General features: G+C 71.7%; 56 protein-coding genes, 2 tRNA genes and 1 riboswitch (1 of these 59 cut by a window edge). Of the genes, 35 read left to right on the forward strand and 23 right to left on the reverse strand.

All coding sequences use genetic code 11. From position 1 onward, the window contains the following. The 8 genes from BIU96_RS16305 to BIU96_RS16340 all read left to right on the forward strand — a co-directional run. On the forward strand, positions 1–384 hold a 384-nt coding region (locus BIU96_RS16305), incomplete at its 5' end, for an aldo/keto reductase (RefSeq protein WP_139200120.1). A 346-nt stretch (positions 385–730) separates the two neighbouring features. Continuing rightward, complete coding sequence (locus tag BIU96_RS16310) at positions 731–1,228, forward strand: GtrA family protein (RefSeq protein ID WP_254786205.1); 498 nt, start codon at positions 731–733, stop codon at positions 1,226–1,228. After that, positions 1,225–2,757, forward strand: coding sequence for a glycosyltransferase family 2 protein (locus tag BIU96_RS16315; RefSeq protein WP_071293675.1), 1,533 nt, complete (start codon positions 1,225–1,227; stop codon positions 2,755–2,757). Before BIU96_RS16310 ends, BIU96_RS16315 begins: the two co-directional genes overlap by 4 nt. A gap of 8 nt (positions 2,758–2,765) precedes the next feature. Further along, positions 2,766–4,739 (forward strand): glycosyltransferase family 39 protein, encoded by a 1,974-nt coding sequence (locus BIU96_RS16320; RefSeq protein ID WP_175477590.1) that lies wholly within the window; start codon positions 2,766–2,768, stop codon positions 4,737–4,739. Positions 4,740–4,810: 71 nt separating this feature from the next. Further along, on the forward strand, positions 4,811–5,650 hold the full coding sequence (locus BIU96_RS16325; protein ID WP_071293677.1) for a DUF4397 domain-containing protein: 840 nt from the start codon (positions 4,811–4,813) through the stop codon (positions 5,648–5,650). A 114-nt stretch (positions 5,651–5,764) separates the two neighbouring features. Then, positions 5,765–6,922: a glycosyl hydrolase family 8 gene (locus BIU96_RS16330; protein WP_071293678.1), complete on the forward strand. Its 1,158-nt coding sequence runs from the start codon at positions 5,765–5,767 to the stop codon at positions 6,920–6,922. 119 nt (positions 6,923–7,041) lie between these two features. Beyond that, positions 7,042–7,680 carry a class F sortase gene (locus tag BIU96_RS16335; RefSeq protein WP_071293679.1) on the forward strand — a complete coding sequence of 213 codons (639 nt, stop codon included), beginning with the start codon at positions 7,042–7,044 and terminating at the stop codon, positions 7,678–7,680. Positions 7,681–7,725: 45 nt separating this feature from the next. Next, positions 7,726–8,520, forward strand: coding sequence for a polyprenol monophosphomannose synthase (locus BIU96_RS16340; RefSeq protein ID WP_071293680.1), 795 nt, complete (start codon positions 7,726–7,728; stop codon positions 8,518–8,520). A gap of 222 nt (positions 8,521–8,742) precedes the next feature. Here the strand turns inward: BIU96_RS16340 and treZ are convergent, their stop codons facing one another. Genes treZ through glgX form a run of 3 tightly spaced genes read right to left on the reverse strand, consistent with a single transcriptional unit; the run spans position 8,743 to position 15,196 of the window. Next, positions 8,743–10,497, reverse strand: a complete 1,755-nt coding sequence (gene treZ, locus BIU96_RS16345; RefSeq protein WP_071293681.1) for a malto-oligosyltrehalose trehalohydrolase — start codon at positions 10,495–10,497, stop codon at positions 8,743–8,745. Continuing rightward, positions 10,494–12,962 (reverse strand): malto-oligosyltrehalose synthase, encoded by a 2,469-nt coding sequence (treY, locus tag BIU96_RS16350; protein ID WP_071293682.1) that lies wholly within the window; start codon positions 12,960–12,962, stop codon positions 10,494–10,496. The genes treZ and treY overlap by 4 nt, the downstream gene beginning before the upstream one ends. After that, positions 12,959–15,196 carry a glycogen debranching protein GlgX gene (glgX, locus tag BIU96_RS16355; RefSeq protein ID WP_071293683.1) on the reverse strand — a complete coding sequence of 746 codons (2,238 nt, stop codon included), beginning with the start codon at positions 15,194–15,196 and terminating at the stop codon, positions 12,959–12,961. The genes treY and glgX overlap by 4 nt, the downstream gene beginning before the upstream one ends. A gap of 128 nt (positions 15,197–15,324) precedes the next feature. Between glgX and BIU96_RS16360 the strand changes: the two genes are divergently transcribed. The 5 genes from BIU96_RS16360 to BIU96_RS16380 all read left to right on the forward strand — a co-directional run bounded on the left by BIU96_RS16360 (position 15,325) and on the right by BIU96_RS16380 (position 19,837). Continuing rightward, the gene (locus tag BIU96_RS16360; protein ID WP_071293684.1) at positions 15,325–15,648 is read left to right on the forward strand and encodes a hypothetical protein; all 324 of its coding nucleotides are present in this window, start codon (positions 15,325–15,327) and stop codon (positions 15,646–15,648) included. Positions 15,649–15,730: 82 nt separating this feature from the next. Further along, positions 15,731–15,840: riboswitch (TPP riboswitch) on the forward strand. Then, positions 15,837–16,478 carry an ECF transporter S component gene (locus BIU96_RS16365; RefSeq protein WP_071293685.1) on the forward strand — a complete coding sequence of 214 codons (642 nt, stop codon included), beginning with the start codon at positions 15,837–15,839 and terminating at the stop codon, positions 16,476–16,478. (Overlaps the previous riboswitch by 4 nt.) Next, entirely contained in the window at positions 16,475–18,397 is a 1,923-nt protein-coding gene (locus BIU96_RS20330) for an ATP-binding cassette domain-containing protein (RefSeq protein ID WP_071293686.1), read from the forward strand. The genes BIU96_RS16365 and BIU96_RS20330 overlap by 4 nt, the downstream gene beginning before the upstream one ends. Then, entirely contained in the window at positions 18,394–19,209 is an 816-nt protein-coding gene (locus BIU96_RS16375) for an energy-coupling factor transporter transmembrane protein EcfT (protein ID WP_254786206.1), read from the forward strand. Before BIU96_RS20330 ends, BIU96_RS16375 begins: the two co-directional genes overlap by 4 nt. Further along, on the forward strand, positions 19,202–19,837 hold the full coding sequence (locus tag BIU96_RS16380; protein WP_083403013.1) for a hypothetical protein: 636 nt from the start codon (positions 19,202–19,204) through the stop codon (positions 19,835–19,837). Before BIU96_RS16375 ends, BIU96_RS16380 begins: the two co-directional genes overlap by 8 nt. A gap of 105 nt (positions 19,838–19,942) precedes the next feature. Here the strand turns inward: BIU96_RS16380 and BIU96_RS16385 are convergent, their stop codons facing one another. Continuing rightward, positions 19,943–21,355, reverse strand: a complete 1,413-nt coding sequence (locus BIU96_RS16385; protein ID WP_071293688.1) for an MFS transporter — start codon at positions 21,353–21,355, stop codon at positions 19,943–19,945. A gap of 102 nt (positions 21,356–21,457) precedes the next feature. On the opposite strand from BIU96_RS16385, the gene BIU96_RS16390 reads away from it, so the two are divergent. Continuing rightward, positions 21,458–22,879, forward strand: a complete 1,422-nt coding sequence (locus tag BIU96_RS16390; RefSeq protein WP_071293689.1) for an LLM class flavin-dependent oxidoreductase — start codon at positions 21,458–21,460, stop codon at positions 22,877–22,879. Then, complete coding sequence (locus tag BIU96_RS16395; RefSeq protein ID WP_071293690.1) at positions 22,876–24,144, forward strand: acyl-CoA dehydrogenase family protein; 1,269 nt, start codon at positions 22,876–22,878, stop codon at positions 24,142–24,144. Before BIU96_RS16390 ends, BIU96_RS16395 begins: the two co-directional genes overlap by 4 nt. A 39-nt stretch (positions 24,145–24,183) precedes the next feature. Here the strand turns inward: BIU96_RS16395 and BIU96_RS16400 are convergent, their stop codons facing one another. The 5 genes from BIU96_RS16400 to BIU96_RS16420 form a co-directional block, all read right to left on the reverse strand. Further along, on the reverse strand, positions 24,184–24,528 hold the full coding sequence (locus BIU96_RS16400; protein ID WP_071293691.1) for a metallopeptidase family protein: 345 nt from the start codon (positions 24,526–24,528) through the stop codon (positions 24,184–24,186). Between the two features lie 83 nt (positions 24,529–24,611). Beyond that, positions 24,612–24,687, reverse strand: a tRNA-His gene (locus tag BIU96_RS16405). Positions 24,688–24,762: 75 nt separating this feature from the next. Then, entirely contained in the window at positions 24,763–25,401 is a 639-nt protein-coding gene (gene orn / locus BIU96_RS16410; RefSeq protein WP_071293692.1) for an oligoribonuclease, read from the reverse strand. Positions 25,402–26,201: 800 nt separating this feature from the next. After that, positions 26,202–27,443, reverse strand: coding sequence for an MFS transporter (locus BIU96_RS16415; RefSeq protein WP_071293693.1), 1,242 nt, complete (start codon positions 27,441–27,443; stop codon positions 26,202–26,204). Further along, entirely contained in the window at positions 27,440–27,904 is a 465-nt protein-coding gene (locus BIU96_RS16420; RefSeq protein ID WP_071293694.1) for a MarR family winged helix-turn-helix transcriptional regulator, read from the reverse strand. The genes BIU96_RS16415 and BIU96_RS16420 overlap by 4 nt, the downstream gene beginning before the upstream one ends. 61 nt (positions 27,905–27,965) lie before the next feature. On the opposite strand from BIU96_RS16420, the gene BIU96_RS16425 reads away from it, so the two are divergent. Further along, on the forward strand, positions 27,966–28,256 hold the full coding sequence (locus BIU96_RS16425; protein ID WP_071293695.1) for a hypothetical protein: 291 nt from the start codon (positions 27,966–27,968) through the stop codon (positions 28,254–28,256). 29 nt (positions 28,257–28,285) lie between these two features. Continuing rightward, positions 28,286–28,546 (forward strand): thioredoxin family protein, encoded by a 261-nt coding sequence (locus tag BIU96_RS16430; RefSeq protein ID WP_071293696.1) that lies wholly within the window; start codon positions 28,286–28,288, stop codon positions 28,544–28,546. On the opposite strand, the gene BIU96_RS16435 is transcribed toward BIU96_RS16430, so the two are convergent. The 3 genes from BIU96_RS16435 to BIU96_RS16445 are packed head-to-tail and all read right to left on the reverse strand — an operon-like array spanning position 28,490 to position 31,676. Continuing rightward, positions 28,490–29,989, reverse strand: a complete 1,500-nt coding sequence (locus BIU96_RS16435; RefSeq protein WP_071293697.1) for a DUF6716 putative glycosyltransferase — start codon at positions 29,987–29,989, stop codon at positions 28,490–28,492. The two genes, BIU96_RS16430 and BIU96_RS16435, sit on opposite strands and share 57 nt — an antisense overlap. After that, on the reverse strand, positions 29,986–30,858 hold the full coding sequence (locus BIU96_RS16440; protein ID WP_071293698.1) for an N-acetylneuraminate synthase family protein: 873 nt from the start codon (positions 30,856–30,858) through the stop codon (positions 29,986–29,988). Before BIU96_RS16440 ends, BIU96_RS16435 begins: the two co-directional genes overlap by 4 nt. Then, positions 30,855–31,676, reverse strand: coding sequence for an acylneuraminate cytidylyltransferase family protein (locus BIU96_RS16445; RefSeq protein ID WP_071293699.1), 822 nt, complete (start codon positions 31,674–31,676; stop codon positions 30,855–30,857). Before BIU96_RS16445 ends, BIU96_RS16440 begins: the two co-directional genes overlap by 4 nt. A gap of 106 nt (positions 31,677–31,782) precedes the next feature. Here BIU96_RS16445 and BIU96_RS16450 point away from each other — a divergent pair, with 106 nt between their 5' ends. Beyond that, positions 31,783–32,343: an AAA family ATPase gene (locus BIU96_RS16450; RefSeq protein ID WP_071293700.1), complete on the forward strand. Its 561-nt coding sequence runs from the start codon at positions 31,783–31,785 to the stop codon at positions 32,341–32,343. A 14-nt stretch (positions 32,344–32,357) separates the two neighbouring features. Then, positions 32,358–32,430: transfer RNA gene (locus BIU96_RS16455), tRNA-Arg, on the forward strand. A 68-nt stretch (positions 32,431–32,498) separates the two neighbouring features. Here the strand turns inward: BIU96_RS16455 and BIU96_RS19965 are convergent. Both BIU96_RS19965 and BIU96_RS16465 read right to left on the reverse strand, forming a co-directional pair. Continuing rightward, positions 32,499–33,980, reverse strand: a complete 1,482-nt coding sequence (locus BIU96_RS19965; protein WP_071293701.1) for a hypothetical protein — start codon at positions 33,978–33,980, stop codon at positions 32,499–32,501. 122 nt (positions 33,981–34,102) lie between these two features. Further along, on the reverse strand, positions 34,103–34,369 hold the full coding sequence (locus tag BIU96_RS16465) for a hypothetical protein (protein WP_071293702.1): 267 nt from the start codon (positions 34,367–34,369) through the stop codon (positions 34,103–34,105). Between the two features lie 166 nt (positions 34,370–34,535). Between BIU96_RS16465 and msrA the strand changes: the two genes are divergently transcribed. The 3 genes from msrA (at position 34,536) to BIU96_RS16480 (ending at position 36,172) form a co-directional block, all read left to right on the forward strand. After that, positions 34,536–35,063 (forward strand): peptide-methionine (S)-S-oxide reductase MsrA, encoded by a 528-nt coding sequence (msrA, locus tag BIU96_RS16470; RefSeq protein ID WP_071293703.1) that lies wholly within the window; start codon positions 34,536–34,538, stop codon positions 35,061–35,063. A 37-nt stretch (positions 35,064–35,100) separates the two neighbouring features. Next, positions 35,101–35,364 (forward strand): methyltransferase, encoded by a 264-nt coding sequence (locus tag BIU96_RS16475; RefSeq protein WP_254786208.1) that lies wholly within the window; start codon positions 35,101–35,103, stop codon positions 35,362–35,364. A gap of 151 nt (positions 35,365–35,515) precedes the next feature. Continuing rightward, positions 35,516–36,172, forward strand: a complete 657-nt coding sequence (locus tag BIU96_RS16480; protein ID WP_071293704.1) for a single-stranded DNA-binding protein — start codon at positions 35,516–35,518, stop codon at positions 36,170–36,172. A gap of 29 nt (positions 36,173–36,201) precedes the next feature. Here BIU96_RS16480 and BIU96_RS16485 read toward each other — a convergent pair whose 3' ends face one another. Then, positions 36,202–36,924 (reverse strand): hypothetical protein, encoded by a 723-nt coding sequence (locus tag BIU96_RS16485; protein WP_071293705.1) that lies wholly within the window; start codon positions 36,922–36,924, stop codon positions 36,202–36,204. Between the two features lie 136 nt (positions 36,925–37,060). Between BIU96_RS16485 and ettA the strand changes: the two genes are divergently transcribed. Both ettA and BIU96_RS16495 read left to right on the forward strand, forming a co-directional pair. Next, the gene (gene ettA, locus BIU96_RS16490; RefSeq protein WP_071293706.1) at positions 37,061–38,746 is read left to right on the forward strand and encodes an energy-dependent translational throttle protein EttA; all 1,686 of its coding nucleotides are present in this window, start codon (positions 37,061–37,063) and stop codon (positions 38,744–38,746) included. A 29-nt stretch (positions 38,747–38,775) separates the two neighbouring features. Next, positions 38,776–39,231 (forward strand): thioesterase family protein, encoded by a 456-nt coding sequence (locus BIU96_RS16495; RefSeq protein WP_071293887.1) that lies wholly within the window; start codon positions 38,776–38,778, stop codon positions 39,229–39,231. A gap of 54 nt (positions 39,232–39,285) precedes the next feature. Here the strand turns inward: BIU96_RS16495 and BIU96_RS16500 are convergent, their stop codons facing one another. Beyond that, positions 39,286–40,143, reverse strand: a complete 858-nt coding sequence (locus BIU96_RS16500) for an acyl-CoA thioesterase II (protein WP_083403014.1) — start codon at positions 40,141–40,143, stop codon at positions 39,286–39,288. A gap of 47 nt (positions 40,144–40,190) precedes the next feature. Here BIU96_RS16500 and BIU96_RS16505 point away from each other — a divergent pair, with 47 nt between their 5' ends. Together BIU96_RS16505 and BIU96_RS16510 are read left to right on the forward strand one after the other, a co-directional pair. Beyond that, positions 40,191–40,892, forward strand: a complete 702-nt coding sequence (locus tag BIU96_RS16505; RefSeq protein WP_071293707.1) for a hypothetical protein — start codon at positions 40,191–40,193, stop codon at positions 40,890–40,892. Between the two features lie 36 nt (positions 40,893–40,928). Next, the gene (locus BIU96_RS16510) at positions 40,929–41,771 is read left to right on the forward strand and encodes an NAD(P)H-binding protein (RefSeq protein ID WP_071293708.1); all 843 of its coding nucleotides are present in this window, start codon (positions 40,929–40,931) and stop codon (positions 41,769–41,771) included. Between the two features lie 122 nt (positions 41,772–41,893). Here BIU96_RS16510 and BIU96_RS16515 read toward each other — a convergent pair whose 3' ends face one another. The 3 genes from BIU96_RS16515 to pepN all read right to left on the reverse strand — a co-directional run bounded on the left by BIU96_RS16515 (position 41,894) and on the right by pepN (position 46,085). Then, positions 41,894–42,355 (reverse strand): globin, encoded by a 462-nt coding sequence (locus BIU96_RS16515; RefSeq protein ID WP_254786209.1) that lies wholly within the window; start codon positions 42,353–42,355, stop codon positions 41,894–41,896. After that, complete coding sequence (locus tag BIU96_RS16520; RefSeq protein ID WP_071293709.1) at positions 42,352–43,428, reverse strand: mechanosensitive ion channel family protein; 1,077 nt, start codon at positions 43,426–43,428, stop codon at positions 42,352–42,354. The genes BIU96_RS16515 and BIU96_RS16520 overlap by 4 nt, the downstream gene beginning before the upstream one ends. A 77-nt stretch (positions 43,429–43,505) precedes the next feature. Beyond that, positions 43,506–46,085 (reverse strand): aminopeptidase N, encoded by a 2,580-nt coding sequence (gene pepN, locus BIU96_RS16525; RefSeq protein ID WP_071293710.1) that lies wholly within the window; start codon positions 46,083–46,085, stop codon positions 43,506–43,508. Between the two features lie 204 nt (positions 46,086–46,289). Here pepN and BIU96_RS16530 point away from each other — a divergent pair, with 204 nt between their 5' ends. The 4 genes from BIU96_RS16530 to BIU96_RS16545 all read left to right on the forward strand — a co-directional run bounded on the left by BIU96_RS16530 (position 46,290) and on the right by BIU96_RS16545 (position 48,473). Then, complete coding sequence (locus BIU96_RS16530; RefSeq protein ID WP_139200122.1) at positions 46,290–46,850, forward strand: disulfide bond formation protein DsbA; 561 nt, start codon at positions 46,290–46,292, stop codon at positions 46,848–46,850. Between the two features lie 75 nt (positions 46,851–46,925). Then, positions 46,926–47,384, forward strand: a complete 459-nt coding sequence (locus BIU96_RS16535; RefSeq protein WP_071293712.1) for a hypothetical protein — start codon at positions 46,926–46,928, stop codon at positions 47,382–47,384. Positions 47,385–47,416: 32 nt separating this feature from the next. After that, positions 47,417–47,872, forward strand: coding sequence for a hypothetical protein (locus BIU96_RS16540; RefSeq protein WP_071293713.1), 456 nt, complete (start codon positions 47,417–47,419; stop codon positions 47,870–47,872). Then, positions 47,865–48,473, forward strand: coding sequence for a hypothetical protein (locus BIU96_RS16545; RefSeq protein WP_071293714.1), 609 nt, complete (start codon positions 47,865–47,867; stop codon positions 48,471–48,473). The genes BIU96_RS16540 and BIU96_RS16545 overlap by 8 nt, the downstream gene beginning before the upstream one ends. Positions 48,474–48,624: 151 nt before the next feature. On the opposite strand, the gene BIU96_RS16550 is transcribed toward BIU96_RS16545, so the two are convergent. Next, on the reverse strand, positions 48,625–49,143 hold the full coding sequence (locus BIU96_RS16550) for a GNAT family N-acetyltransferase (RefSeq protein ID WP_071293715.1): 519 nt from the start codon (positions 49,141–49,143) through the stop codon (positions 48,625–48,627). On the opposite strand from BIU96_RS16550, the gene BIU96_RS16555 reads away from it, so the two are divergent. The 3 genes from BIU96_RS16555 to BIU96_RS16565 are packed head-to-tail and all read left to right on the forward strand — an operon-like array spanning position 49,142 to position 51,204. Next, positions 49,142–49,735, forward strand: coding sequence for an XRE family transcriptional regulator (locus tag BIU96_RS16555; protein ID WP_071293716.1), 594 nt, complete (start codon positions 49,142–49,144; stop codon positions 49,733–49,735). The two genes, BIU96_RS16550 and BIU96_RS16555, sit on opposite strands and share 2 nt — an antisense overlap. 22 nt (positions 49,736–49,757) lie before the next feature. Next, the gene (locus BIU96_RS16560; protein ID WP_071293717.1) at positions 49,758–50,246 is read left to right on the forward strand and encodes a ribose-5-phosphate isomerase; all 489 of its coding nucleotides are present in this window, start codon (positions 49,758–49,760) and stop codon (positions 50,244–50,246) included. Between the two features lie 28 nt (positions 50,247–50,274). Further along, complete coding sequence (locus BIU96_RS16565; protein ID WP_071293718.1) at positions 50,275–51,204, forward strand: Fpg/Nei family DNA glycosylase; 930 nt, start codon at positions 50,275–50,277, stop codon at positions 51,202–51,204. Positions 51,205–51,251: 47 nt separating this feature from the next. Here BIU96_RS16565 and BIU96_RS16570 read toward each other — a convergent pair whose 3' ends face one another. Both BIU96_RS16570 and BIU96_RS16575 read right to left on the reverse strand, forming a co-directional pair. Next, positions 51,252–52,730, reverse strand: coding sequence for an amidohydrolase (locus BIU96_RS16570; protein WP_071293719.1), 1,479 nt, complete (start codon positions 52,728–52,730; stop codon positions 51,252–51,254). Next, positions 52,727–53,368: an FMN-binding negative transcriptional regulator gene (locus BIU96_RS16575; protein ID WP_071293720.1), complete on the reverse strand. Its 642-nt coding sequence runs from the start codon at positions 53,366–53,368 to the stop codon at positions 52,727–52,729. Before BIU96_RS16575 ends, BIU96_RS16570 begins: the two co-directional genes overlap by 4 nt. Before the next feature lie 33 nt (positions 53,369–53,401). On the opposite strand from BIU96_RS16575, the gene BIU96_RS16580 reads away from it, so the two are divergent. Then, positions 53,402–54,805 carry a serine hydrolase gene (locus BIU96_RS16580; RefSeq protein ID WP_071293721.1) on the forward strand — a complete coding sequence of 468 codons (1,404 nt, stop codon included), beginning with the start codon at positions 53,402–53,404 and terminating at the stop codon, positions 54,803–54,805. Positions 54,806–54,881: 76 nt separating this feature from the next. On the opposite strand, the gene BIU96_RS16585 is transcribed toward BIU96_RS16580, so the two are convergent. After that, complete coding sequence (locus BIU96_RS16585) at positions 54,882–55,463, reverse strand: hypothetical protein (RefSeq protein WP_071293722.1); 582 nt, start codon at positions 55,461–55,463, stop codon at positions 54,882–54,884. A gap of 96 nt (positions 55,464–55,559) precedes the next feature. Here BIU96_RS16585 and BIU96_RS16590 point away from each other — a divergent pair, with 96 nt between their 5' ends. Then, positions 55,560–55,774, forward strand: partial view of a sensor histidine kinase gene (locus BIU96_RS16590; protein ID WP_083403015.1) — the beginning only. 1,297 nt of this gene lie beyond the right edge of the window; the window shows 215 of its 1,512 coding nt (coding positions 1–215); the start codon lies at positions 55,560–55,562; the stop codon falls past the right edge of the window.

Here is a 55,774-nt window from a genome sequence, read left to right on the forward strand (position 1 = left end):
ATCGCGCAGGGCGTCCTCACCGGCAAGTACAAGCCGGGTCAGCCCCTGCCCGAGGGGTCGCGCGCCACGGACGAGAAGGGCGGCGCCGACATGATCAAGCGGTTCATGCGCGACGAGGTCCTCGAGGCGGTCCAGCGTCTGCAGCCCGTTGCCGACCAGGCCGGTCTCACGCTCGCGCAGCTCGCGATCGCGTGGACCCTGCAGAACGAGAACGTCGCGAGTGCGATCGTCGGCGCCTCGCGTCCGGAGCAGGTCACCGACAACGTCAAGGCCGCCGGCGTCACGCTCGACGCCGACGCCATGCAGGCGATCGACCAGGCGCTCGGCGACATCCCGGAGCGCGACGCGTCGAAGACCGTCAGCCCGGCGTCGCGCCCCGCGTAGCCGCAACCCACCCCGGACAGCGCAGCCCACCCCGGACAGCGCAACCCACCCCGGACAGCGCAACCCACCCCGGACAGTGCAGCCCACCCCGGACAGCGCAACCAACCCCGGACAGGAGGCGCGGTGCCAGCTGGCACCGCGCCTCCAGTCCGTCGGGGTCCCGGCCCACTACACGACGTGGGCCGATCCTGTCGTCTGCAGTCCGCAAAGCGACGCCCCTCGGCGCCCAGATGAACAGCGCGTGTCGCGCATCTGGCAGCCCCCTGGGTAAACGCGTACCCCACCCAAACCACCCCGCGAAGCCCCCCGAATCGGGGGCATGACCTCGACCGATACCCCCGTTGTGGTGTCAGCCACCGGCTCGGTGCCAGCCGTGCGCTCCGGTGCGTTCCCACGTCTGCTGGCCCTCGCGCGCCAGCTCGCGACGTTCGGCACGATCGGTGCCGTCTGCTTCGTCATCGACCTCGCTGTCTACAACCTCCTCCGCGCGACCGTGATGCCCGACGGGCCCATCGCCGCGAAGATCGTCTCCGCCGTCGTCTCGACCACCGTCGCGTGGATCGGCAACCGGTTCATCACGTTCCGCGCCGAACGACAGACCGGCCGTCGGGAGACCGTACGCGAAGGGGTGCTCTTCGCGCTCACCAACCTCATCGGCCTGGGCATCGCCGCTGGCTGCCTCTTCGTCTCGCACTACCTCCTCGGGTTCACGTCCACCCTCGCCGACAACGTCGCCGGCAACGGCGTGGGTCTCGTGCTCGGCACCGCGTTCCGGTTCGCCGCGTACAAGGCCCTCGTCTTCCGTTCCACCGACGCTCGTCGCACGAAGGAGCTCGCCGAATGACCATCTTGACCACGCTGACGGTCGCCGCAGGTCCCCTGCTGCAGCCGGGGGACCAGTCCGGCACGCCGGGGAACGTGCCGAACCGGGGGACCACCGACGTGCCGACGGGAGGCTCGGGGCAGGGCCCGCAGGCCGCCTGGTCGCTGGGTGAGTGGGTCGGCTACTCGGCCCTCATCGCCATCTCCGTGCTCCTCACGCTGGTCGCGCTGTCGACCCTCTGGTGGATGCTGCACGCCTGGCGGTCGCGCGACGCGCTCAAGGCGACGAGCTTCAGCGACACCCCGCGTCCCGCGGCGCACCGGTTCACGCTCCTGGTGCCCGGTCGGCACGAGGAGGACGTGATGGGGCAGACGCTCGACATGCTCGCGACGCAGGACCACCCCGACTTCGAGATCATCGCGATCGTCGGCGAGGACGACCCGGGCACCGACCGCGTCGTGCGCGAGGCGGCTGCCCGGCACCCCGGCCTCATCAAGGTCGTGGTCGACGACACGCTGCCGAAGAACAAGCCGAAGGCGATGAACCTCGCGCTGCAGTACGCGACCGGCGACGTCGTCGGGGTGTTCGACGCTGAGGACGAGGTCTACCCGCGGCTGCTGTCGCTGGTGGACTCGCGCTTCCAGGAGACCGGGGCCGACGTCGTGCAGGGCGGCGTGCAGCTGATGAACTTCAAGTCGAGCTGGTGGTCGCTGCGGAACGTCCTGGAGTACTACTTCTGGTTCCGCTCCCGCCTGCACTTCCACGCCGAGTCGAAGTTCATCCCGCTCGGCGGCAACACCGTCTTCGTGACGAAGAAGCGCCTCGACTGGTCGAACGGCTGGGACGCGCACTGCCTCGCCGAGGACTGCGAGCTCGGCGTCCGGCTGTCCGCGGACGGCGCCAAGGTCGTCGTCGCGTACAGCCCCGAGGCCGTCACCCGCGAGGAGACCCCTCCGACGTTCGCGTCCCTGCTCAAGCAGCGCACGCGGTGGAACCAGGGCTTCCTGCAGGTCCTCGAGAAGGGGGAGTGGAAGCAGCTTCCGTCGCTGAAGCAGCGCTTCTTCGCCCGGTACCTGCTGACGATGCCGTTCATCCAGGCGGCCACCGGCCTCCTCATCCCGCTCAGCGTCGTGATGATCCTGTTCGTGAAGGTTCCGACCGCGATCGCCCTGATCTCGTTCATCCCGCTCGCGCCGACGCTCATGCTGCTCGCAGTGGAGATCGCCGGGCTCGGCGAGTTCGGTCGGATCTACCAGGAGAAGGTCCGCGTCCGCGACTACGTGAAGCTCGTCCTCGGCCTGGTGCCGTACCAGGTGTTCCTCGCCGCGGCGGCCGTCCGTGCCGTCGTCCGGCACGCCCGCAAGCAGAACGGCTGGGAGAAGACGGAGCACACCGGGCAGCACCGCACCGCGGCGCAGCAGCCCGAGGTCGTGGGATTCCCGTCCGCCGTGACCAACCCCGAGCCGGCACTGGCCGGCGCCGGCACCACCTCCAGCGCCCGTGAGACCACGACCGCCCGTGAGACGACCACCGCCGGAGGCCCCCGATGACCGCCAGCATGACGAACACGACCGGCATCCCGATCCGCGGTGCCCGCCCCGCCACCGGCGTCCGCGCCTGGTTCCAGGTGCACGCGAGGAGCCTGGCGTGGGTCCTGCCCGTCGTCGCGATCGCGGCGCTCGTGCAGGCCTGGAACATGGGCGGCACCCCGCAGCGCATCGACGACGAGGGCACGTACACCGCGCAGGCGTGGGCGATCACGCACCTCGGCGAGCTCACCCACTACACGTACTGGTACGACCACCCGCCGCTCGGTTGGATCCAGATCGCCGGCTACACCTCGCTGACCGGGGCGTTCGCGCGCTACCCCTTCGCCGTCGAGGCAGCCCGCGAGGCCATGGTGTTCTTCGCCGCCGTCTCGGCCGTCCTGGTGTTCGTCCTCGGTCGCCGGCTCGGGATGTCCCGTCCGGCCAGCGCCGTCGCCGTGCTGGTGTTCGGGCTGTCGCCGCTCGCGCTGCAGTACCACCGCACCGTCTACATCGACAACGTCGCGACGCCGTGGCTCCTCGCCGCGTTCGTCCTCGTGCTCAGCCGCCGGCAGCAGCTCGCCGGCTTCGTCGGGGCCGCGGCGTGCCTGGGGATCGCCGTGCTCAGCAAGGAGACGTACCTGCTGGCGCTGCCGTTCCTCATCTGGATGGCGGTCCGCCGGGCCGACCCGAGCACCCGTCGGTACACGCTGAGCGTCGCCGGGGCGGTCCTCGCCGTGATCGGTGGCGGGTACATCCTGCTCGCCGCGGTGAAGGGCGAGCTCCTGCCGAGTGCCGGCAAGGTCAGCCTGCTCGAGGGCATCACCTACCAGCTCGGCAGCCGGCAGGCCAGTGGGTCGCTCTTCACCGGCGGCAGCCTGGCGAACGAGGCGGCGGCCCAGTGGTGGGCGCTCGACCCGGTCTTCATCGTGCTCGGTTCCGCGGCGGCCGTCGTGGGGCTGTTCCTGCGCCGGGTCCGGCCGATCGCCGCGATGCTCGTCTTCCTGCTCCTGTTCATGTTCCGGCCGAACGGGTACCTGCCGGTGCCGTACGTCATCGTGCTCGTGCCCCTGGGGGCCATCCTCGTGGCGTTCGTCGCCGAGCGGGCCGTGCTCGCCGTGACCGGCCGGACCGCGTTCCGTGCCCGGAACCGCGTCCGCGGGGCGTCGCGTCGGGTGCTCGGCGGGACGTGGGCGCTCGTCACCGCCGCCGCGCTCGTGGCCGCCGTGCCGCTGTGGGGCTCGCAGCTCCGCGGGTTCCTCGTGACCGACCTCGACCAGCCGATGGCGCAGGCGCAGAACTGGATCGGCGACAACGTCGACAAGCGCTCCCGGATGCTCGTCGACGACGCCATGTGGGTCGACCTCGTGAACGACGGCTTCGCCCGCGACAACGTGGTCTGGTACTACAAGCTCGACACCGACGGAGCCGTCGAGCGCCAGTCGCCGAACGGTTGGAAGGACTCCGACTACGTCGTGACGACCGACTCGATGCGGACCGGCGGGAACTCGTCGTCGGACGTCCGTCAGGCGATCGAGAACTCCACGGTCGTCGCGTCCTTCGGCACCGGCGACCAGCAGGTCGACGTCCGGCAGATCAACTCCGAGGGGCAGACGGCCGCGCGACAGGCCATCGACCGGGCGGCGGACCAGCGGAAGACGCTCGGCACGCAGCTCGCCGACAACCCGGCGCTCGAGGCGGACGCCGGCACACGGTCGCAGTTCCGCGCCGGGCAGGTGGACTCGCGGGCGATGATCGCGCTCGGGCAGGTCCTCGCCGACCGCTCGGTCCGCGTCGACCGGTTCACCCCGCTCACCGGCGAGGACGGCCAGACGTTCCGCCGCCTCGTGGTGCACACGTCGAGCGCCGAGGCCGCGACGCGCACCGAGGCCACCCTCGACGCCGTGTCCAGCGCGCTCCGACCGGCTTCGGTCGAGCGTGACGGCACCACCCTGACGGTCGTCTTCCCGACGACCGACCCGACGACCACCGCGCTGGACTCGTGAGCCGCTCGACCACGGGCGAGCGTCCCGCAGCACGCCGCACCAGTACCGCACCGACCCGAAGGAGCAGCACCATGACCGCATCTGCACGCACCTCCACACGCCACACCTCGCGACGTCGCACCGCCGCCGTCGGCGCCCTCGGCGCAGCGCTCGTCGCCGCCACCGTCGGCCTCGCCGCCCCGCAGTCCGCGAGCGCCGCGACCGACGACGGGTGGCTCCGCGTCGGGCACCTGTCCCCGGACACGAAGAGCGTCGACGTCGAGCTGTCGAGCCTGTCCGGCGGCAAGACGATCTTCGAGCTCGACGACGTCACGTACGGCCAGGTGAGCAAGTACACCGAGCTCGCCGCCGGCACCTACGTCCTGTCGATGCGCGCCTCCGACGCCCCCGACTCGACGCCGGTGGTTTCCACCGACGTCACGGTGCAGGGCGGCGACGCGAGCACCGTCGTCGCGTACGGCAAGAACACGGACCTCAAGACCGCGGCGTACACCGACGACCTCCAGCAGCCGGGTGACGGCAAGTCGAAGCTCCGGCTCGTGCAGGCCGCGACCACCGCGAAGAAGGTGGACGTGTCGACGTCGGACGGCACCGCGATCGCCTCGGACGCCGCGTTCGGCACCGCGACGAAGTACGCCACGGTCGGGTCCGGCAAGTGGGACCTCGACATCTCCGGTGGCGGGCAGCAGGGAAGCGCCCAGGTCGACCTTGCCGGCAACACCGTCTCCACGCTCTTCGTGCTCGACGACAGCAAGGGCGACCTGACGATCGTCCCCGTCACCGACGCGGCCGCCACGGCGGCGACGCCCACGGGTGGCGTCCAGACGGGAGGCGGCGGCACCGCCGCCGACCGCGCCGACACCGACTCGCTCCACGCGGCCATCCGGTCGATCCGCGCGCTCTTCTCCTGATCCGGACGTCCGTCCCCTGGTCCGGACTGGAGGCGCGGTTCACCGCAGCCGATCCGCTCACGTGATCCGCGCCTCCAGTCCGGAGCCCCTCCCACCAGCAGAAAGCAGGCCAGCATGACCCGCAGGAACTGGATCCCCATCACCGCCGTGGCGGTGGCCGCGGTCCTGGTCGCCGGCGGCATCGCCGTCGCGGCCGTGCACCCGTGGTCGGCCTCCGCCCCGGACGCCGGTGGCGCGTCGACGCCCACGTCGACCACCGCGCCGGACGGCACGCGTTCCGCCGCGCAGCTGCGCACCGACTTCCTCGACCGCTACGTCCGCGACGGCCGGGTCGTCCGCACCGACCAGGGCGGCGACACCGTCAGCGAGGGACAGGCCTACGGGCTCCTCATCGCGTACGCCGCCGGCGACCGGGAGCGCTTCGGCGAGATCTGGTCGTGGACGAAGCGGCACATGCTCACGGACGACTCGCTGCTGGCGTGGCGCTGGACGACGGACGGCGGGGTCGCCGACGAGCAGCCCGCCAGCGACGCCGACCTCGACGCGGCACGGGCGCTGGTGCTCGCCGGGTCGGCCTGGGGCGACGACCGCTACACGACGGCTGGCAAGACGATGGCCGCGGCGGTACTCGACCACGAGACCGCGACGACGGACCTCGGGCGGATCCTGCTGCCCGGACCGTGGGCCGACTCGGAGCCGTACCGCTACGACTCCTCGTACGCGTCGCCTGCCGCGTTCCGGGTGCTCGCGAAGGCCACCGGCGACGAGCGGTGGACGGAGCTCGAACGGGGCTCCAGCGCGGTGACCGCCGCGGTCCTCGACGAGACCGACCTGCCCAGCGACTGGTCGCAGGTGCACGCCGACGGCAGCGTCGACCCGATGTCCGCCACCGGCGGCGACGGCCGCGTGCTGTACGGCTACGACGCGATGCGGATGCCGCTCCGGTACGCCGAGGCGTGCAGCGCCTCGGACCGGACGCTCGCGGCGTCGATCGCTCCGACGCTCCGTCGGACGACGCAGCTCGCGGCGCAGCTCGACCTCGGCGGGACCGCCGTCACCGGGGACCGCAGTGCCCTGGCCTACACGGCTCGTGCGGCGGCGGAGCACGCGGCCGGTTCGACCGGCGCGGCGACGAAGGACCTGGAGCGCGCAGACCGCACCGCGGCGACGACCCCGACGTACTACGGCGACGCGTGGGCGGCGCTCGGTACGACGATGCTGACGTCGGACGTGCTCGGCGGTTGCGCGTCCGCGGCGGGAGGCGCGTCGTGAGCGGCGGGCTCGGCCGCGGTCGGCGCCGGGCGGGCCCCGAGTCTCGGTCTGCGCGTCGGATCGCGGGCTCCGCGCCGCGAGGGACGTCGCTCAGGGCGAGACTCGGGCGGCGGTGGGTCGTGATCGCGGCGGGGGCGGCGGTGCTCGTCGCCGGGGGTGCGGTCAGCGCGGTCGCCGTCGCGGCCGGGAACGGGGACGCGCGGAGTGTCTCCAGCGGGCCGAGCAGCTCGCGACCGTCGGACTCTGGGTCGACCGCGGCCGACCGCGACATCGCGGGGTTCCAGGACCCGGCGGCACCCGCGCCGGCGTCGGACGCCACGCCGACCCGCGTGACCATCCCCGCGATCGGGGTCTCGTCCTCGCTCGAAGACCTCCACCGCGGAGCCGCCGGTGAACTCGACCCGCCGAAGGGGTGGGACGACGCCGGCTGGTTCAGCGACGGCATCGTGCCGGGGCAGGTCGGCCCCGCCGTCATCGCCGGGCACGTCGACAGCCCCACCGCCGCAGCCGTGTTCTTCCGGCTCGACGAACTCGTCCCCGGCGACGAGATCCACGTCGCCATGTCCGACGGCACCACCCGCACCTTCACGGTGGACCGGTCGGAGCGGGCCGCGAAGTCGGCGTTCCCCACGAGCGACGTCTACGGCACCGCACCCACACCGCAACTCCGGCTGATCACCTGCGACGGCACGTTCGACACCGCCACCGGGCACTACACGGACAATCTGATCGTGTTCGCAGAGCTCTCGGCGGAGTGACGCAGCCGACGACCGATATCTTCGATGTCAAGCGCAAGGAGCACCATGAGCACGACCCTGGTCATCATCCCGACCTACGACGAAGCGGAGAACGTCCGCCCCATCGTCGAGCGCACCCTCGCCGCCACCGACAACAGCGTCCACGTGCTCGTCGTGGACGACAACTCCCCGGACGGCACCGGCGACATCGCCGACCAGATCGCCCGTGAGACCGGTCGGGTCCACGTCATGCACCGCACCGTCAAGGACGGCCTGGGCGGCGCCTACCTCGCCGGGTTCGCCTGGGGCCTCGAGCAGGGCTACGACAAGCTCGTCGAGATGGACGCGGACGGCTCGCACCACCCGGAGTACCTGCCGTGGATGCTCGAGCTCGCCGACACGAACGACCTCGTCCTCGGGTCCCGCTGGATCAAGGGCGGCGAGGTGGAGAACTGGCCCTGGTACCGCGAGATGCTCTCCCGCGGCGGCAACCTCTACACGCGCCTGGCGCTCGGGATCGCCGTGCGGGACGCCACCGGCGGCTTCCGCGTCTTCACGTCACGGGCGTTCGAGCGCATCGACCTGGCCGGCGTCGCCTCGAAGGGGTACTGCTTCCAGGTGGACCTGTGCTGGCGCGCCCTCGAGGCCGGGCTGCGCGTCGTCGAGACCCCGATCACCTTCACTGAGCGGGAGTTCGGTGTCTCCAAGATGAGCGGGAACATCGTGCGCGAGAGCCTCGCCCTCGTGACGAAGTGGGGCATCGACCGGCGTCTGCGCGAAGCGCGCTCGGTCGTGAAGGACCACCGTCGGCTGCCGTCGGTGCGCGCGAACGCGCACGCGGTGTCCGACCACGCGGCCTGAGGGCTGCCACCGGGCCGTCATCGGACTGGAGGCGCGTGGCGGTCCCGCCACGCGCCTCCCGTCCGTCTGCGGGACGACCACACCGCCAGAGCGACAGATCTCGTCTGCCGGCGGCCGTCGCCCACGCGGAAGCGACAGATCGCCGCGGGAGTTCCGCGGCGATCTGTCGCTTTCGCGTGGCTGCCCGGCGGGCCGGCCAGCTGCTGCCCGGCTTGCGCCGGCTCAGCGCAGGACGACCACCCCGCGGCCGGTGAACCGGACGCAGTCGGTCGCGACGTCGGCCTCGCCGAAGCGGTAGAGCTCCTCGCCCGTGGCGCCCGGTACCGGCACCTCGGCGTCGTCGTCGAGGAAGTTCACGACGACGTGCACCGGGGTCGCATCCGGTCCGAGCAGGCCCCGTGTCAGCACGAGCCAACGCCGGTCCTCGCTGAAGCGGACCGCGTTCGCCTCGTAGCGCGGGTCGACGAACGCCTGGTCGGTGCGCCGGAGCGCGATGAGCACACGGTAGGCCCGGAGGATCGCCGCACCCCGCTCCGAGTCGACGTCGGCCCAGTCGAGCTTCGAGTTCGTGAACGTCGTCGGGTCCTGCGGGTCCGGCACCGCGGACTCGTCCCAGCCGTGCTCGGCGAACTCCGCGATGCGTCCCGTCGCCGTGGCCTCGCCGAGTTCCGGCTCCGGGTGCGAGGTGAAGAACTGCCACGGCGTCGTCGCGGCGAACTCCTCGCCCATGAACAGCATCGGCGTGAACGGTCCGAGCAACGTCAGCGCCGCGGCGATCACGAGCCCCTCGTCGGTCAGGCTCGCCGCGAGCCGATCGCCCGCCGCACGGTTGCCGATCTGGTCGTGGTTCTGGTTCCCCACGACCAGGGCCGTCGCGGGGGAGGTCCCTCGGTCGATCGGCCGGCCGTGCCGCTGCTTCCGGAACGACGACCAGGTGCCGTCGTGGAAGAACCCGTGCTGCAGGACCTTCGCGAGTGCGGAGAGCGGCGCGAAGTCGCCGTAGTAGCCGTTCGTCTCGCCGGTCAGTGCGACGTGCACCGCGTGGTGGAAGTCGTCGGACCACTGCCCGGCAAGACCGTAGCCCGCGGCTTCCTGCGGACGGAACATGATCGGGTCGTTCAGGTCCGACTCCGCGATGAGCGACAGCGGCTTGCCGACGAACGCCGAGAACGCGTCGGTCTCGGACGCCATCGCCTGCAGCACGTGCGGGCGGGTGGTGTCGCGGATCGCGTGGACGGCGTCGAGCCGGAGCCCGTCGACGTGGTGGTCACGGAACCACATGCGCACGTTGTCGAGCACGTACCGACGGACCTCGGGGTGCTCGACGTTGACGGAGTCGCCCCACGTGTTGCCGAGTCCCTGCAGCAGGTACGGGCCGTACAGCGGCAGGTAGTTGCCGCTCGGTCCGAGGTGGTTGTAGACGACGTCCTGGATGACGCCGAGCCCGAGCGCGTGTGCACGGTCGACGAACCGGTCGTAGGCGTCCGGCCCGCCGTACGGGGCGTGCACGGCGAACCAGCCGACGCCGTCGTAGCCCCAGTTCCACTCGCCGTTCACGGCGTTCACCGGGAGCAGCTCGACGAACTCCACGCCGAGCTCGACCAGGTGGTCGAGCTTCGCGGCGGCGGCGTCGAGGGTGCCCTCGGGCGTGTAGGTGCCGATGTGCATCTCGTAGATGACGCCACCGCGCGCCGGACGGCCGGTCCAGGCCTCGTCGGTCCACGAGAACCGTGCCGGGTCGACGACCTCGGACGGGCCGTGCACGCCTTCGGGCTGGAACCGGCTGCGCGGGTCGGGCCGCACGGCGTCGTCGTCGTCGATGCGGAACCCGTAGCGCGCACCGACGTGGGGGAGGACCGCGTCGGTCGTCCACCAGTCGTCGGCGCCGCGGGTCAGCGGGTACTCGGTGCCGTCGACGACGAGGCGCACCCGCTCGGGAGCGGGGGCCCAGACGCCGTAGCGGTCGGGAACGGTCATGCGTGCCCCTCCAGGATGTCGATCTCGGCTTGGGCGTCGGACTCGGGTGCGGTGGACCCGGGGGCGTCCGACCCACGGGTGTCCGTTCCGGTCGTCGGACGGGAGACGTCGGTCGTCTCGGTGCCGTGGTCGGTCGGCTCGACGACGTGCACCGGGACGAGCAGGGCCACCGGGTAGTCGGCGAGGACCTCGGACAGCGCGATGCCACGGGACGCGGGGAAGCGCCGACCGGTGAGCAGGTCGACCCGGTCGAGCGGCGCGGGGTGCACCAGGGTGTCGCCCCATCCACCGACGCGACGGAGCCCGATCGGCAGGCGCGTGGCGATGGTCACCGCGCCGCCGCGGTCGAACGCCAGCACGTGGTCCGCCGCGCTGCCCGTCGCCTCGAGCTCGAGGTAGCGCGTGAAGAGCTCCGGGTGGTCGCGTCGGACCCGCAGCGCACGGCTGGTGACGAGGAGCTTGGCCGCCCCGTCGATGCCGATCGCGGGGAGGTCCTCGGGGCCGTCGTCGTCCGGGCCGTCCAGCTCGGCGAGGACGTGCCGACGCTCGGTGTAGTCCACCGCACGCCGGTTGTCCGGGTCGACCAGGGAGCGGTCCCAGGACTCGGTGCCCTGGTAGACGTCGGGGACGCCGGGCGCGGTGAGCTGCACGAGCTTCTGTGCAAGCCCGTTCGACCACCCGGCGGCGTCGATCCGCTCGTCGAGGGCGTCGAGCACGGCGACCACGGCGGGCTCGTCGAACGCAGCGTCGACCAGCGCGTGCATGCGCCGCTCGAAGTCCTCGTCCGGCTCGGTCCACGTGGTGCTGTCCCCGGCTTCGCGCGATGCCTTCTCGGCGTAGGCGTGCAGGCGCTCCCGGCTGGCCGGGCGTGCGCCGACGATCGCCTGCCAGAGCAGGTCCGCGAACACCGCGTCCTCGAGCGGGACGAGGGACTGCAGGCGCTCGAGCGCCTGCGACCACTCGTGTCCGATCTCGGCGAGGACGGCGATGCGGGCGCGGGTGTCCTCGCTCCGCTTCGTGTCGTGCGTGGTCAGGGTCGTCATGGTGTGCGGCCAGCTGCCGAGCCGGTCGCGCTGCGCCTGGTGGAAGTCGGCCAGCGAGACCGAGAACACGCTCGGATCGCCGCCGACCTCGCTCAGGCTCGTGAGCCGCGAGGTCCGGTAGAACGCGGTGTCCTCGACGCCCTTCGCCATCACCATGCCGCTCGTCTGCTGCAGCCGGATCGCCGCGGCGTCCGTCGGGTCGACGAGTGCCGGGGCGATCCGGTCGATGACGTCGTCGAGGTCGGGCCGGGCCTCGGCCGCACGCTCGAGGGCGTCGATGAGGTGGTGTGCACCCTCGGGCAGGTACGTCCGGTAGACGTCGAACGAGGCGACGATCTCGGCCACGGCGTCGACGACCCGATCGTGCGGCAGGTCGCCGGCGACGGGGCGCAGCAGCCGGGCGAGGCGCTCGACCTCGCTGCCGAGGATCCCGTCCGCGATGCCGCGCCGGGTGTCGTGCGTCAGCTGCTGCCAGTCGGACGGCTCGGCACCCGATGCGGCGGTGAGCGTCTCCTCGCCCGCGGGGTCGACGAACACGCGGTCGAGGACCCCGAGGGCGTCGTACCCGGTCGTGCCGTCCACCGGCCAGGAGCTCGGCAGCTGCTCACCCGGCTCGAGGATCTTCTCGACGAGGGTGTAGGCGCCGCCGGTCAGGTCGGCGAGGTCCTGCAGGTACCCGGCCGGGTCGTACAGGCCGTCCGGGTGGTCGATCCGCAGGCCGTCGACGAGACCGTCGCGGAACCAGGCGCCGATCGTGGCGTGGGACGCCGCGAAGACCTCGGGCTCCTCGACGCGGATGGCCGCGAGCGTGTTCACCGCGAAGAACCGGCGGTAGTTCAGCTCGTGGTCGGCGCGCTTCCAGTGCACGAACTCGTAGTGCTGGCGGGCGTGCACGGCCTCGACCGTGTCGCCGTCGTGCATGGTGCCGGGCGCGGTCGGGTAGGCGGTGTCACCCAGGTACAGCCGGCCGTCCCGCAGCTCGACCGCGTCGAGCAGCCGGTCGTCGAGCACCGGGACGCGGAGCTTGCCGTCCCCGGCCTGCCAGTCGACGTCGAAGGCCCAGGCGACGGGGGAGCCCTGCCCGTGCTCGAGCAGGGACCACCACCACGGGTTCGCCGCCGGCGTGGCCACGCCGACGTGGTTCGGCACCACGTCGACGAGGACCCCGAGCCCGGCGTCGTGCGCGGCGTCGGCGAGGGCACGGAGCGCGTCGTCGCCGCCGCGCTCGGTGTCGACGTGCGTGTGGTCGACGACGTCGTAGCCGTGCTGCGAGCCGGGCTCGGCCTGCAGCACCGGCGACAGGTAGAGCCAGTCCGCACCGAGGTCACGCACGTAGTCGACGACGTCCTGCGCGGCCGTCAGGTCGAAGTCGGGCGTGACCTGCAGCCGGTAGGTGGAGGACGGGACGCGACGCGCGGTCACTGCTGACCGCCCGCCGTGTCCGACGGAGCAGTCGACCCCGCCGGGTTCGCCGGCGTGACGGCGTCCTGCGGGGCCGGGGTGGCCGGCCGTGCAGGGTCGGTCTCCACCGGGGTGACGGTGACCTCGTGGTCGGGCTCGGCACGGAGCACGATCATCGAGCGCGCCGGCACGTCGAGCGGCGTGCCCGCCCCGATGACCTCGTCGCGGGCGCCGGGGTTCGCGGTGTCGATCCGCACCGTCCACCCGGGGGAGTACTCCTCCGGGGGCAGGGTGAAGGTCACGACGTCGTCGTGCGCGTTGAAGTACGTGATGAACGCGACGTCGGTGACGCGCTCGCCGCGGGAGTCGCGCCCGCGGATGCCCTCGCCGTTCAGGTACATGCCGACGCTCTTGCCGAAACCGGAGTCCCAGTCCTCGGGGTCCATGGCGTCGCCCGAGGGGGTCAGCCACACCACGTCGGGCAGCGGCTCGCCCTCGCCACGGCGGACCGGGCGCCCGTTGAAGTACCGGGTGCGGCGGAACGTCGGGTGGTCGTGCCGGAGCTTGACGACGTCGGCGGTGAACTGGATGAGTTCCTCGTCGGCGGTGTCCCAGTCGATCCAGCTCAGCTCGGAGTCCTGCGCGTAGACGTTGTTGTTGCCCGACTGCGACCGGCCGAGCTCGTCACCGTGCGCGATCATCGGCACGCCCTGGCTGAGCAGCAGCGTCGCCAGGAAGTTGCGGCGGCGCTGCAGACGCAGCGCGTTCACGGCCTCGTCGTCGGTCGGCCCCTCGGCGCCGGAGTTCCACGAACGGTTGTGGCTCTCGCCGTCGTTGTTGTCCTCGCCGTTGGCCTCGTTGTGCTTCTCGTTGTAGGCGACGAGGTCGTACAGCGTGAAGCCGTCGTGCGCGGTGATGAAGTTGATGCTCGCCTTGGGGGTACGGCCGTCGTGCTCGTACAGGTCGGCCGAGCCGGAGATCCGCGACGCGAACTCGCCGAGGGTCGACGACTCGCCGCGCCAGAAGTCACGGACCGTGTCGCGGTACTTGCCGTTCCACTCCGACCACTGGGGCGGGAAGTTGCCGACCTGGTAGCCGCCGGGGCCGACGTCCCACGGCTCGGCGATGAGCTTCACCTGCGACACGATCGGGTCCTGCTGCACGAGCTCGAAGAAGGCCGACAGCCGGTCGACCTCGTAGAACTCGCGGGCCAGCGCCGAGGCGAGGTCGAAGCGGAAGCCGTCGACGTGCATCTCGGTCACCCAGTAGCGGAGCGAGTCGAGGATGAGCTGCAGCGAGTGCGGGTGCCCGACGTTGAGCGAGTTGCCGGTGCCCGTGTAGTCCATGTAGTACCGCGGGTCGTCGTCGACGAGGCGGTAGTACGCCGCGTTGTCGATGCCGCGGAACGACAGGGTCGGGCCGAGGTGGTTGCCCTCTGCCGTGTGGTTGTAGACGACGTCGAGCACGACCTCGATGCCCGCGCGGTGGAGCTCGCGGACCATCGTCTTGAACTCCTGCACCTGCTGGCCCTGGTCGCCGGACGACGAGTAGTGCGAGTGCGGTGCGAAGAACCCGATGGTGTTGTAGCCCCAGTAGTTCGACAGCCCCTTGTCCTGCAGGGTCGAGTCGTTCACGAACTGGTGCACGGGCATGAGCTCGAGCGTCGTCACGCCGAGGCGCTTGAGGTGCTCGATGACCGCCGGGTGCGCGACGCCGGCGTAGGTGCCGCGCTGCTCTTCCGGCACGTCGGGGTGCGTCTCGGTGAGGCCCTTGACGTGCGCCTCGTAGATGACCGTCTCGCCGTAGGGGGTCCGCGGTGCGCGGTCACCCTGCCAGTCGAAGAACGGGTTGATGACGACGCCCTTCATCATGTGCGAGGCGGAGTCCTCGTCGTTGGTCGAGTCGGGGTCGCCGAACGTGTACGAGAACAGCGACTGGTCCCAGTCGATGTCCCCGCTCGTCGCCTTCGCGTACGGGTCGAGCAGCAGCTTCGCGGGGTTCGCGCGGAGCCCCTTCGTCGGGTCGTAGTCCGCGTGGACGCGGAAGCCGTACTGCTGTCCGGGTCCGACGTTCGGGAGGTACGCGTGCCAGACGTAGGCATCCACCTCGAGCAGGGGGACGCAGGTCTCGTTGCCGTCGTCGTCGAAGAGACACAGTTCGACGCGCTCGGCGACCTCGCTGAAGAGCGCGAAGTTCGTGCCGCTTCCGTCGTAGGTCGCCCCGAGCGGGTACGGGTTGCCGGGCCAGGTGTGCAAACGTTCCTCCAGGTGTGGGTGGCGCCAACATATCGGCGGGGGCCGTCCGCGTCCGCAGACAAGCCCCAGCCGTGGACGGTTCCCGCGCGTCGCAGCCTGTGGAGGGACCGGCGAGTAGCCTCGCGCGCATGGCCAACATCGTGACGCAGATCGCAGACAAGGTGCGCCCCGTCGGCGTGTCCACAAACTACGGGGACCCGGTCGAGGTCGGCGACCAGACCCTCATCCCGGTGTCCATCGCCTGGTTCGGCTTCGGTGGTGGCGGGGACGGCGACGACAACGGCGGCGGCGGTGGCGGCGGGGCATCGATCCCCGTCGGCGCGTACGTCCGTCGCCCCGGCAAGGACCTCGAGTTCGAGCCGAACCTCATCTCGCTGCTCGCCGTGAGCATCCCGGTCATCTGGGTGACCGGCACCGTCCTGCGAAAGCTGGTCCGCGTCCTCAAGAAGTGACCAACTGACGGACTGGAGGCGCGGTGCCAGCTGGCACCGCGCCTCCAGTCCGTCACACGGTCGCGTCCGCGTCTACACTGGCGGAACACACACGGGAGTCCGGGACCGCCGGGCTGAGAGGGAGCGAGTGGCGCTCCGACCGTCGAACCTGATCCGGATCATGCCGGCGCAGGGAGGAGTCCAGGACCATGTCCGTACGCACGTCACCAGCAGTACCGTCCACCCACGTCACGCGATCACTCCGCTGGCGGGTCGTCGACATCGTCGTCGCCAGCGTCCTCGCGGTCGCCATCGGGGTCGTCTTCAAGGTGTGGGAGTTCGGCTACGAGCCGCTCAGCGCCGCGATGACACTCGTCCTACCCGGCACGCAGGCGTTCTTCGGCGGCGTCTGGCTGCTCGCCGGACCCGTCGTCGCGATCATCGTCCGGAAGCCCGGCGCGGCGCTCTACGCCGAGATGGTCGCCGCCTCGGTCGAGGCGCTCCTCGGCACCCAGTGGGGGTGGCTCACGCTCGAGGCCGGACTCGTCCAGGGCCTCGGCGCCGAACTCGTCCTCGCGCTGTTCCTGTACCGCGTGTACCGGCTGCCGGTCGTCGTCCTCGCCGGGGCCGCTGCCGGTCTCGCGATGGGCCTCAACGACACCGTGCTCTGGTACCCCGGGTACGACGCGGGCTTCAAGGCCGCGTACATCGTGGCCGGCGTCGTCGGCGGAGCGGTCATCGCCGGGCTCGGCTCGTGGCTCCTCGTCCGCGCGCTCGCCGCGACCGGTGTGCTGTCGTCGTTCGCCGCCGGCCGTGAACACTCCAGGCGCGGGACCCGCGCCGTCGCGTGACCACGGTGTCCGGGGCCGAGGGTCCCGCGCGCATCGCCTTCCACGACTGGGGTTGGCGGTACGCCGGACGTGACGCGTGGGCGGTCCGCGGCGTCGACCTGACCGTCGAACCGGGGGAACGCGTCGCGATCGTCGGACCCTCGGGAGCGGGCAAGTCCACGCTCCTCCGTGCCGTCGCCGCCGTGCTGCCCGACGAGCCGGACGACACCGACGACACCGCCGCGTCCGTGCAGGGCTCGGTCCTGGTCGACGGTGCCGACCCCCGCGCGGCCCGCGGGCGCGTCGGCCTCGTGATGCAGGACCCCGAGGCCCACACGGTGATGTCGCGGGTCGGCGACGACGTCGCGTTCGGGTGCGAGAACGCGGGGGTCCCGCCGGAGGAGATCTGGGAGCGGGTCCGGACGGCGCTCGACGTCGTGGGGCTCGACCTGGCGCTCGACCGGTCCACCACGAAGCTGTCCGGCGGGCAGCGGCAGCGGCTGGCACTCGCCGGCGTGCTGGCGATGCGGCCCGGGGCGCTCGTGCTGGACGAACCGTGCGCCAACCTCGATCCGTCGGGGGTGTCGCAGGTGCACGATGCCGTCCATGCGCTGCTCGACGAGACCGGGTGCTCGTTGCTCGTGGTCGAGCACCGGATCGGCACGTGGCTCGATCTGGTTGACCGGCTCGTGCTGCTCGAGCCCGCCGGGGGAGTCGTCGCCGACGGTCCGCCCGCCGAGGTGCTCGCCCGGCACGGTGCGGCCCTGACGGCGGCCGGCGTGTGGGTGCCGGGGTCGGAGCCCGCGCGTGGTTCGGCACGGGGGCACGCCCGTCGCGGACGAGCGGGCGAAATGCCGGGGTCGGGCGACGGGGCGACCGGGGGAGTTCGCCCGCTCGGTTCGGCGGGGCCGTCCGTGGGTGACGTGGCGCGCGCCCGTCGCGGACGAGCGGGCGAAATGCCGGGGTCGGGCGCGGAGGGCACCACGGGAGTTCGCCCGCTCGGTTCGGAGGGGCCGTCCGTGGGTGATGTGGCGCCCGCCCGTCTCGGACGAGCGGGCGAAATGCCGGGGTCGGGCGACGGGGCGACCGTGGGAGTTCGCCCGCTCGGCTCGGCGGGGCCGTCCCTGGGTGACGTGCCGCACGCCCGTCGCGGACGAGCGGGCGAAATGCCGGGGTCGGGCGCGGAGAGCACCACGGGAGTTCGCCCGCTCGGCGGTGCGGGCGACGGCGCGGTGCTGCTCGCGGCGACGGGGCTCGGGACGGCACGGGGGAAGCGGCAGCGCGTGGGGAGCGGGATCGACCTCGAGGTCCGGGCCGGCCGGGTGCTCGCCGTGACGGGGCCGAACGGTGTCGGCAAGTCGACGCTCGGCCTGACGCTGGCCGGGCTCCTCCGCCCCGTCGACGGGTCACTGCGTGCCACTCCGACCCTGGCCGACGGCATCGGAGACGTCCCGGTCGCGTGGACCAGCCGCCAGTTGGCCGCGCGCATCGGCACCGTGTTCCAGGACCCCGAGCACCAGTTCGTCGCCCGCACCGTCCGCGAGGAACTCGCCGTCGGCCCGACGGCCCTCGGCCACCCCGACGACGAGGTCGCCGCGCGGGTCGAGGAGCTGCTCGCGACGTTCGGGCTCGCGCACCTGGCGGACGCCAACCCCTTCACCCTGTCCGGCGGCGAGCAGCGTCGACTCGCGATCGGGACCGTCGTCGCCGCTGCGCCGCCGGTCGTCGTGCTCGACGAACCGACCTCCGGGCAGGACCGCGCCACCTGGCAGGCCGTGGTCGACCGGCTCGGCACGCTCGCCGACGCCGGCACCGCGATCGTGGCGATCACGCACGACCAGGACCTCGTGCGGGCGCTCGACGCCGACGAGGTCGTCCTCAGCGAGACGGGTGCCGAGCCCGTGCTCCGCACGCCGGCCGAGCCGGGGGTGGAACGGTGACCGCCCCGGGGACGTCGGCCGACCTGCCGGGGCGATCCGCGCCTCCAGGCCCGACCGTCGGAACCGTCCCGACGACGCGCGGTGTGCAGCCGGTCGCGTCGCTCCTCGGCGTGATGGCGCTCGGGGTGTGCCTCGTCCTGAGTCTCGACGTGGTGTCGGCAGCCGTCGCCCTCGCCCTGGAGGTCCTTCTCCTGCCGCTCCTGCGGATCCCGCCGCGCACCCTGCTCCTGCGGACGTCACCCGTGCTCGTGGCGGTGCCGCTGACGGCGGTGAGCATCGCGTTGTACGGGCGACCTTCCGGGCGGGAGTGGTTCGACTTCGGCTTCGCGCACGTCACCGACGGGTCGTTGGAACTCGCGCTGGCGACGGCGCTGCGTGTGCTCGCCGTCGGGATCCCGGCCGTCGCGCTGTTCGTCCGGGTGGACCCGACGGACCTGGCCGACGGGCTCGCGCAACTGCTGCGGCTGCCCGCGCGGTTCGTGCTGGGCGCGCTGGCGGCGCTCCGGATGGTGACGCTGCTCGGAGACGACTGGCGGCAGCTCGGCATGGCGCGGCGGGCCCGGGGAGTGGCGGACACCGGGCGACTGCGGCGGGGGGCCTCGATGGCGTTCGCGCTGCTCGTGCTGGCGCTGCGGCGGGCGACGACGCTGGCGGTGGCGATGGAGTCGCGGGGGTTCGGGGCTCCCGGCAGGCGCACGTGGGCGCGGACCGCACGGTTCGCGGGGCCGGAGTGGGCGATGGTCGCGGTGCTCGTCGGCATCGGGCTGGTGTCGATCGGGGTCGCGGTGGTCGCGGGGACGTGGCGTGCCTGATCGGCTCGGCCCCGGGCGCGAGCCCTCGGACGCCGCCGAACCCCCCGCCGCCGCCGAAGCGCTCGCCGCCGGGACGCTCGCCGCCGGGGCGCTCGCCGCCGAAGCCCCCGCCGCCGAGGCCCTCGCCGCCGCCGCTGCCGGTGCTGCCGCTGCGCGCGGGGACCGGCGCCTCGTCGTCCTAGTCGACGGGCGCTCCGGCACGGGCAAGACCACCCTCGGGAACGCCGTCGCCGAGCGGCTCGGCGCGCAGATCGTGCACCTCGACGACGTCTACCCCGGCTGGGACGGCCTACGCGCCGCCGCCGAGGCCGTGGTGACCGACGTGCTCGGGGCCCCGAGCGGCTACCGACGGTGGGACTGGGATGCAGGAGGCCCGACCGACTGGGTCCCGCTCGACCCCGACGCCCCGATCGTGGTCGAGGGGTGCGGGGCGCTGTCGCGGGCTTCGGCGGCCTCCGCGTCGCTCCGGGTGTGGCTCGAGGCCGACGACGACACGCGGTGGCAGCGGGCGATCGGCCGCGACGGCGAGGTGTTCGCACGGGAGTGGGAGCGCTGGGCGGCGCAGGAGTCGGCGTTCATCGCTGCCGAGGCGCCTGCGGCCCTGGCCGACGTGGTGCTGCGGACGTAGGGCGACGGGCGCGGCCGCGCTGCGGGGCTCGCGCCCCCGAGCCCCGCGCGCCCGAGTTTCGCGCCCAGCGACACTTCTCGGGCTCTGGCACGCGTGAACTGTCGCTCAGGCCGAAACTCGGGCCGCCGCCGGGTCCGCCGCGCCGCCCGCACCCGCCGGGTCCGCAGCGTCCGGCGCGTCCGCCCCCGCCCGCCGCGCGTCCGCCACCGGGTCCACCGCGAACACCGCCGCCACGATCGAGAGCACCGCGTACACGCCGAGGTACGCGCACAGGATCCACGGCGAACCCCCGCCGACCTCGACGAACACGGCCGCCAGCAGCGGCGTGAGCCCGACGGAGAAGATCGACCCGATCTGGTACCCGAGCGACATCCCCGAGTACCGCCGGCCGGTCGGGAACTGCTCCGCGAACCACGCCGCCTGCGGCCCGTAGATGCTGTCGTGGAACACGCACATCCCGACGAGCGCCACGAGCGGCAGCAGCACGAGCGGCCCGGCGTCGAGGAACGCGAAGAACGGCCAGATGAGCACGGCGATCCCGACCGCCGACCAGATGGTGAGCACCCGCCGCCCGACCCGGTCGGACAGCCAACCCCAGAACGGCGTCGACACGAGCGAGACCGCGGAGATGACGAGGACGGCCTGCAGCCCGGCCGCCGACCCCTCCTCGCCGCGCTTCGCGAGCAGGTACGTCAGCGAGTACGTCGTCAGGATCGAGTACAGCGCCGGCTGCACGAGCCGCAGCCCCGCGGTCACGAGGATCGACCGGGGGTGCTGCCGGATCGCCTGCCACACCGGGAACCGTTCGACCCCACCCGAGGCGCGGAGCTCCTGGAACACCGGCGCGTCCTGCACGCCGAGACGGATCACGAGACCGACCGCCACGATGACGGCCGAGAACAGGAACGGCAGCCGCCAGCCCCACGCCAGGAACGCCTCGGTGCCGAGCAGCCCCCGCACGAGCGTGAACACCCCGGTCGCGAGCAGCATCCCACCCGCCGACCCCATCTGCGTGAACGCCCCGAAGAGCCCGCGGTGCCGTGCCGGAGCGTGCTCGACGGACAGCAACGCCGACCCGCCCCACTCCGCGCCGGCCGCCACGCCCTGCAGCAGCCGCAGGAACACGAGCGCGACGACGGCGCCGACGCCGATGGTCGCCGCGGACGGGATCACCCCGATCAGCGTCGACGCGATCCCCATCAGCACGAGCGACGCCACGAGCAGCTTCTTCCGCCCGATCCGGTCGCCCAGGTGGCCGGCGATGACGCCGCCGAGCGGCCGTGCCACGAAGCCGACCCCGTAGGTCGCGAACGACGCGATGACGCCGACGGCCGGCGTCACGGACGGGAAGAACGTGGGTGCGAACACCAGCGCCGACGCCGTCGCGTACAGGTAGAAGTCGTAGTACTCGACGGTCGTCCCGACGAAGGACGCCAGGGCGACACGACGACGGGTCGCGTTGGTGGACGGTGCGACGGGACGGCCTGGAGGCGCGGCTGCAGTGGTCGGGATCGGCATGCCTCAGGAGCATGGTCGGCTCCGGCGTCCCGCGGAACACCCCGCGTAACGCGGTGTCACGTCGCTGCCGTTCCCGGGGGTCGCGCGGGGAACATGGAGCCCATGAGCGATCGACCGAACCGTCCGCTGCGCTTCGCGGCCTTCGTCATGAACACGACGTCGCACATCCAGCACGGCCTCTGGCGGCACCCCGACGCCCGCCAGGCGGACTTCGACGACGTGACGCTCTGGACAGACCTGGCGAAGACGCTCGAGCGCGGCAAGTTCGACGCGATGTTCTTCGCCGACGTCGTGGGCACGTACGGCCCGGCGCGCGGCGACTACTCGACGAACCTCCGCGAGGGGCTGCAGATCCCCTCGAACGACCCGTCCGTGCTGCTCTCCGCGCTCGCCGTGTCGACCGAGCACCTCGGGCTCGCCTTCACGTCGAGCGTCATCCAGTCGCACCCGTTCGACTTCGCCCGCAAGGTGTCCACCCTCGACCACATCACCCGGGGCCGGATCGGCTGGAACGTCGTCACGAGCGCGCTCGACAGCGCCGCCCGGAACTTCGGCCAGGACCGGCTCGAGGAGCACGACGAGCGCTACGTCTGGGCCGAGGAGTACCTCGAGGTCTGCGCGAAGCTCTGGGAGGGCTCGTGGGAGGACGGCGCCGTCCTGAAGGACCCCGTCGTCGGGTACGCGGACCCCGCGAAGGTGCACCGCATCGACCACCACGGCAAGCGGTACGACGTGCAGGGCCCGCACCTGTCCGCGCCCTCCCCGCAGCGGACGCCGGTGCTGTTCCAGGCCGGGTCCTCGCCGGCCGGCCGAGCCTTCGCCGCGAGGAACGCCGAGGCGCAGTTCATCCTGACGTCGAACCGCGACGCCACGGAGCAGCTCATCCGCGAGACCCGCGACCTCGCCCAGGCAGCCGGGCGTCGGCGGGAGGACATCGCGTTCTTCCTCGGGCTGACCTTCGTCACCGGCTCCACCGAGGCCGAGGTGAAGGCGAAGGAGGCGGAGATCGACGAGCACCTCGCGGCGGACGGCTTCCTCGTGCACTCCAACCTCGGCTTCGACCCCGACACCGGCGAACCGCTCGACCCGGACACCCCGCTGTCCGAGGTCCGGACCCACGCCGGGCAGTCGCACCTGCAGTGGCTCCGCGAGGCCGCCGGCGACCGCGAACCGACCATCGCCGACCTGGCTCGCCTGTCCGCGAAGCTCCGCGCCCGTGTGGTCGGGACGCCGGAGCAGATCGCCGACGAGCTCGCCGACTGGCAGCGCGTCGGGGTCGACGGCGTCAACGTCATCAACTGGACGCTGCCCGGCTCCTACGAGGAGTTCGTCGACCACATCGCGCCGACCCTGCAGGAGCGCGGCCTGATGCAGTCCGAGTACCGGGAGGGCACGCTGCGCGAGAAGCTCTTCGGCCACGCCCAACTGCCGGACTCGCACCCTGCGCGGCGCTGGCGCGGGGCGTTCTCCGGTGGCGCGAGCGGTGTCGCGGACGCGCCACGTGCCGTGGAGGTGACCGCATGACGGACGCCACCACGACCGAGGGACGGATGACGGGCCTCCCGGCCGACCGCCTGGCCACGTTGCGGGCGCGCTTCGCACCGGTGTTCGCGACCATCCGCGAGGGCGCGGTCGACCGCGAGCTGGCGTCCGGGACGCCCGGCGACCGGGCGCTGCCGCACGCCGAGGTACGCGCGCTCGCCGACGCCGGGTTCGGACGCCTGCGTGTGCCCGAGGACCGCGGCGGGTTCGGTGTCAGCCTGGTCGAACTCGCGCACCTGGTGGCGGACCTGGCGGCGGCGGACTCGAACATCGCGCACCTGTGGCGGGGGCACTTCGGGTACACCGAACTCGTGCTGCTCCGGCCGTCCTCGGCCTCCCGCGACGAGTGGCTCGAACGCATCGTCGACGGAGCGATCATCGGGAACGCGACGTCCGAGCGGACCGGCACGACGCTCGCCGACATCTCGACGACGGTGACGCCGTCCGGGCCGGACTCGTTCCGGCTCGACGGCACGAAGTACTACTCGACCGGCACGCTCTACGCCGACTGGATCTACCTGGCCGCCGACCGCGACGGCGAGCGCGTGACGTTCGCCGTCGACGCCACGGCACCGGGCGTCACCGGTATCGACGACTGGGACGGCTTCGGGCAGCGGTTGACCGCGTCCGGCACGACGGTGTTCGACGGGGTCGCGGTCGACGCGTCCGCGGTCTCGGCGTACCGGGATGCCCCGCTGTCGCACATCCAGGCCTTCTACCAGCTGTACCTGCTGGCGGTCCTCGCGGGGATCGGGCAGGCCGTCGTCGACGACGCCGTGGCCTTCGTCCGGCCGCGGACCCGCACCTACATCCACGCGAACGCGCAACGTCCCGGCGACGACCCGCAGGTGCTGGCGGTCCTCGGACGGCTGTCCGCGGGGGCGTTCACCGCGCGGTCGCTCGTCATCGCGGCGGCGGGGCTGCTCGACGAGGTCGTCGCCACGAACGAGCCAGGGGTCGGCGTCTACCACGCGCTGCTGGACACCGCCGAGAACGCGGTCTACCAGGCGCAGGTCGAGATCGGGCCGCGGGTGCTCCGGGCGGCGTCCGAGTTGTTCGAGGTCGGGGGAGCGTCTGCCGCCGACCGCACGCGTGCGCTCGACCGGCACTGGCGGAACGCGCGGGTGGTGGCGTCGCACAACCCTGCCGTGTACAAGGAGCGGCTCGTGGGGGAGTACGTGGTGCACGGGCGGGGGCCGGTGGACGCGTGGGAGAAGTACCACGAGGTGGGGCCGACGCGGTTCTGAGGGGGGCGCCGCCGACGCGGTTCTGAGCGACGCCTTCCGCTACGCCCAGCCGAGTTCGTGCAACCGTTCGTCGTCGATCCCGTAGAAGTGCCCGATCTCGTGCACGAGGGTGGTGTGCACCTCGTCCTTGAGCTCGTCGAGGGTGTCGCACTCGGCGAGGTGCTGCTTCCGGAACACCACGATGCGGTCCGGCAGCTCGCCGAAGCCGTACTGGCCGCGCTCGGTCGCCGCGATGCCGTCGTACACGCCGAACAGGTCGGAACCGTCCTCGGGTTCGTCCTCGACGACGAACACCACGTTGTCGAGGCCGTCGACCATCTCGTCGGGGAGCAGGTCGAGTTCGTCGGTCACGAGCTGCTCGAAGTCGTCGAGGGACATCTCCATCACGGGCTCGATGCTCCCATACCGGCCTGATCGACCGGGGAACGACAACGGCCCCGATCCGAGGACCGGGGCCGTTGCCTGACTGGGGTGAATAACGGGTCTCGAACCCGCGACCTCCTAGACCACAACCAGGCGCTCTACCAACTGAGCTATATCCACCATGTGCGAACCGGGCGACCGGCGCGACCACTCAATAGTAGTACATGCCGCGCCCGGATCCGACCACGCGTGTCGCTACTCAGATGCGGGCTGCGCCAGCCGCGGCTCCCACTTCGCCACGACCTCGGCCTGGACGGCGCGGACGTCGTCGGTGCTCGGACCCGGCTCGGCGACGAAGCCGGCGCGACGGTAGTACTCGAGCTCGCGGATCGACTCGAGGATGTCCGCGAGCGCCCGGTGCCCACCGTGCTTCTCCGGCGCGTTGAAGTACACACGCGGGAACCAGCGGCGGCAGAGCTCCTTGATGCTCGACACGTCGACGCTCCGGTAGTGCAGGTGCCCGTCGACGCGCGGCATGTACTTCGACAGGAACGCGCGGTCCGTGCCGATCGTGTTGCCCGCCAGGGGAGCGGAGCCCTCGGCCGGCACGTGCTGGAGGATGTACTCCAGCACCTGGTACTCGGCGTCCGCCAGGGACACCCCGTTCGGGATCTCGTCGATGAGCCCCGAGGTCGTGTGCATGTTCGTCACGAACTCGTTCATGTTGTCGAGCGCCGACTGGTCGGGCTTGATGACGATGTCGAAGCCCGGGTGCACGGGGACGAGGTCGAAGTCGGTGATGACCACGGCCACCTCGACGAGTTCGTCGACCTGGAGGTCGAGGCCCGTCATCTCGCAGTCGATCCAGACGAGGCGGTCGTTCGCAGTAGCCATGCCGTCGATCCTATTCCGCGTCGCGCGCGCCCCCGTCGCGTCCGGCCGCCCAGGTGGTCGACGCTCCAGCCTGGAGGCCCGCCACCGGTCCGCCGACGCGCCCCGCGCCTCCGGGCGGTCGCCTCCGTCCGCTGCCTGCTCGCGCTGCTGGGCGCTGCCGCCGAGGCCCGTCGTGCCGAGCGGGCGGAATGCCGGGGTCGCTGCCGGGCGCACCCCGCGTTCTCGCCCGCTCGACCTGCGGGCGCTGCCGGAGGGCCCCGTCGCGCCGAGCGGGCGGTATGCCGGGGTTGCTGCCGGGCGCACCCTGCGTTTCGGCCGCTCGACCTGCGGGCGCTGCCGGAGGGCCCCGTCGTGCCGAGCGGGCGGAATGCCGGGGTCGCTGCCGGGCGCACCCCGCGTTCCCGCCCGCTCGACCTGCGGGCGCTGCCCCGAACGGATGCGTCGCCGTCGAGCGGGCGGAATGCCGCACCCGCCTGCCGATCCCACTGCGCGATTCCGCCCGCTCGTCTGCGAAACCGGCGCGCGCCGGGTCGAGCGGGCGGAACGTCAGGGTCGTCGCCGGGCGGACCGCGGTGTTCCGCCCGCTCGACCGTCCGAGCGTCCGCGGAATCGGGAGGCGCCGATGAGGTTCACCCCGGGCTCGGCGACGACCCCGCTCCAGCGACGAACAAACGAGCGAGCGGGCGGAATGCCAGGGTCGTCGTCTGACGGACCCTGGCATTTCGCCCGCTCGCGCAGTCGCGCAGTGTGGCAGCGCAGCATCACGCCCAGCGAGGCAGCCCGGCCCCGCGGTGCCCCGCCTAGGACATCTCGCCGGCGGAGATCGCCTCGGCCTCGACCCGTTCGGGCTCCGCGCCGTCGTCGACCCGCCGGAGGACCTTCGTGGTGAGGACGACGACCACGAACGCGACGGCGACGGACAGTCCGGCGAAGACGTACGCGGCCGACGGGGTGTAGGCGTCGGCGAGGAGGGTGGCGACCGGTGGGGCGATGGCGCCGCCGATGAAGCGCACGGCCGAGTACGCGCTCGAGGCCACGGAGCGAGGGAGGTCGGTCGCCTCCATGACGCACTCGGTGAGGACGGTGTTCAGGACACCGAGCACGAGTCCGCCGATGACGACGCAGATGATCAGGCCGACCTGCGACCCGACGACGACGGCCGCGGCGAACAGGTCGAGCGCGAGGAGCGGCAGCGCGATCTTGAGCACCGTCGTCCTGCGGAGGCGAGCGGTGAGCATCGGTGCGACCCAGACCGAGGTGACGGCGAGGCCGACGCCCCAGCCGAAGAAGGTGAAGCCGATGCCGAGTGCGCCGAAGCCCAGCGGGAACGGCGTGTAGGCGAGCAGGACGAAGAAGCCGATGTTGTAGAAGAGCGCGGTCGCGGCGAGGGCGGCGAGTGCCGGACGCCCGAGCGCGCGGAACGGCGCCGAGAGCTTCGTGGGGGTGGGCTTCTCGAGGTTCTTCGTCTTCAGGAGCACGACGATGGCGATGAACGCGATGGCCATGAGCGTCGTGACGCCGAAGAACGGGCCGCGCCAGCTCACCGAGCCGAGCAGACCACCGACGAGGGGTCCGACGGCGATGCCGAGGCCGAGTGCCGCCTCGTACAGGATGATCGCGGACGCGGTGCCGCCGGACGCAGCCCCGACGATCGTCGCGAGTGCGGTGGAGATGAAGAGCGCGTTGCCGAGGCCCCAGCCGGCGCGGAAGTCGATGATGCTCCACACACTGTTCGACGTCGCCGCGAGCACCGAGAACAGCACGATGAGGGCGAGGCCGATGAGCAGGGTGTTCTTCGCGCCGATCCGGCTGGAGACCCAGCTCGTGAAGAACATCGCGACACCGGTGACGGCGAGGTAGCTCGTGAAGAGCAGTTCGGTCTGGGCCGGGGTGGCCTTCAGCGACGCGGCGATCGCGGGGAGGATCGGGTCGACGAGGCCGATGCCCATGAAGGCGACGACACAGGCGAAGGCGATGGCCCAGACCGCGGAGGACTGCTTGAGGATGGAGCCGGACTGTCCGGCGGGTGCGTGGGCGTTCACGCGTGGGTCTCCGTTCTGGTGGATGGTGTCGCTCCGGGGCGGGTGGTCGCCCGTGACGCGATGATGGCGGCCGCTTCGCGCAGGACGTCCCAGTCGTCGTCGTCGAGGTCGGCGAAGAGCGGCCCGACCGTGCTGGTCAGGGTGGCGCGCCACTCGACGAGGCGGGCGTGCCCGGCCGGGGTGATCTCGATGAGCTGCCCGCGGGAGTCGTCGGGGTCGACGGTGCGCGAGATGAGTCCGTCGGCGAGCATGCCGGCGACGAGGCGGGTCATCGTGGGCTGCGCGACGCGGGACGCGGTGGCGAGTTCGCCGAGCCGGAGCGGCTGGTCGGTCTCGAGGATGCCGAGCGTGCGCCACACCGCCGAGGACGTCGTGCTGCCGGCGGCCTGTGCGGCGGTCCGGATCAGACGGTTCACCGACACGAGGAGCGTCTCGATGGTCTGGTCGCGACTCGGTTCCATAGCTGAACTATATAGCGATGCTATGCATCAGTCAACAGCCGCGGCCTGGTAGAAGGGATGCATGAGCGACATCACCATCCACGAAGGCGACGAGTACACCGCGATCTTCCACGGCGGTCCCTTCGACGGCACGACCGACACCCGCACCGCGACGAGCGACGCGCTGGACGACGAGATCACGGTGTTCGCTGACGTCGAGGGCCTGCAGACCGCGTTCACCTACCGGCAGACGAAGTCGCGTCAGGTGCTCGACCAGACCTCCGCCGAGTTCGAGTACGTCCCCGGCGAGTCCGACCCCGTCGACGACCTCGCCGACCGTGGCGACCGCAGCGGCGAGTTCGACCGGGAGTAGAACCCCACGCCGCCACGTTGCACGATCACATGCAGCTCGACCTCTGGACGTCCGCCTTCTGTGCGCCGTGCGCCGCCGCCCGCCGGGTCTCGGCCGAGGCGTCGGCGCTCGTCCCCGGGTTGCAGCTGACCGAGCGCGACGTGGCGAACCACCCGGACCAGGCGGAGGACCTCGGCATCCGGTCGACCCCGACGATCATCGTGCGGCGGGACGACGGAGCCGAGGTCTTCCGTTCACCGGGTGTCCCCACCCGCGACCAACTGCTCCTCGCGATCGCCAAGGCCCTCTGACCGGAGCCCGCGCTCTGACCGGAGCCCGCGCTCTGCCCCGCGCCCGCGACCCGTCCGCTGGTTCGTCGGCGCCAGCAGCACCGGCGCCTCGGGCGGCCGCACCAGCCGCACCGCCTGCCGCACGACACGCTTCACAGCCCGTACCGGCGCCCCGATCGCCAGCGCGACCGCCCCGATTGCGCTCCGGTCGGCCGGACCGAGGGCGTTCTTCCGCTCCCACGCTCGGCGGAGCACACCGCCACGACTGCGTCGGGCCGCCGGTCGGTCGACGAGCGCGCCGGCATCGCGGAGCGCCATCAACCCCTCGGTCCGGGCGGCCCAGTCGTCGTCCGCCGCCGGGTGGAAGTGGTTGTCGTGCATCCACTCCGGCCGCACCGTGCCGAACCGCCCGTCGACGAGGTCGATCGCGTCGCCCTCGAGGCCGCTCCCGACGAACACCTCGTTGATGAGCTGTCGGCCGATGCCGAAGTCGGTGAGCGTCAGGGCGGGCACGCCGCGGGTGACGGCCTCGAGGACGGCCGTCGAGCTCACCGTCACCAGGGCGACCGCGCGGTCGAGGTGGTCTGCCATCGGACCGCTCTCGACGACGAGGTTCGTCGGCGCGTCCGCGGGGAGCAGGTCCGGGTACGGGTCCTGCTCCCGGTGGGTCTGGTGCTCGCCCGCCGCCGCCCGCACCTTGATCACGACGCGCCACTCCGGATGCCGTCGGGCCGTCTCCGCGAGCCACCCGACGATGCGCGCGCGGTCCACACGCTCGGCCGGCACGCTGGGCTGCGCCGCGAAGACGACCGAGTCGCGGATCAGAGCCGCAGTCGGAGCAGCGGCAGCCGGCCTGGCGAAGGGCAGCGTCGCGAGCGCGAAGTGCGGCTCGACGCCGCCCTCCGCCGCGAGTTCCTCGTATGCGCGGACCTCGCGGTGGCTGTGCAGCACGAACAGGTCGGCGCGCGCGCGGAAGAACACGCCCTTCCACTTCGCCGGGAACGAGATGCCCGGCAACCCCGTCACGAGCACCGGTCGGCGCGGCACCCGGCGGTGCACCTCGCCGATGACGAGTTCCGCGACCGGCCCGATCAGGGACACCAGGACGGCGTCGGGCGGGTCCTGCCGCAACCGCTCCACGACCGTGTCGACGTCGAGCGGCTCCGGCGGTGCGGCGGCGAGGTGCGCCAGCCGCGCGTCGACTCCCCGGAACGCGGACCGGAGCTGCGCCCGGCTGGCGGACCGCGGCGTCGCGACGGTGAGCAGCTCCAGGTCCCAGTGCGCGGGCGCCGTGGCGAGCAGGTGCGCGCCCCACTTCGCGAACGAGTCGGTGTCGACCAGGCCGACCACGCGTCGGACGCGGGGTGACGCACCGGACTGGAGGCGCGCCTCCAGTCCGTCCGTCGGCTCGCCCCCGACGACGTGACGCTCCAGGGCGTCGCTGGTCTCGTCCGCGCGCGTCACGCGCCGACGCGACGCAGCTTCGCGAGCGGTGCCCGCTCGCCGGGCATCACCCGCTTCACGCCGTCGCCGAGGGCGCTCTCGATGATGCGGACGTCGCGCGCCAGCGTCTGCAGCCCGTGCGGCTCGAGCGAGGCCGCGTGGTCGGAGCCCCACATCGTCCGGTCGAGCGTGATGTGGCGCTCGACGGCGGTCGCACCGAGGGCGACGGCCGCGATCGAGATCTGCAGACCGGGCTCGTGGCCGGAGTACCCGACCGGCACACCGGCGTAGCGGTGGGCGAGGGTGTCGATCATCCGGAGGTTCGCCTCCTCCGGGGGGAGCGGGTAGGTCGAGGTGGCGTGCATGAGCACCAGGCGTTCGGTGCCGAGCGTCTCGACGGCGCGGTCGATCTGCTCGAGCGTCGACATGCCGGTCGACAGGATGACGGGCTTGCCGGTGGCGGCGACCGCGGCGAGCAGGCCGAGGTCGGTCACGGACGCCGACGCGATCTTGTACGCGACGACGTTGAGGTCCTCGAGGAAGTCGACCGACGGCTCGTCCCAGGGCGACGCGAACCAGTCGAGACCGCGCAGGGTCGCGTGGTCGCCGATCTCGATGTACTGGTCGCGGTCGAACTCGACGCGGTAGCGGTACTCGAGGTAGGTCATCTCGCCCCACGGCGTGCTGCGCGGTGTGGCCTTCATGTGCTCGGGCGTCGAGATCGCCGGCGTCCGCTTCTGGAACTTCACGGCCTGCAGTCCGGCGTCCGCCGCCACGTCGATGAGGCGCTTCGCGATGTCGACGTCGCCGTTGTGGTTGAGGCCGATCTCGCCGATGAGGTACGCGGGGTGGCCGGCGCCGATGGTGGACGTGCCGATGCTGACGGTCATGGTGCTCCGTTCGGTGCGGGGACGGGCAGCAGGGATGCCGCGCGCGGGTGGGGCTGGTGCTGGGGTTGGGGGTGCTGGTGCTGGTCCTGGGGGTGCTGGGCGTGCTGGGGCCGGTCCTGGTGCTCGTGTTGGTCGAGCTGGGGTGCCAGCGCGTCGGCGAGCGCGAGGTCGGCCGGGTCGTCGATGTCGATCGCGCCCCGACCGTCGACGACCACGAGCTCCACCCGGCCGTGGAACCGGTGCCGGTGCTGCCGGAACGCGGCGGACCGGAAGGCGTAGAACGCACCGGTCTCGCGGAACTCCGGCGCACGGTCCTGCCGACGCGGACGGACCGCTGCGTCGTGGTTCACCGCGCTCGCGCTGCCGTCGTCGTCGATCCGCCACAGGAACGCGTGCGAGGGCGCGGCGGCGAACACCGAGTCGGCGTGGCCGTCCCGCACGCGGGCGACCGCGGCATCGAGGTCGGTGGGGTCGGTGAACGGCGACGTGGCCTGCAGGAAGACGACGATCTCGGGTGCCTCGCCCGCGGCGGCGAGGGCGTCGAGCGTGTGCAGGACCGCCGACTCGGACGAGGCGTCGTCCCCGGCGAGGTCGGCCGGGCGGCGGACGACCCGGGCGCCGGCGTCGAGGGCTTCGGCGGCGATGGCGTCGCCGTCCGTGGAGACCACCACCGCGTCGATCGACGTCGCCCGGCGTGCGGCCTCGACGGCCCGCCGGACGAGCGAGCGGCCGGCGACCGCCCGGAGGTTCTTCCCCGGGATGCCCTTCGAGCCCGCGCGGGCCGGGATCACGGCGACGACGGAACCGGGGGAGCGCATGACCAGGACGCTACGAAGCGCCGGTGGCTCGGAGGCGAACGCCAGGCAGACGCACGCCGAACCGTGCCGGAACCCGAGCAGCCGACGCCCGCGTTATGGTCGAGGGATGCTCGGAGCCGATGACCCGCTCGATCCGGCTCCGCGCCGCGTCCTCGTGGCGGGGACGACCGGCGTCGGCAAGACCACGACCGCCGCCCGGATCGGGGCCGTGCTCCGCTTGCCGCACACCGAGATCGACGCGCTGTACCACGGTCCGGGGTGGCAGCCGCGGGAGTCCTTCGTCGCCGACGTCGAGGCGTACACGAGCGAACCGGAGTGGGTGACGGAGTGGCAGTACACCTCTGTGCGCCCGCTCCTCGCCGAGCGCGCGGACACGCTGGTCTGGATCGACCTTCCGAACCACGTCGCGCTGTGGCGGCTGGTCCGTCGGACGCTGCGGCGTCGGTTCCGCCGGATCGAGATGTGGAACGGCAACGTCGAGCCCTCGCTGTGGACGTTCTTCACCGACCCGGGACACATCGTGCGGTGGGGGATCAGCACCCGGAACGCGACTCGGCGTCGTGTCCCGCCGCTCGTCCGCGAGGCGCCGCACCTCCGGATCGTGCGCCTCCGCTCGCAGCGGGAGATCGATCGGTTCGTGCAGCACCTCGAACGGGGCCGCGGATAGAATCGAGGCCGTCCGCCTCCGTAGCTCAGTGGATAGAGCAGGTGGTTTCTACCCACCGTGCCGCGGGTTCGATTCCTGCCGGGGGCACCCACGACGAAGGCCGCCGTCCTGATGGACGGCGGCCTTCGCTGGTGGTGGCGGGAGCGGTCAGCGACTCACTCGTCGTCGTCGGCGGCGCGACGACGGAGTTCGCTGGCGCTGATCGGCTGCGTGTACGGCGCTTCCGAGGTCTCGTTCGCGTCGGTGGGTTCGCTGGGGGCGTCCGCGATGCGGGTCGGCACCGAGGTCGTGTTCGGCGTGCGCGGGTCAGCGCCGCCGTCGCCGTCCGAGGAGCGGTTCACGTGGGCGTCGGCCGAGGTCGGCTGTGCCACGGGGGACGGCGTGGACGAACCCGCCGGGGCGCTCGCCGGGCGCGAGGATGACGCGCCGCCCGTGTCGCCCGTGCCGCCCGCGCCGCTCGACCCGCGGGCATCGCGGGCGTCATCGACGACGTCGACGTCGTCCGTGTCGTTTCTGGTCCTCGACGAGGTCGGCATGCCGGACGATGCGGAACGCGCCGGGGACACCGGCGAACCGAGCGTCGGCCGCACCGGTGTGCTGTCGCCGTACGACCGGGTGGCACCGTCGCCGTACGACCGGGTGGCCCCGTCGCCGTACGACCGCGTCGCGTCGGCGTCCGTGATCGGGGTGGTCGCGTTCGTCGCGGTCGTGTCCGAGATGGGGGTGGTCGCGTTCGGGTCGGCCTGCGTCGATCCGCCCCGGGTGACCGAGAAGCCCGCGCCGGCCGCACGGGCCGCAGCGGAACCTGCCGGAGCGGATGCCGTGCCCGTCGCGCCTGCCGTGCCCGTCGCGCTCGGCGAGCTTGCCTGACCCGCTGCGCCCGCTGCGCCCGCCGCGGACGATGCGGTCGGAACGCCGCCGGCCGTGGTGGTCGCCGAGCCGGACGGAGCCGACGTGGCGGAGGAGGGCGTGCCTCCAGGCCGCTGGGCTGCCGGACGGAGCGACGTCGTCGTCGGGGTGGGGCGCTCGGTCGCCGGAGCAGCCGCAGCGGTCTCGGTGGCGGAGCCGGCGGGACGGGCGCCGCCGTTCTGGTCGGCGTTCCAGTCCTGCTGGCGCTTGATGAGCTCGGCGTCGGGATCGGGGGAGTCGAACTTCCACCGCTCGAGGTCGCTCTTGAAGAGCTTGCGGGCCTTGCTCGGTCGTGCCTGCCACTCGAGCAGACGCTCCCGGAACTCGGCGAGGGACTGCTCCGCCTGAAAGCTGAACGTCGACGAGTTCTTCTTGATGTCGGCGATCTCGTGCTGCGTCCAGTTGGCGGCGAGTGGAGCGCCCGTGACCGGCAGCAGGCGGAGCCGGATGTCGGCGTCCTCGGCGAGGTGGTCGGCGTAGGCGCGCTCGTCGTGGCCGAGCGAGCCCCAGGCAGCGGCCTTGCGCGCAGCCGAGACGATGCCGGCGACGGCGGCGTTGCGGGCCTCGCGCTCCTGCATCGCGACGACGCGCTTGGTCGCACCGCGGCCGATCAGGGCGGCGATGACGCCAGCCACGACGATCGCGACGAAGGGGATGATCGCGCCGGAGATCACGCGCCAGCCGTCGTCCGAGGAGATCCAGTCGGTCAGGTCGTTCCACCAGTCCATGCGCGCACCCTACCCACGAAACGAACGGGCATCGGGGAGGCCGGACGGTGTTCCGTCCACATGACCGGACATGCTTCCGATGTGGAACATCATGCGGCACCAGCTGGGCTGCGAGCCCGCCGTCAGCCCCAGCGGAGGCAGTCGACGGCGTCGTCCGCCGACCACACGTTCGGCAGCTCGACGAAGCGGCGCTCGGTGGAGACGTACCGGCGGGCTCGGTAGGCCGTGCCGCCGGCCACGTCGACGCGGTCCACGTAGCCGACGATCTCGCCGTTCGCCCGGGTGACCCTGCTCAGGTCGTCGCGGACGTCGAGGATCCGGAGGTCGCCACGGGAACGGGCGACGGGGACGGAGCGGATCCGCAGTGCGGGTTCGGTCGTCGTCTGCATCGTGGTGCCTCCTCATCGTTCGGTGTGGGGTCGACGCTACGGCCGACCACCGACACGCCAGGCGTCGCGGGGCCACCCGGTGGAACAGCAGGACGCCGGAGTCGGTTGTGGAGGAGGAAGACCCCGATCGCGGCTCGTCCGGAGCCCAGGAAGGTAGGTTGCTGCCATGACCACGTTCGTGCTCGCAGGTGGATGTTTCTGGTGTCTCGATGCCGTGTACCGCACGCTCCAGGGTGTGCAGGACGTGGTGTCCGGCTACATCGGCGGGGCGACGTCGAACCCCTCGTACGAGCTCGTGTGCACGGGCACGACGGGTCACGCCGAAGCCGTGGCGGTCACCTTCGACGAGTCGGTGATCCCGGCCGACGTCATCCTCGACGTCTTCTTCACGCTGCACGACCCGCGCCAGCTGAACCGCCAGGGGGCAGACGTCGGTACGCAGTACCGCTCGGCGATGTTCCCGGCCGACGACGAGCAGCGCGCCGTGTTCGAGCGGGCGATCCAGCGCGCGTCGGACATCTGGGACGGCGGCATCGTGACGACGATCGAGCCGCTCGGTACCTTCTACCGTGCGGAGGAGTACCACCAGGACTTCTTCGCGAAGAACCCCGGTCAGGGCTACTGCCTCGCGGTGGCGCTGCCCAAGGTGAACAAGGTCCGCAAGGCCTACAGTCAGTACATCCTGGCGTCCTGAGACCTGGGCGTCGGGGCCACGAGGAGGTGGTCGAACGATGACGAACGACACGATGACGAGCCACACGATGACGAGCCACACGACGACGAGCGGCACGACGACGAGCAGCACGGGGACGTGGGTCGCGGTCGGGCCAGCCGGTGCGGTGGGCAGCATCCACCGCGCCGACGACGGGTTCCACGTCGAGCTCTACAACCGGCGTGGCTCCGGCGGGACGTACCCGTCGCTCGAGTCCGCGAAGGGCGCGGTCCACGCTGCGCTCGGCCCGCTGGCCGACCGGCCCGAGTTCCGCGCACACTGAGCACGCACCGGCTGCGCGACGTCCGCGTGGTCGCCGTCTCGGCCTGGAGGCGCGGGGGACTCGTCCTCCACAGCCCACCTCTCCGAGACATCTGGTCACAGATCGAGCCCCGGGGCGCTTCCGCGCCCCGGGGCTCGTCCACGATCGACGCATGAACGACACCATCACCGTCTGCGGGATCATCGCCACGGAGCCGCGCCACCTCGTCACCGACACCGGCATCGCCATCACGAGCATGCGTCTCGCATCGCCGTCGCGGCGCTGGGACCGCGCCACCTCGACCTGGACCAACGGTGCGACGAACTGGTACAGCGTCACCGCCTTCCGGACCCTCGCCGCCAACGTGTACAAGTCCGTCAAGAAGGGCGACCGCATCGTCGTCACGGGCCGGGTCCGGATCCGGACCTGGGAGCGCGACGGTCGCGGCGGCACCTCGGTCGAGATCGACGCCGAAGGGCTCGGCCACGACCTGGCGTGGGGGATCAGCAACTGGATCCGGGTGCCGCGGCACGCCTCCGAGTCCACGGCCGCGCCGGGCGGCACGCCGACCGTCGATCCCCGGACCGGCGAGGTCCGCGGGGCTGACGCCGACGAGCGGCACACCGCCGACGAGGCGCATCTCGGTGACGACCACGACCACGACCACGACCACGACGGTCACACCCACGTCGGCGACGCGGATCTCCACCTCGCTGCCGCGCACGAGGACGCCGATGCGCCGGTCGGTGGGCTCGGCGTGTCCGGGTACGAGGACGCGGAACCGCCGGCGACGGACGATCGTGCCGACGGCGAACCGGCGGCAGCGTGACGGGCCGCCCGCGCATCAGGCCCAAACGGTCACCAGCGCTGCGTGATCATCCCGATGCCGGCGACCTCGGTCGTGTCCCAGTTGCCGCCCTTGGGCAGTCCGCTGACCCGGCCGTCCACCCAGAACGTCGCGCCCTGGACCGCCGGCGAGTTGACCTGCCGCGCCTTCAGGCCGTGGAACGAGAAGTTCGTGTTCCACTTCCCCTGCAGCCCGCTCACGCCCGGCTTGTTCCGCACCGTGATCTTCACGTTGCGCATCGACGAGTGCACGACGTCCCCGTTGAGACGGCCGTTGCCCTCGACGTTGAAGAACAGGCGACCCTTCAGGTTCAGGCCGACGGCAGCGATCGTGTGGCCGTTCGCGAAGAACGTGCCGACGCTGTTCGGGTAGAAGCGGAGACCGACCGGGGTCACGTTGTGCGTCGCCGGACCGAGGTAGCCGTACGAGAACTTGCCGTTCTGCACGCGCTCCCAGATGAACCGCGGCGCGCCCTTGCTGACCGTCGAGCCCTTGTCCGACTGGATCCCGACCGAGAACGCGTTGTTGTAGGCGTCGTGGACGTTGATGTACGACGAGTAGCCCGTGCCGGCGCCGCCCTCGGTGATGTCCGCCGTGTACTCGACCAGCGGGGTGCCGTGCGGGGCGACGGTCGCAGCGGACGCCGTGGCGCCGGTGGGGGCGACGAGACCGACGGCGAGCGCGATCGCTCCGACGAAGGGGAGCGCGAGCCGGTGCAGACGTGTTCTGGGCATGTCCCTGATCCTGATCTCCGAGGTGGACGTCGAGGCCTCTGGTGGAAGGCGAGGCAACCGTACGTCGAAGTGTCCGAATGCAACAGCCCCTTTGCGCGTTCCGACGCGGGGCCACCTTCAGTAGACTCGTGGGGATATGGCTGAGTACATCTACCAGATGGTCCGCGCCCGCAAGGCGGTCGGCGACAAGCTGATCCTCGACGACGTCACGATGTCGTTCCTCCCCGGCGCCAAGATCGGCGTCGTCGGGCCGAACGGTGCGGGCAAGTCGACGATCCTGAAGATCATGGCGGGTCTCGACCAGCCGTCCAACGGCGAGGCGAAGCTCACCCCGGGCTTCAGCGTCGGCATCCTCATGCAGGAGCCGGAGCTCGACGAGTCGAAGACGGTGCTCGAGAACGTGCAGGAAGGCGTGGGCGAGATCCACGGCAAGATCGCGCGCTTCAACGAGATCTCCGCCCTCATGGCCGAGCCGGACGCCGACTTCGACGCCCTCCTCGCCGAGATGGGGACGCTGCAGGAAGAGATCGACGCGGCTGACGCGTGGGACCTCGACTCGCAGCTCGAGCAGGCGATGGCCGCGCTCCAGTGCCCCCCGGGGGACGAGCTCGTCACGCACCTGTCCGGCGGTGAGAAGCGCCGCGTCGCGCTCTGCAAGCTCCTGCTCCAGAAGCCCGACCTGCTCCTCCTTGACGAGCCCACCAACCACCTGGACGCCGAGAGCGTGCAGTGGCTCGAGCAGCACCTGCAGCAGTACCACGGCGCCGTCCTCGCGGTGACCCACGACCGGTACTTCCTCGACCACGTCGCACAGTGGATCGCCGAGGTCGACCGCGGCCGTCTCTACCCGTACGAGGGCAACTACTCGACCTACCTCGAGAAGAAGCGCGCCCGACTCGAGGTCCAGGGCAAGAAGGACGCCAAGCTCGCGAAGCGCCTGTCGTCCGAGCTCGACTGGGTCCGCAGCAACACCAAGGGCCGTCAGGCGAAGTCGAAGGCCCGCCTCGCCCGCTACGAGGAGATGGTGACCGAGGCCGAGCGCACCCGGAAGCTCGACTTCGAGGAGATCGTGATCCCGGTGGGGCCACGTCTCGGTTCGCAGGTCATCGACGCCGAGAAGCTGCACAAGCAGTTCGGTGAGCGCGTCATCATCGGCGACCTGTCCTTCACGCTGCCCCGCAACGGCATCGTCGGCGTGATCGGCCCGAACGGCGTCGGCAAGACCACGCTGTTCAAGACGATCGTCGGCCTCGAGCCCCTCGACGGCGGCACGCTGAAGATCGGTGACACGGTCGACATCTCGTACGTCGACCAGAGCCGCGGCGGCATCGACCCGAACAAGAACCTGTGGGAGGTCGTGTCCGACGGCCTCGACTACATCCAGGTCGGCAAGACCGAGATCCCGTCCCGCGCCTACGTGTCGCAGTTCGGCTTCAAGGGTCCGGACCAGCAGAAGCGCGCCGGCATCCTCTCCGGTGGTGAGCGGAACCGTCTCAACCTGGCGCTGACGCTCAAGCAGGGCGGCAACCTGCTGCTCCTCGACGAGCCGACCAACGACCTGGACGTCGAGACCCTGGGCAGCTTCGAGAACGCGCTGCTCGAGTACCCCGGTTGCGCCGTGGTCATCACGCACGACCGGTGGTTCCTCGACCGCATCGCGACGCACATCCTCGCGTGGGAGGGCCTGAACGAGGACGGCACCCCCAACTGGTACTGGTTCGAGGGCAACTTCGAGGCGTACGAGGAGAACAAGATCGAGCGGCTCGGCGCCGACGCGGCGAAGCCCGGTCGCGCGACGTACCGCAAGCTCACCCGCGACTGACGGTGGCGAGGCTGCACGCTCCGATCCGCATGCGGTGGAGCGACATCGACGCGTACGGTCACGTCAACAACTCCGCGATGCTGCGCCTGCTGGAAGAGGCGCGCATCGTGGGGTTCTGGGGCCCCGACCCCGAGGAACTCGAGTCCGACGGGTCGATCCCCGAGCCGATCATCGACGGCCGACCGGGTTCGGGCACGATGACGGTCATCGCGGCCCAGCGCCTCGAGTACCTGGCGTCGATCCCGTACTTCCGGCAGCCCCTCGACATCCAGATGTGGATCGGGCGGATCGGCGGTGCGAGCATCGACGTCTCGTACGAGGTCTGGTCGCCGGTCGGGCACGAGCCCGCCGTGCTCTACACGCGGGCGACGACGGCGCTGGTGATGGTGGACGCCGCGAGCAACCGTCCGCGGCGGCTCACCGAAGCCGAACGTGCGGCGTGTGCGCCGTACACCGAGGCGCCGGTCGAGTTCTCCCGCCCCTGACGGAGACGGCTACGGCGACGGCGACGGCGACGGCGAGGGGCCGGCGGGGGACCGTCAGCGCGGGACCCGCATCATCCCCTCCTGCGCGACCGAAGCCAGCAGCCGCCCGTCCCGCGAGAACATCCGGCCGAACGCGAGTCCCCGGCCGCCCTGTGCGCTCGGGGACTCCTGCGTGTACAGGATCCACTCGTCGGCACGGCCGTCACGGTGCCACCACATCGCGTGGTCGAGACTCGCGCTCTTCAACCCCGGCGTTCCCCAGGCGACGCCGTGTCGGCGCATGATCGGCTCGAGGATGGACAGGTCGCTGGCGTACCCGAGGATCGCGCGGTGCAACGCCGGGTCCTGCGGCAGGTCGCCCTCGACCCGGAACCAGACGGCCTGGTGCGGGACGTGCTGGCCCTGCACGTCGACGAACACGGGGCCCTCGACGTGTCGCAGGTCGATCGAGCGCTCGGCCCATGCCCGTGCGACCGGGTGGTCGATCGCCGAGAGGATCGACGCGGCCGACGGCAGCGACTCGGGCGACGGGGTGTCGACGGGGAACGGGTCCTGGTGCTCGACGCCCGTGTCCGGTCGCTGGAACGACGCGATCATCGAGAAGATCGGCACGCCCCGCTGGTAGGCCTGCACGCGCCGCGCGGCGAACGACCGGCCGTCGTGGATGCGCTCGACCGCGAAGGTGATCGGCAGTTCGATGTCCCCGGGGCGGAGGAAGTACCCGTGCATCGAGTGGATCTCGCGGTCCTCGATGGTGGCCTGCGCGGCGACGATGCACTGCGCGAGGACCTGGCCGCCGAAGACGCGTCCGCCGGGGGACCAGTGGCTCGCGCCGGTGAGGATGGTCTCGCCCGTACTCGCACCCGTGTCCTCGAGTCGGAGGGTCCGCAGGAAGTCCGGTTCGCCGTTCACCCCCGCAGTCTACGAACACAGTCCACCCCGGTAGGATCCCTGGTGACATGGGCACCTCGTTCACGCTTCCCGACGCAGCCTCCCTCGGAGACCTCCGCACCTACCTCGGACGTGCCGCCCGCATCGAGGACGGCTCCGTCCGCCTCATCGCCGACTCCGGCGTCCTCGCGGTGTACACGGCGATCCTCTACCCGCTCGGCCTGCTCGACGAACTCCCGACGGTGCTCGGCCTTCGCACGTTCTCGCTGACGGAGCCCGCCACGATCGACGCCGTGGTGCCCCTGGCCTCGCTGCAGGAACGACTCCGCCTGCTCGCCGAGACGCAGGACGCGGAAGGTGCCGAGGGCGCCGACCCCACGCGGGCGACCCCGATCGAGGTGGAGCTGCCGCACGAGGTCCACACGGTGACGTGGGCCGCCATCTCCCCGCCCCGAGGCGGTTGGGTTCCGCTGCCGGACATCTCGCCGGAACTGCTCCGCCGGGCCACGCGCGACGGCATCGCCGAGGTCGCCGACGCCGTGCCGACGAACGCTGGCGAGGCAATCGTCCGCAAGGTCCGGTCCGAGGTCTGGGGCCGTCCGGTCGCGGGCATCGAACACGTGCCCGCCGGCGCCGGCTTCGCGGGGGAGAGCCTCGGGTTCCTGGGGCACGACCCGGTCCGGTTGTTCGAGACCGGTCCGTGGAGCCGTCTGACGACCTCGCGCGGGCACGTGCTCGTCAAGCGTCGCGCCTGGACCCTGAACCCGTAGCAGCGTCCTCGCGGTCCACGGTGGTTGGGTGGGCGCATGCACGTCTTCCTCACCGGTGCGTCCGGGTACATCGGTTCCTCCGTCCTCCGCGCGCTCGTCGCCCACGACCACGAGGTCACCGCGCTCGTCCGCTCCGACCAGAAGGCGCAGGCCGTCCGTGACGCCGGCGGCCGAGCGCTGGTCGGTGACGTCACCGACACCGACGTCGTCCGACGGCTCGCGCACGAGGCCGACGCGGTCGTGCACACGGCGTCCGCGCAGGACGTCGACCCGGACTTCACCGCGACCGTGCTCGAGGCGCTGCACGGCACCCCGAAGCCCTTCGTGCACACGGGTGGGATCTTCACGTTCGGGGACTCGACGGACATCTCGGAGCAGTCCCCGGCGTCGCCGCCCGCGATGACGTCGTGGCGTGGCGCGAACGAGGCCGCCGTCCGTGCGAGCGACGTCCGCACCACGATCGTCGCCCCGGGCATCGTCTACGGCCGCGGCGCCGGCATCCCGGCGATGTTCGTCGGGGACGGCGAGCACGAGGTCCGCTTGGTGGGCGACGGCTCCCAGCGCTGGTCGACCGTGCACGTCGACGACCTCGGCGAGCTGTACGTGCTCGCCCTCCACCGTGGTGAGCAGGACGGCTACGTCCTCGCGGCGACCGGGGACAACCCGACGGTGCGCGAGATCGCCGAGGCGGGCGCACACGGATCGCCGGTCGTCGCCGAGAGCGTCGACGCCAGCCGAGAGCGTCTCGGCGCGGTGTACGCGGACGCGCTCCTCATGCACCAGGAAGCCTCCGGCGCGCACGCACGCGCCGCCTTCGGCTGGAGCCCGACCCGGCCGTCGCTGCTCGAGGACCTGGCGGACGGATCGTACGTCCGCTGACGCGACCGCCTGAGGGCGACTGCCTGATGGCGACCGCCTGACGGCCTGGAGGCGCGGTCCGAGCTGGCACCGCGCCTCCAGGCCGTCGAGCGATCACGTCGCGGACGTGCGCCGACCGTCCGTCAGTCGAACGAGTTGGTCATCGCGTGGGCTGCGCGGTCGAGGTAGGCCCAGAGCTCGGCCTCGTCGAGGGGCGCGAGATCGAGTGACTCGACGGCTTCGCGCATGTGGTGCAGCCAGCGTTCGCGTGCTTCCGGCGTGACGCGGAACGGCATGTGCCGCATCCGGAGTCGCGGGTGCCCGCGCTCCTCGCTGTAGGTGCCAGGGCCGCCCCAGTACTGCTGCAAGAAGGCGGAGAGGCGCCAGATCGCGCCCTCGAGGTCGTCTGCCGGGTACATCGGCCAGATGACGTCGTCCTGCTGGACGCCCTCGTAGAAGCGACGGACCAGCCGGTCGAACGTGGGCGCGCCGCCGATGCGGTCGAACAGGGACCCGGTCGCGGAGGCGCCGTGTTCGCCGACCCGGAGCGTGATCGGCTGCGCCGGGACGCCGGGCGTGCCGATCGGGGGAGTGGAGTCGGTCATCGGGGGTCCTTCCCGCCGTCGGGGTCATCGGTGTGGATCGGCTGACCGAGGACGTTGCGCTTGGTGCGCCGGGGCTTCGTCGGCGCGGGGGTCGGCTGCGTCCGCACCGTGCGGAGGCCGTTGATCGACGTCGCGTTCTCCCAGCCCGCCGGCATGATCATCGCCATCGCGGGCAGGGTCACGCCGAGCTCGTCCACCGCGCGCTTCAGGCGGATGCGGAGTTCGCGGCCGACGACGTCGAGCTCGGAGGCGCGGGTCTTCACGACGAGGCGGAACACCATGCCGGCGTCGGAGACGGACTGCAGGCCCCAGATCTCGGGCTTCTCGACGATGCGCTGCCGCCAGCGGGGCTCCTGCGACATCGCCACCGCGGCCTTGAGCAGGGCGTCCTGCACGGCGTCGATGTCGGTGTCGTAGGGGACCGTGATGTCGACGAGCACGCGCGACCAGCCCTGTGACAGGTTGCCGACGCGCAGGATCTGCCCGTTCGGCACGAACCAGAGGATGCCGTTCACGTCGCGGATCTGCATGACGCGGAGGCCGACGTTCTCGACGACGCCGGTGGCCTGCCCGGTGTCGACGACGTCGCCGACGCCGGCCTGGTCCTCGAGGATCATGAAGACGCCGGACAGCAGGTCCTTCACGATGCTCTGCGCCCCGACGGCGAGTCCGGCCGCGATCAGTGACGCGCCGCCGACGATGCCGACTGCCGCGTTCGGGAGCACCTGCGGGATGATCACCGCGAGCGCGACGATCACGACCGCCACCGTCGCGAGGTTCTCGAGCACGCTGCCGAGCGTCCGGGTGCGCTGGACCACGCGTGCGGTCTGGATCGGCGACGCGATGAGCGCCTGCGTGTCCTCCGCGCCCTGCCGCTTCTTGACGCCGTTCACGACGCGGTCGACGACGCCCTTGATCGAGCGCCGCAGGAGGATGCGCAGCACGATCGCCGCGAGGATCGTGATGACGATCGTGATCGGCACGTGCCAGGTGTCGACGAACTCACCGAACGTCTGCGTGACGGCCTGGGCGGCGTCGGTCGGGGTCGGGGACGGGGTTGCAGCCAAGATCATGATCCGAACGATGCTAGAGGGCGGGGCCTCGGCGTCCCTGCAGGAACGCCAAGACCCCGCCGACGGTCACCCGAGGCTCAGGCGTCGGCCGCCTGCACCCGAAGGGCACGTTCGGTGCCGGCCAGGCTCTCGGTCACGATGCGACGCAGCGCCGGGGTCTCCGGGTGCGCCTCGAGCCACGCCGTCGCCGCGTCGCGGAGCTCGGCCGACGCGAGCGGCGCCGGGTAGAGGCCCGTGACGATGGTGTCGGCCATGTGGTAGCTGCGCTCGGCCCAGATGCGGGTGAGCACCTCGAAGTACCTCGGGACGAGGCCCTCGAGCACGACGGGGCTGTTCACGTGCTGGTACCCGACCGTGGTCTGGCGGACGATCGCGTTCGGCAGGTCCGACGAGTCGACGAGCGACGAGAAGGCGGCGAGCTTGCCCTCCGCCGTCGGGATCGTCGCACGGGCACGCGCTGCCGCCTGCTCGCCCGACGCCGTCTTGTCGGCGGCGAGTTCGGCGTCGACCTCGGCGTCGCCGGCAGCCCCCGCGAGGACGAGGCCCTCGAGCAGCTCCCAGCGCAGGTCGGTGTCGATCTCGAGCCCGTTCAGGGTCACCGAGCCGTCGCGGAGCCCGGCGAGCGTGGCGACGTGCTCGGGCGTCGAGGCGATCTGCGCGAAGAACTTCACGAACTGGAACTGCGCGTCCGAACCGGCCTCGGCCGAGGACGCGAGCTGCCAGAGCGTCTCGCCCACGGTACGGACGGCGGCGTCGGACTTCGCCGGTGCCACGTAGTTCCGTGCCGTCAGCAGCAGCTGCGACAGCGTCGTGCGGATCGTCGTCGACTCGGTCTCGGTCGCGATGTTGCCGAGCACCAGTCGGACGTAGTCGCTGGCCGGCGACTCGGCGTCGCGGGTGGCGTCCCACATCGCGCCCCAGACGATGGAGCGGGCGAGCGGGTTCGCGATCGAGGCGAGGTGCTCGATCGCGGTGCGCCGCGAGTGCTCGTCGAGGCGGATCTTGGCGTACGCCAGGTCGTCGTCGTTGAGGAGCACGAGGTCGCCTCGGTGCACGCCGACGAGCTCGGGCACGTCGGTGCGGGCGCCGTCGACGTCGATCTCGACACGGTGCGTGCGCTCGAGCTTGCCGCCCGAGGACGCGGTGTCGGCGCCGAACGGTGCCTCGGCGTCGGTCGTGAAGCCGTACACCCCGATCGCCAGCCGGTGTGGGCGCAGCGTCGGGTAGTCGGACGGGGCTTCCTGCAGGACGGCGAACGACGTGATCACGCCGGACTCGTCGACCTCGATCTCGGGGCGGAGCGTGTTCACGCCCGCCGTCTCGAGCCACAGCTTCGACCAGTCGGAGAGGTCACGGCCGCTCGTCGCCTCGAGCTCGACCAGCAGGTCGCGGAGCTCGGTGTTCGAGTGGTGGTGCTTCTTGAAGTACGCGGAGACCCCGGCGAAGAACGCGTCGATGCCGACCCACGCGACGAGCTGCTTGAGGACCGAACCGCCCTTCGCGTAAGTGATGCCGTCGAAGTTGACCTGCACGTCCTCGAGGTCGTTGATCGTCGCGACGATCGGGTGCGTCGAGGGGAGCTGGTCCTGGCGGTAGGCCCAGGACTTCTCCATCGCCTGGAACGTGGTCCACGCCTCGGTCCACTCGGTGGCCTCGGCCGTGGCGATCGTCGACGCCCACTCGGCGAACGACTCGTTGAGCCACAGGTCGTTCCACCACTTCATGGTGACGAGGTCGCCGAACCACATGTGCGCGAGCTCGTGCAGGATCGTGACGACCCGGCGCTCCTTGATGGCGTCGGTGACCTTCGAGCGGAAGACGTAGGTCTCCGTGAAGGTGACCGCGCCCGCGTTCTCCATCGCGCCGGCGTTGAACTCCGGCACGAACAGCTGGTCGTACTTCTCGAACGGGTACGCGACGTCGAACTTCTCCTCGTAGTAGGCGAAGCCCTTCTTCGTGATGTCGAAGACGTACTCGGGGTCGAGGTACTCGGCGAGCGACTTGCGCGCGAACACCCCGAGCGGGATGGTGCGGCCGTCGCGGCTGGTCAGCTCGTCGCGGACGACCTCGTACGGGCCGGCGACCAGGGCCGTGATGTAGCTGGAGATCTTCGCGGTCGGGGTGAACGACCACGTGGCGACGTCGCCGTCGACGTGCGGCTCCGGCGTGGGGGAGTTCGAGACGACCTGCCACCGCGACGGCGCCGTCACGGTGAAGGTGAACTCGGCCTTGAGGTCGGGCTGCTCGAACACGGCGAACATGCGACGCGAGTCGGGGACCTCGAACTGGGAGTACAGGTACACCTCATCGTCGACCGGGTCGACGAAGCGGTGCAGGCCCTCGCCCGTGTTCGTGTACAGCGCGTCCGCGACGACGACGAGCTCGTTCTGCTCCTGCAGGTCGTCGAGCTGGATGCGGACGCCGTCGTTCACCGACGCGACGTCGAGCGCCGTGCCGTTCAGCGTGATCGAGTGCACGGTCTTCGTGATCGCGTCAATGAAGGTCGAGGCACCGGGCGTCGCGGTGAAGCGCACACGGGTGGTGCTGCCGAAGGTCTCGGCGCCGCGGGTCAGGTCGAGCTCGACGTCGTACGTCTGCAGGTCGACGATCGCGGCACGTTCCTGGGCTTCGATTCGGGTGAGGTTCTCTCCGGGCACGGACGCTCCATCTTCGCTGGGGACACGGACGATCGATGTCCGCGTGGGGGAGTCCCGGCACGGCGTCGTGCACCGGCGGGACGATGCGACCAGCCTAGCGACGAGGCGTAGGGTCGCAGCGTGACGGACACGACTGTGGACAAGACGACCGACGAGCGCACCGCTGTGGAGTTCTGGTTCGACCCGAACTGCCCCTGGGCCTGGATGACGAGCCGCTGGGTCGGTGAGGTCGCGCAGCACCGCGACCTCGACGTCACGTGGAAGGTGATGAGCCTCTTCGTCCTCAACGAGGACCAGGACGTCCCCGCCGACTACAAGGAGCGCCTGCACGCGGGCCAGGTCTACCCGCGGATCGTCACGGCCGCGAGGCTCCGGCTCGGGCAGGACATCGTCAAGCCGCTCTACGACGCGCTCGGCGAGCACATCCACCACCGCCAGGAGAAGGACCCCGAGCAGGTCGTGCCCGCAGTGCTCCAGGAACTCGGCCTCGACGCCGACCTGCTCGAGTACGCCTGGACCGACGAGGTCGACCAGGCGGTGCGAGCCAGCCACGAGGACGGCATCGACCGCGTCGGGCAGGACGTCGGCACGCCGGTCATCGCCGTCGAGGGCACCGCCTTCTTCGGCCCGGTCATCTCGCCGGCCCCGAAGGGCCAGGAAGCGCTCGACCTGTGGGACGGCGTCGTCGCCGTCGCGAAGGTCCCCGCCTTCTTCGAGCTGAAGCGATCCCGCACCGTCGGTCCGATCTTCGACACCACGGACTGACGGACTGACGGACTGGAGGCGCGGTGCGGGCTGGCACCGCGCCTCCAGGGCCCGCTGTCGCGGTGAGGGATGCGAATGAACGAACTGACCTACTTCGTCCTCGCGGCGACCTACAACGGGACGGGTGAGAACCTCTGGGGCTGGACCGCGGCCTTCGAGATCGAACGACACCGTCCCCGCGAAGAGACGCGCGAGTGGGTACTCGCCAACCTCCGCCATCTGCTCACAGAGGGGCTCGTGTCCGTCGGAACCTACGAACCGGACGGGCGCGGACGAGCCGGCTGGGACGAGTGGCAGGGCACGCCTGACGAGATCGTCGAACGAGTCGCTGCGATCTACACCTCGGAGACGGGTGAGGTCGAGGTTCCCTTCTGGGACTGCTACGTCATGGACACGCCGAAGGGCGACGCTCTGTTCGAAGCCGAGCGCGCCCGACGCATCGCGGCCGGCCTCGATCCCCTCGCGAGGGATGACGGGATCTGGGACGAGGACGGCAACGTCATCGAAGAACGCGGAGACGAGATCGTTGTCTGACGCCTGGCTTGAGTACCCACGGAGGGACGCCGTTGAACGAGCTGACGTACCAACTCCTCGCTGACGTGTCCGATGAGGTCGATTCGGATCTGTACGGGTGGCACATCGGCATCGCCGCGAGGACACACGAAGCGGAGGAGATCGTGCAGGGCCGAGTCCTCGACTACCTGCGCGACCTGCTCCGGGCGAACTTGGTCGGTCTCGGGTCGATCGAAGCCGACGCCGAGGGCAGGGGCGTGTGGTCGAACTGGCGAGGTGACGTCCCTGAACTCGTGGAACGGGCAGCGGCGCGGTACGGGCGCTCCGACACGGTGTGGAACCTCCTGGTGACCGGAACGCCACACGGGGTGGCCGTGTTCGAGGCGGAGGAAGCGCGGCGAGAGGCCGCGGGGCAAGATCCCTGGGCACATGTCGACGACCGCTTCGGAGGGATCTGGGACGAAGACGGCAACGTCATCGAAGAACACGGAGACGAGATCGTTGTCTGACGCCGGCCTCGAGCACGTCCCGTTCCCTGCCGAAGAGGTCCGCGCGATGCCGGACGGCTCGATCGTCGCGATGCGGGAACCGCTCCCCGGGCGCGAGTCGTACATCGACGTCATCCCGCCCGTTGATGCCGGGGACCCCCGGGTCCAGCGACGCAGAGTCAGGCACGATGACGGCCTTGCACCGAGCGCCGAACCAGCGCCGCGGACACCCGACGAGCAGCTGCTCCTCGACCTGACGGAGTTCAACCGGAACGGGTGCGCGACCGACCTCCGCGCGCTGCACCGCATGGTGCGCACCGACCACGAACCCGACGCCACCCGCGCCCGGGCGATGGCGCTGCGGGCCGTCGAGATCGGCCTCCGCCGGGGTCTCCTGACGAGCGGGGTGTTCGTCCGGGCAGGTTCGGAGCTCGCGTTCGTCGCACCCGAGCCGAGCGCCGCGGACCGGATCGCGACCGTTCGGGAACGCTACGTCGTCGCTCCCGACGCCGGAGAGCCCGACGGAGACCTGGCGAACTCCGTCTGGCTGATGAACACGGCGGACGGGGAGCGGTACGCGCGGACGCACAGTGCCGATCCGGCGATGCCCGGCGACGACTGAGTGCGCCCGCGACGCGCCGCACAACCGAAGTACGTCCGAACCACGGAAGAGCGCAGTTCGCGCGCACTTCGGTTGTGCGAAGCGCACGTGGCGGGACGCCGCCGCAGCCGCAGCCGCAGCCGCGGCAGCGGCAGCGGCCGCAGCAGCCGCGTCACGCCAGCGGCAGCCGCATGAGCGTCAGGTCGAGCCACCGGTCGAACTTCCTGCCGACCTCGGGCACGACCGCCACGGTGGTGAACCCGAGGCGCTCGTGCAGGGCGATCGACCCCGTGTTGGTACTGCAGATGCCGGCCATCATCACGTGCCGCCCCTCGGCGGTGGCACGCGCGACCAGCTCGGTCATCAGCGTCGTCGCGATGCCCCGACCGCGGAACGCTTCGACGACGTAGACGCTGTGCTCGACGGTCAGCCGGTAGCCCTGGTGCGGCCGCCACTGCGAGTACGTGGCGTAGCCGGCGACCTGCCCGTCGACCTCGGCGACGATCACCGGGTACCCGTCCGCCTGGCGCTCGGCGAGCCACGCGTCGAAGTACGAGCGGGGGTGCGGCACCTCCTGCCAGATGGCGGTGGAGTGCAGGACGGCGTCGACGTGCAGGGCGTGCACGACGTCGAGGTCGGCCGGGGTGCAGTCGCGGATCACGACCCCGTCCGTCGCATATGCTGTCGTCATGTCTCACATCGTAGACGACGAGCAACGCCTCGGCGAACGGCTGCAGCGCCTCCGCACCGAGCGGAAGTGGAGCCTGACCGAACTCGCGGAGGAGTCGGGGGTCTCCCGCGCGATGATCAACCGCGTCGAGCGTGGGGTGTCCAGCCCGACCGCGACCATCCTCGGCCGGTTGTCCGGCGCCTTCGGGCTCACCGTGTCACAGCTGCTCGACGAAGCCCTCGACCACGAGGTGCCCCGGGGAGCCGATCCCGACGACGCGCGCGGCGTCCAGCGCGGCGCGACCGCGGACTCCTGGACCGATCCCGAGACCGGGTACCGGCGCCGTCCGGTCTCGAGCGCGTCCTTCCCCGCGGACGTGACCGAGGTGCGCCTCCCGGCCGGCCGCGAGGTCGCCTACCCGGCGTCGGCGTACGCGTTCCTGCGGCACTGCATCTGGGTGGTCGACGGAACCCTGGAGGTCGTCGTCGGCGGCGAGTCCACCCGGCTCGGCGCAGGGGACCGGATCGAGCTCGGGGAGCCTGCCGACGTCGTGTACCGGAACCCCGGCGAGGACCCCGTGCGGTACGTCGTCGTCGTGGTCCGGGGGCAGTAGGCGCAGGAATAGGATCGGTTCCATGCGCATCCACCTCGGAACGGACCACGCCGGCCTCGAGTTCAACAAGACCCTCAACGCCCACCTCACCGAAGCCGGGCACGAGGTGGTGGACCACGGTCCGACCGAGTACGACGCGCTCGACGACTACCCCTCGTTCTGCATCAACGCCGCGCACGCCGTGGTGCAGGACCAGCGCGCGGGTGTCCAGGCGCTCGGCGTCGTGTTCGGTGGCTCCGGCAACGGCGAGCAGATCGCCGCGAACAAGGTCGAGGGCATCCGGGCAGCGCTCGTCTGGAACGAGTCGACGGCGCTCCTGGCCCGCCAGCACAACGACGCGAACGTCATCTCGATCGGCGCGCGCCAGCACACCGAGGAAGAGGCGATCCGCTTCGTGGACCTCTTCATCGCCGAGCCGTTCTCGGGCGAGGAGCGTCACGCCCGCCGTATCGCGCAGCTGGCCGAGTACGAGCAGACCGGACTGATCGCCGGCAAGCAGATCGACCAGTAACGTCAGCGGCCGCGAGTAGACAAGAGCAATGCCCGAGGGTCACTCCGTCCACCGCATCGCCAACCAGTTCTCCCGGCACTTCGTCGGCAAACGCTGCGAGGTGTCGAGCCCGCAGGGGCGCTTCGCCGCCGGCGCGGCACAGCTCGACGGCAAGAAGATGATCGCCGCCCGCGCCGTAGCGAAGCAGATGTTCCTCGAGTTCGAAGGGGACCTGTTCCTCCGTGTCCACCTCGGACTGTACGGAGCGTGGGACTTCGCGGGCGACCTGTCGACCGCGACCGCCCTGTCGGCGGACGACGACGGCGAGGAGTCGCTCACGTCGATCGGAGCACCCCGCCTGGCGCGCTACCGGATGGCCGAGCAGGAAAAGGTGGAGGACCCGATCGAGTCCTTCCCGCCGGACCCGGTGGGCCAGGTGCGCGTCCGGATCCTCACCGACGACACCGTCGCCGACCTCCGTGGTCCGACGGCGTGCGTGGTGGAGACCCCGGCCGAGGTGCAGCAGGCACTCGACAAGCTCGGTCCGGACCCGATGAACGACGACGGACCCGAGGCCGAGAAGGCCTTCGTGGACAACGTCCGGAAGCGCAACGTGGCAATCGGCCAGCTGCTGATGGACCAGTCCGTGGTGGCGGGCATCGGCAACATCTACCGCGCCGAGCTGCTGTTCCGGCAGCGCATCGACCCGTACAAGCCGGGCAAGAAGATCACCGTGAAGCAGGCAAAGGCACTGTGGGCGGACTGGTCGAAGCTCCTGCACGACGGCGTCCGCGACGGCCTGATGCTGACGATGGACGGCTTGTCCGAGGCCGAGCTGAAGAAGGCGAAGCGCTCCCGGAAGGACCGGCACTGGGTGTACCACCGCCAGGGTGAGCCCTGCCGGGTGTGCGGCACCGAGATCCGGATGGCGGACATGGCCGGCCGGAAGCTCTACTGGTGCCCGAAGGACCAGAAGTAGCGCGGGTCCGGAGCCGCCGACACCCGCGCCACGGGCACACCGCCGCGTCACACCTCGCGGTGGGTGAACCGCCCCTCGATCGCGGTGGCGAGCACCCGCATCGTCCGCAGCGCGGCCGATGGCAGCCCGGCAGCGAGCGGGTCGGCCTCGACGAGCACGAGGTCCGCGACGTCCCCGACGGCCACCGAGGCCCGGCCACCGTCCGTCGACCCCCGCCACGCGGTCAGGGCCGACAGCCGTTCCGTCGGATGCCAGGGCTCCCGGCCGTCCCGGTCGCGCCCGACGGCCGCCGCCATCGACACCCACGGGTCGAGCGGCGCGACCGGGGCGTCCGATCCGAGCACGAGCCGCGCACCGGCACGGTCGAGTGACGCGAACGCGAACGCACGGTCGGTCTGTCCCGCCCAGTGCCGATCGGCGATGTCCCGGTCGTCCATGGCGTGCTCGGGCTGCACCGAGGCCGTGACCCCGAGCCGCGCGAACCGTTCGAGGTCGGCGGTGTCGAGCAGCTGCGCGTGCTCGATCGTGCCGCGGGTGCCGACCGCCTCGAACACGTCGAGCGCGAGCGTGTTCGCCCGGTCGCCGATGGCGTGGACCGCCGGGGTCAGCCCGGCGGCCACCGCTCGCCGGGTGATCGCCACGAGCTCGTCGAAGGGCCAGGCCAGCACGCCGGAACCGTCGGCGTTCGCCGCGGTCCGGGTGCCGAGCGACCCGTCGGAGATGACCTTGAACGGCCCCATCCGGACGAGTCCGCGGGTGCCGTCGACGACGTCCCCGGTGCGGAGTCCGCGAGCGATGACCGCGTCGAGCTCGGCCGGGTAGACGCCCGACCCGACCCGTAGGCCGTCCGTCCCCGCGTGCACGCGGCGGGTCCAGCGGTCGAGGCCGAACACCATCTCGAGGTCGACCACGCGGGTCACCCCGCGGGCGCTCGCCGCCTCGACGGCGTCGGCCACGTACCCGTCGAGCACGTCGTCCGGCACCCGCGAGAGGGCACCGGTCACGTCGAACGCGTCCTGCTCGCGCAGGATCCCGTCCTCGGTCGCGACGAGCGGTCGGCCGACGACCTCCGAGAAGTGCGCGAGGGCGCTGGTGCTGCACCAGACGGCGTGCAGGTCGGCGCTGATGACGACGACCGGGAGGCGCGGCGCGGCCTGGTCGAGCAGCTCGCGCCGGGCGGGACGCGGCCACAACCCGTCGCGGTAGCCGTGTCCGACCAGCACGCGGTCCGCCACGCCGGTCCGGGCCACCTCCGCGAGGAGGGCTGCGGTGGACTCCGCCGAGTCGCAGGCGGAGACGTCGACGCGGCGGCGGACGAGGGCCCACTGGTCGAAGTGCACGTGGTGGTCGACGAGGCCGGGCGCGAGCCAGGCACCGGCTGCCTCGACGACGTCGGTGTCGGGGCCGGCCGCGTCGAGCGTGCCGGCGGGCGCGACGTCGGTGACCCGCCCGTCGACGATGCGGACGTCGGCGGGGGCGCCGGACGTGCCCACCCGGCGGACGGTGCGGAGCAGGACTTCGCTCACCGCGCCTCCAGGCCGTCCACCCGCACGGCGTGCGCGCGTTCCATCTCGTCGGCGAGCGCCGGCGAGGCGTACGGGCCGTCCCCGCGGAGCCCCGCGACGATCCGGTCCACCACCTCGGGGGCCTTGTTCTGCGAGAGCTTCGCGCGGGCGTCGAAACGTGTGACCCGGATGCGGATGCCGACCGTGCCCTTCGCCATCCGGCGGGCCGTGTCCTCGTCGACCTGCAGCGACACCGGCGCGGGCATGACCCGCTCGAAGTGGTCGACGAGCTCACCGAGGACGCGGAAGTTCTCGTCGTCGGACAGGATCTCCGGCGTGCCCCAGAGGTGGGCGGTGACGTGGTTCCAGGTCGGCACGAACTGCTCCGGCGGGTACCAGGCGGGGGAGACGTAGCCGTGCGGGCCCTGCACGACGACCAGGACCTCGTGCCGTCCGAGTTCGTGCGCCTGCTCGTCGGGACGGCCGACGTGGGAGACGAGCACGATCTCGTCGGGGCCGGCCTGCTCGAGCAGGAACGGGTAGTGCGACGCGACCAGGCCGGCGTCGGTGTGCGACACGATCGTGGCCCACGGGTGCTCGGCGACGAGGCGGCGCACCTCGTCGACGTCCGTCATCAGGAAGTGCGGTGTGTGTCGCATGCTCCGAGCGTGGCACATGGAAGTCTGGTCGGCATGTCGAACCGCGCTGCGTACGAGACCGCCCTGCCGTACATCCGGGACTGGGTGTCGTACAAGGTCTGGCAGCTCCGGGTGCCCGGGGTGCAGGTCGCGATCGGGTACCGCGGCGAGGTGCTCCTCGACGAGGCCTGGGGCTACGCCGACGTCGAGGCCGGCCGTCGCCTGACCACCACGGACCTGTTCCGCATCGCGTCGCACTCGAAGACCTTCACCGCCACGGCGCTCCTGCAGCTCGCCGAACGCGGGTCGCTCCGCCTCGACGACACCGTCGGCAGGTACGTCCCGGCGCTCGTCGACGGCGGGTCGCCGCTCGCCGACGCCACCATCCGTGAGCTCATGGAGATGGGCGCCGGTGTCATCCGCGACGGGCACGACGGCGACTACTGGTCGCTGCTCCGGCCGTTCCCGGACGAGCAGGAACTCCTCGCGCTCGTGCTCGACCGCGGCCAGAAGGTGCCCGCCGGGTCGTCGTTCAACTACTCGAACCTCGGCTACTCGCTGCTCGGACTCGTCATCGCCGCGGTGTCCGGGCAGTCCTACAACGACTTCGTGCGCGAATCGATCACCGAGCCGCTCGGCCTGCGGAACACCGGCCCCGACTGGGACCCGGACCGGGCCGACGACTTCGTGGTGGGCTACACGGGCTTCCACACCGCCCGCCGGCGTCGCCGGATCGACCACGTCGACACCCGGGCGATGGCCGCGGCGACCGGCTTCCACGGCACTGCGTCCGACCTGGTGCGGTACTTCTCGCAGCACGTCATCGGGCAGGGCACCCTGCTCGACGACCACTCGAAGCGCCTGGCGCAGCGGAAGGCCTGGAGCGCCACCGAGGACCCGGCCGACCGCGGGTACGGCGCCGGGTTCATCGTCGACCGGATCGGCGGACGCGACGTCCGCGGCCACTCCGGCGGGTTCCCGGGGCACATCACCCAGTCGGTGTTCGACCCGGCCTCCGGGCTGGTCGTCTCCGTCCTGACGAGCGCCGCCGCCGGACCCGCCACCCTCGTCGCCACCGCCATCATCACCCTGCTCGACGCCGCGGCGGACCCGGACGCCCCCGGGACCCCGGTGCCGGACGACGTCGACACGAGCACGTTCACCGGGCGGTTCGCGAACCCCTGGGGCGTCAGCGACATCGCCCGCCTCGGCGGCCGGTTGCTCGAGATCGACCCCTCGTCGCCGACGCCGCTCGAGACCCCGACCCGGCTCGAGGTCGTCGACGCCGACACGCTGCGGATGACCCACGGCAGTCGCTTCGGCTCGATCGACGAGGACATCACCTACGAGCGCGACGTCGACGGCACCGTGCTGTCCATCCGCGGCGGCGGGGGCATGTCGTCGGAGCGCTGGGTAATCCCGGAGGAGACGCCCGAGGTCGCAGCCGGACTCGTCTGATCTCGGGGACGAGCGCGGCGGGGTCGGTCGGCACTGCCCGTCGGCGCGGTGGGTCCGTGCGGTGCGGTGGGTCCGGTCAGCGGACCTGAGCGGTGTCCCAGAGGTGCGCGGCACCGGCACGGACCGGGCGGAACAGCGGCACGGCGACGAGGAGCGCGGCCGCGAGGTAGGCGACCGTCTGCAAGACGTACGGCAGGGCGACCGCCACGTCGAGCGCGACCTGCGACAGGGCCACCAGCGGGATCGTCGAGAGCGCCAGGAGCGTCACGAACCACCCCACCGCTGCGACCACGACGGTCCAGCCCAGCGCCCGGCGCGTGCCCCGTGCGGCTCGGGCCACGATGACGCCCGCGGCCACCAGCGCACCCTGGGCGACGACCACGAGCACGGTGATCGCGATCCCGGAGACGGCCGACGACAGCGCGAACGCCAGGACCGAGACCGCGACGGCGAGCAGCGCGCGGTCCGCTGCGCGCCAGGCCGCGACTCCAGTGACGAGCGCTGCGATGCCGGCGAGCACCGCACCAGCGGCGAGCAGCGCCCGGGGCGGGTCCCACTGCGTGAGCACGACCGCAGCCGCGATGCCGCTCAGCGCTGCGAGGACGGTGGCAACCGTGGCGGCCAGTGCGATCAGACGTTCCCCCGTGACGTGTTGCATGTCGGGCACGATACGCCGAAGCGGGGGATAACCCCACCCCGGGTCCGGGAGGGGGCAGGATGGGGGAACGAGCCCGCGATCGCGAGGCTTGGTGTCATGACCGACACCGCCCGCCTCGACCAGGCCGAGACCGTCCCGCTGAACGACTCCGTGCCACCAGGAGCCACCGAACCGATGCCCTCGCAGCCGAACACCGCGCCGACGGACCAGACGCCGCCGTCGTGGTCGTCGACCCCGCCGCCGACCGGACCCGGCTCCGGCTTCGGCTCGGGCGCAGGCGCAGGCGCGGGCTCGGGGATGACCGCGGGTGC

Source organism: Curtobacterium sp. MCBA15_008 (genome assembly GCF_001865065.1).
GTDB lineage: Bacteria > Actinomycetota > Actinomycetes > Actinomycetales > Microbacteriaceae > Curtobacterium.

Coding starts and splice junctions, on each gene's coding strand:
- BIU96_RS16315 (WP_071293675.1), top strand. CDS start 1,225: ATGACCATCTTGACCACGCTGACGGTCGCCGCAGGTCCCCTGCTGCAG.
- BIU96_RS16320 (WP_175477590.1), top strand. CDS start 2,766: ATGACGAACACGACCGGCATCCCGATCCGCGGTGCCCGCCCCGCCACC.
- BIU96_RS16325 (WP_071293677.1), top strand. CDS start 4,811: ATGACCGCATCTGCACGCACCTCCACACGCCACACCTCGCGACGTCGC.
- BIU96_RS16330 (WP_071293678.1), top strand. CDS start 5,765: ATGACCCGCAGGAACTGGATCCCCATCACCGCCGTGGCGGTGGCCGCG.
- BIU96_RS16340 (WP_071293680.1), top strand. CDS start 7,726: ATGAGCACGACCCTGGTCATCATCCCGACCTACGACGAAGCGGAGAAC.
- treZ (WP_071293681.1), bottom strand. CDS start 10,497: ATGACCGTTCCCGACCGCTACGGCGTCTGGGCCCCCGCTCCCGAGCGG.
- BIU96_RS16360 (WP_071293684.1), top strand. CDS start 15,325: ATGGCCAACATCGTGACGCAGATCGCAGACAAGGTGCGCCCCGTCGGC.
- BIU96_RS16365 (WP_071293685.1), top strand. CDS start 15,837: ATGTCCGTACGCACGTCACCAGCAGTACCGTCCACCCACGTCACGCGA.
- BIU96_RS16385 (WP_071293688.1), bottom strand. CDS start 21,355: ATGCCGATCCCGACCACTGCAGCCGCGCCTCCAGGCCGTCCCGTCGCA.
- BIU96_RS16390 (WP_071293689.1), top strand. CDS start 21,458: ATGAGCGATCGACCGAACCGTCCGCTGCGCTTCGCGGCCTTCGTCATG.
- BIU96_RS16395 (WP_071293690.1), top strand. CDS start 22,876: ATGACGGACGCCACCACGACCGAGGGACGGATGACGGGCCTCCCGGCC.
- BIU96_RS16400 (WP_071293691.1), bottom strand. CDS start 24,528: ATGGAGATGTCCCTCGACGACTTCGAGCAGCTCGTGACCGACGAACTC.
- orn (WP_071293692.1), bottom strand. CDS start 25,401: ATGGCTACTGCGAACGACCGCCTCGTCTGGATCGACTGCGAGATGACG.
- BIU96_RS16420 (WP_071293694.1), bottom strand. CDS start 27,904: ATGGAACCGAGTCGCGACCAGACCATCGAGACGCTCCTCGTGTCGGTG.
- BIU96_RS16425 (WP_071293695.1), top strand. CDS start 27,966: ATGAGCGACATCACCATCCACGAAGGCGACGAGTACACCGCGATCTTC.
- BIU96_RS16430 (WP_071293696.1), top strand. CDS start 28,286: ATGCAGCTCGACCTCTGGACGTCCGCCTTCTGTGCGCCGTGCGCCGCC.
- BIU96_RS16440 (WP_071293698.1), bottom strand. CDS start 30,858: ATGACCGTCAGCATCGGCACGTCCACCATCGGCGCCGGCCACCCCGCG.
- BIU96_RS16445 (WP_071293699.1), bottom strand. CDS start 31,676: ATGCGCTCCCCCGGTTCCGTCGTCGCCGTGATCCCGGCCCGCGCGGGC.
- BIU96_RS16450 (WP_071293700.1), top strand. CDS start 31,783: ATGCTCGGAGCCGATGACCCGCTCGATCCGGCTCCGCGCCGCGTCCTC.
- BIU96_RS19965 (WP_071293701.1), bottom strand. CDS start 33,980: ATGGACTGGTGGAACGACCTGACCGACTGGATCTCCTCGGACGACGGC.
- BIU96_RS16465 (WP_071293702.1), bottom strand. CDS start 34,369: ATGCAGACGACGACCGAACCCGCACTGCGGATCCGCTCCGTCCCCGTC.
- msrA (WP_071293703.1), top strand. CDS start 34,536: ATGACCACGTTCGTGCTCGCAGGTGGATGTTTCTGGTGTCTCGATGCC.
- BIU96_RS16475 (WP_254786208.1), top strand. CDS start 35,101: ATGACGAACGACACGATGACGAGCCACACGATGACGAGCCACACGACG.
- BIU96_RS16480 (WP_071293704.1), top strand. CDS start 35,516: ATGAACGACACCATCACCGTCTGCGGGATCATCGCCACGGAGCCGCGC.
- BIU96_RS16485 (WP_071293705.1), bottom strand. CDS start 36,924: ATGCCCAGAACACGTCTGCACCGGCTCGCGCTCCCCTTCGTCGGAGCG.
- ettA (WP_071293706.1), top strand. CDS start 37,061: ATGGCTGAGTACATCTACCAGATGGTCCGCGCCCGCAAGGCGGTCGGC.
- BIU96_RS16495 (WP_071293887.1), top strand. CDS start 38,776: ATGCGGTGGAGCGACATCGACGCGTACGGTCACGTCAACAACTCCGCG.
- BIU96_RS16505 (WP_071293707.1), top strand. CDS start 40,191: ATGGGCACCTCGTTCACGCTTCCCGACGCAGCCTCCCTCGGAGACCTC.
- BIU96_RS16510 (WP_071293708.1), top strand. CDS start 40,929: ATGCACGTCTTCCTCACCGGTGCGTCCGGGTACATCGGTTCCTCCGTC.
- BIU96_RS16515 (WP_254786209.1), bottom strand. CDS start 42,355: ATGACCGACTCCACTCCCCCGATCGGCACGCCCGGCGTCCCGGCGCAG.
- BIU96_RS16520 (WP_071293709.1), bottom strand. CDS start 43,428: ATGATCTTGGCTGCAACCCCGTCCCCGACCCCGACCGACGCCGCCCAG.
- BIU96_RS16530 (WP_139200122.1), top strand. CDS start 46,290: ATGACGAGCCGCTGGGTCGGTGAGGTCGCGCAGCACCGCGACCTCGAC.
- BIU96_RS16535 (WP_071293712.1), top strand. CDS start 46,926: ATGAACGAACTGACCTACTTCGTCCTCGCGGCGACCTACAACGGGACG.
- BIU96_RS16555 (WP_071293716.1), top strand. CDS start 49,142: ATGTCTCACATCGTAGACGACGAGCAACGCCTCGGCGAACGGCTGCAG.
- BIU96_RS16550 (WP_071293715.1), bottom strand. CDS start 49,143: ATGACGACAGCATATGCGACGGACGGGGTCGTGATCCGCGACTGCACC.
- BIU96_RS16560 (WP_071293717.1), top strand. CDS start 49,758: ATGCGCATCCACCTCGGAACGGACCACGCCGGCCTCGAGTTCAACAAG.
- BIU96_RS16565 (WP_071293718.1), top strand. CDS start 50,275: ATGCCCGAGGGTCACTCCGTCCACCGCATCGCCAACCAGTTCTCCCGG.
- BIU96_RS16575 (WP_071293720.1), bottom strand. CDS start 53,368: ATGCGACACACACCGCACTTCCTGATGACGGACGTCGACGAGGTGCGC.
- BIU96_RS16580 (WP_071293721.1), top strand. CDS start 53,402: ATGTCGAACCGCGCTGCGTACGAGACCGCCCTGCCGTACATCCGGGAC.
- BIU96_RS16585 (WP_071293722.1), bottom strand. CDS start 55,463: ATGCAACACGTCACGGGGGAACGTCTGATCGCACTGGCCGCCACGGTT.